Below are 51024 nucleotides of genomic sequence, written 5' to 3' on the forward strand. Positions count from 1 at the left end.
TATGCTAATTCTATGTTAAAGATTCCGTTTGAACTTTAATCACACCTCTAATATAAAAATGATTAATTAAAAATTATTTAAAACAATTTCAATTTTATTTAACCACAATAATTTATTGCGCAACATCACCATTTAGCAATTAATAAAAAAATATCATAAGTGATGATTACCTCAATAAAACTATAATTGGAGAATTATATGAAGTTAACACTTTTAAGTTTTGTCTTGTGCTCCATCTTTTCTACAGCATCTTGGGCTGCAAATGACAAAAATGATCTGGCCTCTTTTCATAAAGAAATGGGAGGATGCAAGAGCTGCCACACTCAACCTGGCAAAGTATCTGACAGTGAAACTTATGAAAATCAGCAATGTAAATCATGTCATGGTGAATACAGTGCTTTGGCTAATCCTAAACTAAAGCTAGATCCTCACGCATCACATTTAGGTGATATTAACTGTACAAGCTGCCATAAAGGTCATGAAAAACCCAAATTATACTGTAATGAGTGCCACTCATTTAAAGGGCTTGAGATGCCTTTTAATAGTGCACAATCTAAAGAACCATGGGATAAAGGTTGGGACAATGATGCAATCAGCAAGGCGATTGCAGCTGGTCCAAAAGAAACGACGGATGTCATTGTTGTCGGAGCGGGAAGCGCAGGGTTTAATGCTGCTATCGCAGCGAAAAAAGCAGGAGCGCAAGTAGTATTACTCGAAAAAGGCCCATTTAGTGGTGGTAACTCTATGCTTGCAGCTGGCGGTTACAATGCAGTAGGAACTGCTCAGCAAAAAGAACATAAAGTGGATGATAAAATTGAATGGTTTGTTGAAGACACAATGAAAGGTGGTCGCTATGCCAATGATCCAAAGTTAGTGCAAATATTAGCTGAGCAATCTGCTGATGGTATTAAATGGTTAGAATCTTTAGGTGCAAACATGGATGACTTAAAACGCTCAGGTGGCGCAAGAGTTGACCGCACCCATAGACCCACAGGAGGTTTAAGCGTTGGTCCACATATCATTGATGTATTGAGAAAAGCTTCAGTAAAAGAAGGGGTCGATACTCGGCTTAATTCTAAAGTTGTCAAACTTGTGATTGATGAAGACCAAAAAATTGTCGGCGTAGTCGTCCATGGAAAACATTCTGGCCACTATATGATTGCTGCTAAATCAGTTGTTCTAGCAACCGGTGGATATGGTTTTAATAAGGAAATGGTCGCATTTTATCGTCCAACGTTTAAAGGGATGACTAGTTCTAATAACATTACTTCCACTGGTGATGGTATTGAGCTTGCCAAAGCAATCGGAGCGAGTATGACCGATATTGATTGGGTACAAGCTCATCCAACTGTGGGAAAAGATAGCCGCATTTTAATCTCCGAAACTGTTCGAGGGGTAGGTGCAATTATGGTTAATAAAGATGGTAATCGTTTTGTCAGTGAATTAACGACTCGCGATAAAGCATCCGATGCCATTCTTAAACAGCCTGAACAATATGCTTGGTTAGTCTTTGATAATGAGCTTTATAAAAAAGCTAAAATGGTTCAGGGATATGACCATTTAGATATGCTTGAAAAAGCAAATACAGTTTCTGAACTTGCTAAAATTACAGGCATGAAAGAAAGCTCATTAGAAAAAACGGTTTCAAACTACAATCGTTATTTTAAACAAGGTAAAGATGAAGAGTTTGCTCGCGAACAAATGCCATTGCCACTAGAAAAGGCGCCTTTTTATGCCGTAAAAGTGGCTCCTGGTATCCACCATACTATGGGTGGTGTCGCCATTGATACCAAAGCTGAAGTGCTCGATATTCAAAGTAAACCATTAGTCGGCTTGTTTGCTGCTGGCGAAGTCACAGGTGGTGTACATGGGTATAATCGCTTAGGTGGCAATGCCGTTGCAGACACTGTGATTTTTGGAAAAATTGCAGGCACTAATGCGGCAAAACATGCGTTAGAAACTAAGTAACTCAAGCTCAGATGTACTAGTTCAGAGAGGCGTGGGAATCGCCTCTCGTCACATCTCATCGCAAGCTTTATTCATCATGATTATTGGCAATCAATTTATTGCCTGACTTCAAAAGCTCCCCAGCTATTTTTGAGAGGTTAATTTAACCTCTCTTTTTTTACTTGCTGGTATCAATTGGCTCGAAGGATTTGACTAAATCATCCATCGCTTTCATCTGCTTCAGATAATTTTCTAACTGGTGCAAAGGTAACGCACATGGACCATCACACTTAGCGTTATCTGGATCTGGGTGAGCTTCGATAAACAGACCTGCTAAGCCTAATGCCATGCCACTACGGGCTAATTCAGTCGCCTGAGCACGACGGCCTCCCGCTGAATCAGCACGGCCACCTGGGCGTTGCAATGCGTGGGTGGCGTCGAAAATCACCGGATAACCCGATTGCTTCATCTCGTCCATACCCAGCATATCTACTACTAGGTTGTTGTAACCGAAGCATGAACCACGTTCACACAGGATAATTTCATCATTACCCGCTTCATTAAACTTAGTGATGATATGGCGCATTTCGTGGGGGGCTAAAAACTGCGGCTTTTTCACGTTGATGATAGCGCCCGTTTTCGCCATCGCGACAACAAGGTCTGTTTGGCGCGCTAAGAAAGCTGGTAATTGAATAATATCAACCACTTCAGCTACAGGCGCACATTGGTAAGGCTCATGCACATCGGTAATGAGTGGTAGATTGAAGGTCTTTTTGATTTCTTCAAAAATCTTTAAGCCTTCTTCCATGCCTGGACCACGGTAAGAGTTGACAGAAGAGCGATTAGCCTTATCGAACGATGCCTTGAAAACATAGGGGATCCCCAGTTTTTGAGTCACTTCGGCATAGGTTTCAGCAATCGACATCGCGAGATCGCGAGACTCAAGCACATTCATGCCACCGAATAGCACAAAAGGTTTATCGTTTGCAATTTCGATTGAACCTAACTTTATGATTTTATTACTCATCGCAACATCTCTCTCAAATACTAGACTCTGTCCAGCGGAAAACTGAATATTGGCACTAGAGCGACTATACCGCAACTAGCTGTAAAATTTGGCCACAAATCCAAGCCATATACGTTCCTAACACATAACCAAATACGGCCAACAGCACCCCGACGGGAGCTAATGCAGGGTGAAACGCAGCAGCCACAACGGGCGCTGATGCCGCGCCGCCCACGTTAGCCTGACTACCTACCGCCATATAAAATAATGGCGCTTTAATTAGCTTAGCAATCAATAACATAAAGCTAGCGTGTACAATCATCCAAATAATACCCACTAAAAAATATAATGGTGTATCAAGGACTTTGCTTACATCCATATGCAAACCAATGGTCGCCACTAGAATATACAGGAAAGCCGATGCAACCTTAGATGCCCCCGCTGCCTCCAAATGGCGCAAAGGACTAAAAGACATTGCTAAACCTATGGTGGTCACAATCACCACTAACCAGAAGAACTTCGAGGTAAAACTGTAGTCCTCGGTCCAAGGATAATTGGCCTCAAAATACGGGCCGAGGAAATCGGCAGCAATATGGGCTACGCCCGTAATACCAAAACCAACTGCCACGATTAGCATAAGATCACGTAGGCTTGGAATGCGCGCATTTTCAGCGTGATACTGTTCAACTTTGTTCTTTAAAGTTTCAATCGCCGTCGTATCCGCACCAGTTTTAGCATCGATTTCCTTGGCCTTTGACGCCATAAACAATAATACCGCCATCCAAATATTGGCCACAATTACATCAACTGTCACCATCACGGAGAAGATATTGCCACCGACTTCATAAATTTCTTTCATCGCCGCTTGGTTAGCACCGCCGCCAATCCAGCTACCCGCAAGGGTCGTCATACCGCGCCACACAGCATCAGGGCCATCAACACCAATCAGCGATGGCTCGATCAATGACACCAGGAGTAAAGCAATCGGGCCGCCGATGACAATACCAATGGTTCCCGTTAAAAACATGATCACAGCCTTGGGCCCAAGTCCTAAGATGGCTTTTAAATCCACACTTAAAATCAACAACACCAAACAGGCGGGTAATAAATAGCGAGAAGCTACAGGATAAAGCTGTGATGTATGGCCATCAATCACCCCAAAGGTGTTTAGCAATGAAGGCAAGAAATAGCAGAGTAATAACGCTGGGATGAAACGGTAAAACTTTTGCCAAAATGGATGACTGCTCGTACTGGTATAAAACACAAATCCCAGAATCGTCGCTAAAATCCCCAGCGCTACCGCGTCATTGGTAACTAATGCCGTACTTGCCATGTGTGTTCTCCCTGTTTGGTACAGTTGTTATTGTATTTATGCTAAAAACTGCCGTTTGCAGTTAGTGGGCAAACTTCCCATTCGCCCGGTTAGTTATTGTTTTAGAAAAACAAGAAGAGCCTGTAAGGCTCTCCTTTAAGATTTAATGATAGATTTCAGCGTGTTCACTGAGTTCTTTGAGCTGCATCTTAACGATTTCGATAACAGGATCGTGTGGGCTGTTATCGACAAAATGTTGTAGATCGGCCGCAGCAACATTAATGCATCCAAGTTGCTGCGCAATAAAAGCGCGCTCACGGTTCAAATGCACATCATCGGGATGCCACTGAAGCAACAAGTTACAACACTCCATCGCCGCCTCAAATTGATGGGAGACAATACAACCCGCCTTAAGCTCATGCAGCATGCGCGAAATCAGCTTCTTTATTGACGCAGCTTTTAAATAACTTGGCTTAAGTTCAGCCGCATTACCCAACTCACCGCGCACTAACACATGCAGCTGGTGTTTCGTCAGCTCTTTGCCCGTCAGCGGATCGTGATAACGAACAACGCCACCAACGTTACTGCGAAGCACGGTATTACCCGGTAATAGCAGGGCCTCGAGCTCTAAATCGAGCTGCTTGGCCAGTAGCATCAATACCGTTGCCAGCGTGGTGCTATTACCCTGTTTAGTGATAAGACAAGTGCCTAAGTCCGCCGCTTCGGTGCTGAAGTAGTTGTCGCGAACACAGAACCCTAAATCCTGATAAAACCAACGAAACAAAGCCTTTAAGCGTTGCTGTTGATCTACCAGATAATGACTTAATACGGCTCCAGCCAATTCAAACCAAGCCCATTTCGCCGCTTCGAGGTTTGAAAAGCCAAGGTGAGCACCTACATCCAATGCCGACTCGGGCAAAGCAATGCCATCTTGCAGAGTGTATTTACCCATTAACCCAATAATACCGCTTGTTTAAAATGCGCCAATTTAGCCGCGTAGACCAACCAACCTATAGCGCCGAGAAAGGCGAATACTTTGAAAAGTTTGTTTCTGTTGGCTTTTATTGCAATTACACCCAAGGCAATATAAGCAACGACAGCGCCAATCTTTTCGGTCAACCAAGGATCCACAAAGGGATATTGCTTGATCATAAAGCACAAAGTTAAACCAGAAAGTAGCAAGAAAGTGTCAATCACATGGGGAGCGACTTTAAAGACCTTCTTGCCCATCAGTGCTGACTGACGTAAATGCAACACAAAACGAACGACAAAAAACAGCACACTCACGGCAATTAAGGTTAAGTGCAGGTGCTTAACAGCAGGATAAAGACTGTAAAAAGTTTCCATTGTGATACTTATGGCCAGTGACAAAGGCGCTAGTTTACCCTAATCATAACGCCAGACCAATGCCTAACACTCGAGATTCACAGACGGGCCCCGTCGCGCACTTTGCAGGAAACCATGATGAATTTAATGATAATTGACGATGAGTCCACCGAGTTTGCCGACACGGTAAAGCAAAAAATCGTCGAATTTAATCAGCAGCACTGGCAAACGCTGCAACGCCAAAACCTAGGCGTAAAGTTGCAGGATGAGCAAGACACCTTACTTGCGGGCTTAAGCGGCAAGACCTTCGGCAATTGGTTCTTAATCGACTATCTGTGGGTGGATGAAGCATTACGCCAGCAAAACATCGGCTCACGCTTATTACTCGAGGCTGAAAGCAAAGCCAAACAACGCGGCTGCCAATTTGTTCTGCTCGATACCTTAGATTTTCAAGCAAAACCTTTCTATGAGCGCCACGGATATCGTGTGCAGTGGGTACAGCAAGCCTATCCCGAAACCGGCAGTAAATTCTTTATGGTCAAGGAGCTGTAGCTTCTTAAAGATAAAATGTGATTTTAAGACGTCTTGTCATGATCTTATAAAGACTAATAATCTCAGCAGATACATAGACAACAACGCCATTGACGGGTAATCAATGGCGTTTTTGGGCACTCAGCTAGATTGGAGCAAATATTAAATTCCAATCAATCCCATCCACTTACCCATAGTGCATCTATCGTTGCTGCCAAAATCCCGCACGGTAGCGACATTTTGGTAACCTAGCTCAGTGAGTTTTGCCCTGAGTTTAACTGCTTGTTCAAAACCATGCTCAAGCAATATATAACCATTGGGCTTTAAATAATCTCGAGCAGTTTTTGCAATGTAGTAAAGATCAGCAAACCCTTCATCGGCGGCAGTAAGCGCACTTTGTGGCTCAAAACGCACATCACCTTGGTGTAAATGCTCGTCGGCCTCATCGATATAGGGCGGATTGGAAACAATTAAATCAAAGTCACGGGAAGTGATAGCGCTAAACCAATCGCTTTGTAGTATCTCAACCTGTTCAAGTTTCAGATTAGTGCGATTCGCCTTTGCCAGCGCGACCGCATCTTCCACTTTATCCACCGCGGTAATTTGCCACTCGGCGCGTTCAGAAGCCAAAGCCAGTGCAATCGCGCCGGTTCCCGTTCCCAGATCGAGCACTTTTGCATGGCTTTCAAGGGGTAGGTTGAGGGCGGATTCGACGAGGATCTCAGTATCAGGACGAGGGATCAAGGTCGTGTCATTCACAATAAAGGGCAGTGACCAAAACTCACGCTCGCCAACAATGTGAGCCACAGGTACGCCTTGCTGACGCCGTTGCACCATTTGCTGGAAGCGTTTCCACTGTTCTACGCTCAAGGCTTTTTCAGGCCAAGTGTACAGATAAGCACGATTCTTATTGAGGCAATACAATAATAAAACCTCTGCATCCAAATGGGCGGATTCAGAGGTTGAAGCTAGCTGTACATAGGCCCATTGCAGGGCCTCGGCGATACAGGATTGATCAGCCAAAATTACCCCTGCTCGTCAGCGAGTGCGGCTAATAAATCTGCCTGATGTTCTTGCATCAGCGGTCCTAAAATCGCATCCAAGTCACCCTCCATCACTTCGTTTAAGCGATATAGGGTTAAGTTAATACGGTGTTCACTCACGCGGCCCTGCGGGAAGTTATAGGTACGAATCCGCTCAGAACGGTCACCACTGGCGACCAGACTACGACGAGTTGACTCTTCAGCGCTGCGGCGTTTTTCATCTTCTACGGCTTGGATACGCGCCGCTAACACGCTCATTGCTTGTGCGCGGTTTTTATGTTGCGAGCGTTGATCCTGACATTCCACCACAATCCCAGTTGGAATATGGGTAATACGAATGGCAGAATCGGTTTTGTTAACGTGCTGACCACCGGCGCCCGATGAGCGGAAGGTATCAACCTTAAGATCGGCAGGATTGATGGAAATCGCCTCAGCTTCAGGCACTTCATGCATTACTACCACAGTTACTGCGGAAGTGTGAACTCGGCCTTGGGACTCGGTTTCAGGTACACGTTGAACGCGGTGACCACCGGATTCAAATTTGAGTTTACCGTAGGCGCCTTCACCACTGACTTTAACGATGATTTCTTTAAAACCGCCATGCTCGCCTTCGTTCGAGCTCATGATCTCGAGCTGCCAACGGTTGGCTTCAGCATAACGGCTATACATACGGAATAAGTCGCCCGCGAAGATCGCCGCTTCGTCGCCACCCGCACCGGCACGAATTTCGATAAAGGCGTTAGTGTCGTCGTTAGGATCTTTTGGTAGTAACAGAATTTGCAGTTCGGCTTCGAGACGTTCAAGTTCAGCTTTAGCAGCCTTGATTTCTTCCTGCGCCATTTCACGCATTTCAGCGTCATCTTCTTCCAGCATTTCCTTAGCAGACTCGAGATCCGCCTGTGCCTGCTGGTAGGCTTTAAAGCCTGCAACTACTTCTTCTAACTGAGAATATTCTTTGGATAACGCACGAAAACGATCCTGATCGGCAATGACAGACGCATCACCAAGCAAAGCTAAGACTTCTTCGTTGCGCTCGAGCAAGCCTTCCAGCTTGCGGATAACGGATTCCTTCATTTAACTCGCTAACCTTAGTTTTTATCTAATCCGAGCGCTGTTCTTAACTGACCTAATGTATTCAAATCCCCCTGACGGCTCGCCACCGTGAGGGCTTGGGTGGGTGCGTGAATGAGTCTATTGGTCAGGCGATTGGCTAGTTCAATCAATACCTGCTCAGTGTCGCCCCCCTGCGCTAATTTATTCAGGGCGCGTTCCACTAACTCATCCTTTATCGCCATGCTCTGGCTGCGATACTCGCGAATACTATCGACCGACTCTAAAGAACGCACCCACTCCATAAAGAGGTGAGATTGTTCTTCAGTAATTAATTCAGCTTGCTCGGCGGCCTCCTTACGGGAAGCCTTATTCTGTTCAATAATGCTATGCAGGTCGTCCACTGTATACAGAAACGCATCGTCCAAATCGGCGACTTCCGGCTCAATATCCCGGGGAACTGCTATATCAACCAATAACATAGGTTGATGGCGACGCTGCTTTAGCGCTTTTTCTACCATGCCTTTACCAAGGATTGGTAGCGGGCTGGCGGTAGAGGATATCACGATATCGGCTTTAGGGAGAAAATCTGGTATCTGTGCCAGCGTAATAGCCGTAGCATTGAACTCTTCACACATGCTTTGAGCGCGCTCTAAAGTACGGTTTGCCACCACCATTGAGGCAACACCGTTATCTTTAAGATGCTTAGCTACTAGCTCTATCGTTTCACCCGCACCGATTAACAGTACCTTAGTGGTCGACAGCGAAGAGAAGATATGCTTTGCCATGCTCACGGCCGCAAAAGCGACCGATACAGCAGCGGCACCGATTTCGGTTTCGGTACGCACTTTTTTAGCAACAGAGAAAGTATTTTGGAACAAGCGGTCAATAGTTAAGGCGACAGTGCCGGCTTCTTTGGCTTTGACAAAGGCTTGTTTAACTTGACCAAGAATCTGCGGCTCACCCAGGATCAACGAGTCAAGACCCGAAGCAACGCGCATCAAATGCCTCACAGCCTCTTGTCCGTGATAATTGTAGAGGCAGGGCGCGACATCTTTATGCTCTAGGCCATGAAATTCTTCAAGCCATTCAATGATATCGGCCTCATCGCCATTGTTACAATACAACTCAGTGCGATTACAGGTCGAGACGATAACGGCTTCACCGGAGCGCGTACGACTGGCCAGACTCTTCATGGCATCATGAATTGTGTCTGGAGAGAAGGCGACTTTCTCACGCAGGTCTACCGTGGCTGTTTTATGGTTAATACCGATTGCTACAAGGCTCATCTGACTCTTTTCTAGATTCTTGGCGTCTATCTTAATAAGGGCATTCTACTGAATTGGCCCAACTAAAAACAGAATACGCTTAACAAAACCGAATAAAGGTCTAACTTCTTACCTAAATTTTCTATCAATGATAGACAATTACCGATTAGCACGACTGAAGTTATCCCAAGTGACTGCCAATGGAAATTTTTACAAATGGCATTGGTATTCTTTCCAAGCCCTCGTATCATAAGGACTTTGGTATATCAGTTATAGATGAATAATTTGAAGCGCTTCACAAAATCCATTTTCTCTTGTATCGCCTTGAGCGGACTATTGTTTTTAGGCGGCTGTGAAACACTGCCGCCTATGACCGATCTCAGCCCTATTACGGTCGATAATGCAGCCCAAGCTAAAGCGTGGGAGCTACAGGGTAAACTCGCTATCCGCACACCTGAAGATAAGCTCAGTGCCAATCTCTATTGGCGCCACAGCGAGGAACGCGACGAGCTCACACTCACGACGATGTTAGGTACTACAGTATTGACTTTGGAGGCGACGCCTCACTCGGCTCACCTACATATTGATGGCAAAGATTTTCGTGATAATAACGCCCAAGCCTTACTTGAACGCGTCAGTGGCTGGTCCATCCCGATTAACGATTTGCCCCTGTGGATCACAGGGCAAGTTGGCAGTTTAGATCGCGTTATCGCCGTTGATAGTACAGGCCAAACTAAGCAACTGCAAAATGTGCAAACGCCACCGCCTTGGTTAGTCACATTTTTAAGCTGGCAATCCCAAAGTGGCGCTAAGGTGCCTTACCAATTAACGCTCGAACGCGGTGATTTACAGCTCAAGCTTCAGCTCAATCAATGGCAAGCCTTAGGTAAACCCTCAATACTGCTCGGAGAAAAACCTTAGCATGTCCCAAGAGATTTCACGCAATTGGCCAGCTCCCGCCAAACTCAATCTGTTTTTGCATATCAACGGACGCCGCAGTGACGGTTACCATGAGTTGCAAACCCTATTTCAATTTGTTGACTGTTGCGATCAACTCGACTTTCGAGTGACTGACACACCTGAACTGATTTTGCACTCGGACATGTCAAACGTTGTCGCGGATAGCGATAACTTAATTCTGCGAGCCGCAAAATCACTGCAACAATCTACAGGTTATCGTGGCGGTGCTGAAATCTGGCTCGATAAACGTCTGCCCATGGGCGGCGGTTTAGGCGGTGGCTCCTCGGATGCAGCCACCACACTTGTCGCCTTGAATCAGTTATGGAATACCCAATTGTCTCATGATGAATTAGCGGCAATTGGATTAAAACTCGGTGCCGATATCCCTGTTTTTATTCATGGTTTCGCTGCATTTGCCGAGGGAGTTGGAGAGTGTTTACAGACGGTTAATCCCGCTGAATTATGGTATTTAATCATTGCCCCTGACGCTCATGTTTCTACCGCAGCGGTATTCCAAGATCCGCAGCTGCCGCGTAATACGCCTAAGCTTGGCATTGACACTTTACTGAGCCAATCTTGGAGAAATGATTGCCAAGAACTGGTCGTATCTAAATACCCTCAAGTTGCCAAGGCCTTAGGCTGGCTGCTAGAATATGCGCCGTCGAGAATGACCGGAACGGGCGCATGCGTGTTTGGGGAGTTTTCGTCGCAGCAGCAAGCTCTCGCAGCCTTGGCGAAATTACCGTCTGATATGCAAGGATTTGTTGCAAAAGGGATGAATATTTCGCCGCTCATAGTGCGACTCAATCGTCCATAAACTACTTTCTTCTAGAGCAACTTTTTTCACGATCGCCCACGGGTCCGCTCCCGTCCCCGCATCGTCGTTGCTCTAGCCACTAAAATATAAAGCAAACGCCTGAGGTTCATACAGTGCCCGACATCAAGCTCTTTGCTGGGAATGCCACCCCCAGTCTCGCTAAGAAGATAGCCGATCGTCTATTTTGTAAACTCGGAGACGCAGTGGTTGGTCGTTTCAGCGATGGTGAAATCAGTGTCCAAATCAACGAAAATGTACGTGGTGCCGATGTGTTTATCATCCAATCCACCTGCGCGCCGACTAACGATAACCTCATGGAACTGATCGTGATGGTTGATGCGCTACGCCGTGCATCTGCTGGTCGTATCACTGCTGTTATTCCTTACTTTGGTTATGCTCGTCAAGACCGTCGCGTCCGCAGCGCACGTGTACCTATTACGGCAAAAGTGGTTGCTGACTTCCTGTCTAGCGTCGGTGTTGACCGCGTTTTAACCTGTGATTTACACGCTGAGCAGATCCAAGGCTTCTTCGACGTTCCTGTTGATAACGTATTTGGTAGCCCAGTGCTATTAGAAGACATGGTTGCGAAGAAGTTAGATAACCCTGTGGTTGTCTCTCCTGACATCGGTGGCGTGGTTCGTGCTCGCGCAGTGGCAAAACTGTTAGACGATTCTGATTTGGCCATTATCGATAAACGTCGTCCACAGGCAAACGTTGCACAAGTCATGCACATTATCGGCGATGTTCAAGGCCGTGACTGCATTATCGTTGACGATATGATCGACACAGGCGGCACTCTGTGTAAAGCGGCTGAAGCCTTGAAAGAACATGGTGCAAACCGCGTATTTGCTTACGCAACTCACCCAGTGTTCTCTGGCAAAGCGGCTGAAAATATCACCAACTCAGTGATCGATGAAGTGATCGTCACAGATACCGTACCTTTAAGCCCTGAAATGCTGAAAGTGGCGAAAGTGACTCAACTGACGATGTCGGCGGTATTGGCGGAAGCCATTCGCCGTGTAAGCAACGAAGAGTCTATCTCTGCAATGTTCAGCCACTAATCTTACGGCACTTGCATAAAAAAACGCACCTCAAGGTGCGTTTTTTGTTTGCGCGTTTTAGCTTTGGTCTTAGTTTACATTTTAGGATTGAATCGACTTCTGCCTTATCCATCCACAAACTGCGCCTCAAAATGCTATAGAAACGCTCCCCAAGGTGCGCCTCTAGCATAATCGTTTAGATCTTAAAATGGCTCACAGCACTCACCAAATACTCGGCTCGGGTTCTTAACTCGTCCGATGCCGAAGCATTAGCATCGGCGGCATGGGAAGATTGCTCCGCAATATCGCGGATCACCACAACATTCTTATTCACTTCAGCAGCCACCATACTTTGCTCTTCAATTGCAGCAGCAATCTGCGTACTCATATCCATAATGTTTCGAACGTCATTATTGATAAGCTTTAGTAATTCCCCCGCTGCTGCGGCCTGCTCAGCACTCTCTGCACCTTGTTTTTGGCTCGCATCCATTAATTGCACAATAGAACGGGTTCGGCTTTGCAAGGTTTGAATAATATTAGCAATCTCCTGTGTCGATGTCTGGGTTCGCATCGCTAGACTACGCACCTCATCAGCCACAACAGCAAATCCACGCCCCTGCTCTCCAGCACGCGCCGCTTCAATCGCCGCATTGAGTGCGAGTAAGTTGGTTTGCTCAGCAATGCCGCGGATCACATCAAGCACACTGCCAATGGTTTCGCTATCGCGCTCAAGCTCGTCCACCACTGAAGCACTCGTATTAATTTGCTCAGATAACTGTCTAATTTTAAGAATCGTCTGCTCTACCTCAGTTTGCCCCAACTGAGCGTTATCATGGGTTTTACCCGCTTTGAGTGCCGCAAGCTCGGTCGTTTTAGCGATTTCATCAATGGTGGCGCCCATTTCGGTAATCGCGGTAGCCACCATATCAGTTTCGTTAAGTTGCTGCGCAACACCTTCAGAGGCAAGCATGGCATTCTCTGAGACACTCTTACTTGAGGTTTTGATAGTAGAGGCAGACTCAATAACCTGCTCGATAAGCTGCTGGAAACTGCCCACCATGCTATTGAAATGCTGTGCAATTTTGCCTAACTCATCTTGCGTTGATACATCGCATCTTAGGGTTAAGTTTTTACTCACTTCGATGCGTGAAATAACCTGTGTAATGCGCTCAACGGGGTTAATAATGCTACGGATTATTAGGTAAGTAATTATGCCGAGGATTAATGCAATTATCAGAAAGACAGCGATTCCAATATTCCTGCTGCTATTATCAGTCTCATCAATTGCTTTCAATGCAAGGTTATGCAGTTCATCGGCGCTAGATTCTGTTAATTTATTCGCGGCGATTAACTGTGCCATCGTGCCCTGTTTTTCATCTAAACCCAGTTGCTGCTCTTTACTAACGAGGCTTTTAAAGTCTTTTTGATATTGTTCGATCAATGCAACAATTTTATTTTGCGCATCAATATCTAAACTTGATGCCCTTAAGCTGCTATTAAACAAAGCAATATTGGCATCGAAGGTCTCGACATAGCTCATTTCACGGCGCAACATAAAATCTTTTTCATTGCGTCTAAGCTGCAACATGGCAACTTGCAAAGAAAGTTGATCGTATTCCTTCAGCATGGATTCCACATTGTGCACCGCAGTTCTTAAGGTGCCATAGAGACCTGTTTTGAGTGTTAAGCCAATTTCTTGTTGCAGTTGAACAACCTCATTAAAGGCCTGTTGATATTGATTTAAATTGCGGTCAAAACTTTCGAGGGAAGTAATAGGTACATCGTATTTTTTAAAGATTTTTTCAAGCTTAGGAATCATGTCATCAATTGAGGCATGAACTTGTTTATGTTTTTCAACATATTGAATATCTTTACGGCCAAAAAAGTCCTTTTCATTTTTACGCAGTAACAACACGTCACGCTCAAGTTCGAGCACGTTTTGCGCCGCGTGGGAGAGTTCCGACTCAACTGAATTTGTATAAAGCTGCAATCCAAACATGGCTATCACGGCCGTAACGGATACAGCAGCACTGAGTAACAATTTCGAGCGGATTAACATAAAAAGCCCCTAATAAATAACATCTCTTAAAAAGATAGTTGGGAGTCACGTCTTTTACAGTAAATATAGCCTTGACATAAAAAGTTCATCTTTCATTTATTGTTTTATCCGCTTCGGAACTTTCTCCATTTTTCGATTTACATTGACAGCCAAGTATAGTGGCAACTATGAAAGTATAATCTGTGATTTTACTTTCATAGAGTTATCATTCAGAATACCAACTGGTATAAAACCTGTAAGTTCATAAACTTAACTCTAAATTTTTGCCGCTAATTTTACTATAAAACTCGAACAAGTGATGCTAAATGAACTGATAAAAAATTTATTTTTATCGGATACAAACCTTTTGTGCTTTTCAGAGCGTCCAATCTATAAACATTCACTCAGATGACAGGAAAAGGCTGTGACGGCAGGGAGACTCCCACTCAACAATGCAATGTCAGAATTTGACCTCATCACCTTGGCTAGCCAAGGTAATAGAGCCGCATTTAAGCAGCTGTATTTACACCATCATCCAAGGATATATGCCCTATCACTGCGATTATCTGGCCAAGCCTCGCAGGCAGAAGAAATCACCCAAGAGTGCTTTATTTTGGTGTGGCAGAAATTGCCGCAATTTAGGGGAGAGAGTCAGTTCTCAACTTGGTTACACAGTATTTGTGTAAATCAGGCACTGAGCTTTATCCGTAAGCAAAAGTCGTTTTGGGCACGTTTTATCCCAATGGAGAGTGACGATGAACATTCAAGCGCCGATGAACATTATCAAGGGTTAGACAAGTTGATCCTCAAACTGCCAGAACGGGCGCGTATCGTGTTTGTACTCTGCGCGATTGAAGGCTATCAACATGAAGAAATTGCACAATTACTTGGTATTGCCGTGGGAACCAGTAAGACCCAGTACCACAGAGCCAAGCAATTACTACAGGAGATGCTGTAATGTCCTTATCTAATAATGCTCGCGAGGCCAAGCTCCAGCAGTTGATTGATGATACCCCCAAAACACTAACGCCCGAACGGGATCTTTGGCAAGGCATCGAAAAACGTATGGATAAGCCATTGGCGTCGCAACCAGCGAGTCGCCAAGCGCCGCGACTACAAGGTGCGCAATGGGCGATTGCCGCAACTATAGTGCTGGCGGTGTTCTTCGGGTTCTACACTCAAGCTCCGGTAAAAACGTCGCTCCCAGAACAAATCGCCAGCCAAGCTGCGGATGATGAGCAAGTGCTGCAAGCTCTGCTAAGCCAAATAGCCCAGACACATCAAGCCCAGGTGACGAGCCTCGCACAGACCCCAACGGTAGTCGCTTGGCAAACGAGCCGCTTTAGCGCGCCATTAGAGCAAGGCTTAGCGGAATTACGTCGTGCCGGCGAACAGATTTATCAAGCATTACAGGCTAATCCAACCGACAAACAACTTTGGCAACTCTGGCTTTGGGTGCAACAACGTGAACTCGATTTGCTACAACAAGGCCAAAAACTTCCGATTCAAAACTCAACACAAGGAAATAGCATATGAGCCATTTTACCCTCACGAAAACCAGTCTATTAGTGTCAACACTTTACCTTGGTCTTATGGGCAGCGTGTTCGCCGCTGAAAGTGTGGATAAACAGTTACCCATTAGCAGCGATACTCTGCTGCAAATAAAAATCCAACGGGGCGACGTGCAAATTCAAAGCTGGGATAAAAATGAAGTCAGCGTGACCGGCACTTTGGATGAGCTAAGCGAAGGTTTTGTCTTTGAGCAGAAAGGTAACAATCTGAATATCGAAGATAAAATGCCACGCCACTATAACGGCAGTGACAACAATGGCTCAAAGCTCACCATTAAAGTACCTAAAACCGTTAAGCTCAATGCCGATACGATTTCAGCTAATCTACAAATCAGCCAGACTCAAGGCGAGCTTGAACTCAATACCGTTAGTGGCAATATCAGCGCCGATAATTTGGGGGGTAATCCGACGCTACACACTGTCTCAGGCGATATCACCACCAAAGGATTAACAGGTAAAGTGATGTTAGATACAGTTTCTGGCGAGATTAAAGATTCTGAAAGCAAAGGCGAAATTAAATACCGCTTAGTCAGTGGCGATCTCAGCAGCCAAACCTTAGCCGACAAAGTCAACGTCGAGCAGGTTTCAGGCGAAATTAATGGCGACTTTAAAACCGCTAAAGAAGTTAATGTACGTACCGTTAGCGGCGACACCCAAGTGTCGCTAGCCAAAGTCTTTAATAAAGTTAATCTTGAAAGTGTCAGTGGCGATATGACTTTAAGCTTTGCCGATGTGCCCGATGCCAGCTTCGAGCTCAATGGCGGCCCAGGCGGCAAAATCAAAAACGGCTTGAGCCAAGATGTGCCACAAAGACAAAAATACGTACCGAATGAATCCTTAAGTTTCCAAACGGGTGCTGGTAGCGCCAGTGTGAAGATGGATACAATTAGCGGTAATCTGATCCTGAAAAAACAATAGCCTTATCAGAAAACACGAATTAGCGATAAAAATAGCAATAAAAATGCCGCTCATCAGGAGCGGCATTTTTTTAGCCAAATGGTGTTAAATCGAGGCGATTTCTTCGCTCGTCAGATAGCGCCATTCGCCTAGGGCAAGTTCGGAATCTAATTCAATTTTGCCAATACTTTCACGATGCAAGCCAACCACATGGTTGCCCACTGCGGCAAACATCCGCTTTACTTGATGATACTTACCCTCGGTAATGGTTAAACGCACCAACTGTGGCTCAATGATTTCAAGCACCGCGGGTTTTGTCAGGCCGTCCTCGTTTCTAAGCTCCACTCCAGCGGCAAAGACGCCAATCAGACTCTCATCCACAGGCTCTGCTAACGTCACTAAGTAACGCTTGCCACAGTCTTTTTTCGGCGAGGTGATCCGATGCGACCATTGACCATCGCTAGTGATCAGCACTAAACCTGTGGTATCGGCATCTAAACGGCCAGCAATGTGTAATGTTTCAGGCTTTTCGATATCCAGCAAACTCAATACCGATGGATAGGCTTCATCTATGGTCGAGCAAATCGTATCAACGGGCTTATTGAGCATAAGATAACGTTCGCCAACGAGAGAAATAGGCTCGCCGTCGAGGCATACTTGCATCCCCTCAAGCACTTTAAAGCCAGAGTCTTTGACTACAACGCCGTCACAGGTAATCTCACCACGGTGTAAGGCTTTTTTAGCTAGGGAACGTGTAAGTGAGGTACTTTCACAGATAAATTTGTCTAAACGCACTTGATGACTCAACTTCAATAAATGAAAACTGACGTATTATGAGCCCAATCAATAAAAGGACAAAGCCTAAACTAAAACGACTTCAGTACGTCGGCGTAAATAAAATAAGTACCTACTAACTCGGTAATGCTTGCATACGGTATGTTTGCTGCTTTTTAGGTCAATTTAAGTTATGGTAATTTTTAGTTACAACTGCCAGATAATAAATCCATCTTTAAAAGTGTAATCACCTTGTTTCGATTCCCACTAAAGCATTAACATACGTTGCATTGCGCCTGAAGCAATCCCATTTAGAACCCAAATAGCCCCAGATATGGGCACAATAACAAACTCGAAGGAAACGACATGAGAAAAGTACTCATTGGGGGACTGTGTGCCTCACTTATCGCGGGCCTTACTGCCTGTAATGACAAACCAGCACAAGTTAGCGCGCCCGAAACCGCTAAAACCGCCACAGCTGCCGCTGTCACTAAAGCATTGGGTTCTGGTATCGAATTTGACAACTTTGATAAATCAGTACGTCCACAGGACGATTTCTATAAATATGTTAACGGTACTTGGCTAAAAAAATCTGAAATTCCAGCCGATCGCACTAGCATTGGAGCCTTCTACGATCTGCGTGAAAAATCCCGTGACGATGTCAAAGCGATTATCGAAGAAGTCGCAGCTACGCCAAACCTAGCCGAAGGCACTGACGAGCAAAAAGTGGCCGATCTTTATCGTTCATTTATGGACACTGCCACATTAAACAAACTAGGTGTAACACCACTCAAAGGCGAGTTTGATGCCATCAACGCCTTAAAAGATAAAAACGAACTGGTTAAATACTTCGCCCATAGCCAGATCATGGGCGCAGGTACACCAATGGCGTTCTACATCGATATCGATGCGAAAAACTCTAGCCGTTACGCGACTCACCTGTATCAATACGGCCTAAGCCTGCCAGAAAAAGACTACTACTTTCACGAGTCAGAGCGTTTCGTTAATATTCGTAAAGCTTACCTTGCTCATATCGAAAAAATGTTCACGCTAGCTGGCCTTGCCAATCCAAAAGCCAGTGCAGAATCTATCCTCGCACTTGAAACCGCCATTGCCGCTAAACATTGGGATGTGGTTGAAACCCGCGATAGCACTAAATCCTATAACCTTTATCAAGTTAAAGATCTGCCAAGCTTAGCGCCAGATATCGACTGGACAGGCTACTTAGCGGCATTAGGTGCTGACAAACAAACCGATATTATCGTTAACCAACCAAGCTATATCCAAGGCCTGAACGAAGTCCTCAAAACGACCGATCTAGCAACTTGGAAAACCTACATGCAATGGCAAGTGCTGACCCACGCGGCGAGCAACTTGAGCGAAGACTTCGACAACGAAAACTTTGCCTTCTTCTCTAAAATCCTTAACGGTCAAGAAGAACAAGAACCACGTTGGAAGCGTGGTGTTGCGGCAGTCAACGGTGTATTAGGTGAAGTGGTGGGTAAAGTGTACGTGAAGCGTCACTTCGCTCCAGAAGCTAAAGAGCGTATGCAAGCACTGGTTGAAAACCTGCGCGGTGCCTACGGCGACAGCATCAAAGATCTGACTTGGATGAGCGATACCACTAAGCAAGCTGCTGCCGAAAAATTAGCGAAATTCAACCCGAAAATTGGTTATCCAAACAAGTGGGAAGATTACAGCAAACTGACCATCAAAGCCGATGATTTGATTGGTAACGCGGTTCGCGCAAGCGAAGTTGAGCACGCTAAGTCACTGGCTAAGTTAGGCGCGCCAATCGATAAAGACGAGTGGCACATGACCCCACAAACGGTTAACGCCTACTACAACCCAACCATGAACGAAATCGTGTTCCCAGCTGCCATTCTGCAACCACCATTCTTCAACATGGAAGCGGATGACGCTGTCAACTACGGTGGTATCGGTGCAGTAATTGGTCACGAAATGGGCCATGGTTTCGACGACCAAGGTGCTAAGTTCGATGGCGATGGTAATATGCGTGACTGGTGGACAGCGAAAGACTTAGAAGAATTCTCTGCCCGTGGTAAGGCGCTGATTGCACAATACGATGGTTACTATGTGTTTGACGATCTGCACGTGAACGGCAGCCTGACCTTAGGTGAAAACATCGGTGACTTATCAGGCGTGACTATTGCTTACCGCGCGTACAAAAAGTCACTCAATGGTAAAGAAGCCCCAGTTATCGATGGTCTGACTGGCGACCAACGTTTCTTCATCGGCTTCACCCAAATTTGGCGTGCAAAAGCCAAAGAAGAAGCCCTGCGTAACCGCGTAGCGACAGATCCACACTCACCAGCGGAATTCCGCGCACTGGGTGCACTGTCTAACATGCCAGAGTTTTACACCACCTATGATGTGAAACCAGGTGATGCAATGTATATCGCGCCAGAGAAACGCGTAAAAATTTGGTAATGCCAAATTAATTCAAGATTGTAGTTAACGCGACATAATCATGAAAGCGCAATGGCGCCGCTCACAATAGCGGTGCCATTTTTTTAGGTGCGAAAAATGTGAACCTAAGCCAAACATGAACAAGTCTTCATCATTGATTCAGCTTTAATTAAGCAACGTCAGCCTATGGTATCCCTGTGATGTGTATCACTCCCATAAGGAAGTAGGCCGTTATGAATAAGTTGTTTCGTACCTTTTTTATCTTTCTACTCTTATTATCGACCCGCACCGGTGTAGCCAATCCTCTAGATATCAATGACAGCAGAGCCGAACGTAGCAGCTATAGTGCAAGGCAAGCTCAAAGCCATGATCTGCAAGGGCTATATGCACTAAATACCCAAACCTTCGACACACCACGCCAATCTTTAAGCTGTTTAGATAAACTGTATTCAAATGCCCCTATTGCCCAAAATGAGCTAGGTAACTTATTGCAACGAGTCACTGCGGATACACAGGCGCAGGTGATTTTGCCCGACGTAAAAAGCTATCAACGCGCCGCCGAGAAGGTCGCCAGCAAATTTAAGGGGGATGCAAGCCAGATCACCGACCTTGCCCGCGCCAGCATTGTCAGTAACAGCATCTCTGAGCTGATGCAAAGCTATTACGCATTAAGCGAGCAAGCTCAGGTCGTAAAACAGAAAAACCGTTTCGCCGAGCCTAAAGCCTCAGGTTATCGCGACCTTAACTTACTGGTACGTTTGCCCGAAAGCGGCATGATTGCCGAAGTTCAATTACACCTTAAGGATATTGCCGACATTAAAAGCGGCCCAGAACACAAGGTTTACGAACAGGTTCAACAAATTGAAGCAAATGCGATAAAACAGCAACGTGCATTAAGTGAGTTTGAAACGGCACAGATCGCTAAGCTGCGCCAAGAGTCCCATAAGCTGTATCACAAAGCTTGGCTTAACTACAAACGCGTCGATGAAGGACTGCTGCTCACTAACTCAGTTGCTTAATCACCCGTTTGTTTTATCGCTTAACCGTTTAACGCTGTACCACTTCCACTGTTGCGCTGGCTATTTGTGAAAACAGATGCCAGCGCTTTTTTATGGCGTAACCCCAAACTCAACCAAAGCGTCACTGCTGCAAATACGCAAACAAAAGCCGAACTATCCCTGCTACAAGCTCACAGCCCTTCCCTCGCATCCAGCCTTGTTTCCCTATATAATCCCGCGCCATAAGGCGACCCTTAAGGAAATTCCATGCACGACATTATTGAGCAACTCCAAGAACGCAGCGAAACCGTACCTGTGCCACTCGAGTTACCGACATTCGAGCAGTTAGTGGAGGTTGAGGAACAGATTTTGATCCCGCTGCCACGGGAATTAAAGGAATACCTACTCCATGCCAGTGATGTGATTTATGGCGCGATTGAGCCTGTGACCGCAGCCGATCCCTATTCACACACCTATTTACCCGAAGTCACCTGCTATGCTTGGTCAATCGGCTTGCCGAGGGACTTAATCGCCATCTGCCAATTGGGCGATGACTTTTACTGTATCGATCAGGATGGCCAAGTTCACTTCTGGCAAAATGGTGACTTTACCGATACTTATTGGGAATCCTTCTGGGAATGGGTCGAAGATATTTGGCTTAAAAACAAATACTGATTTTACCGAGATTGTATTTTTATCAACTTGAGAACCGCATTATGTCTAAAAATATTGGCTTGAACGCCATCGAAATGAGCTACTTACGCCAATCACTCAGCCTCAGTGCGGCTCAAGTTGGACAACTGACCAACCACAGCGAAGCCGATGTCTTAGCGTGGGAAAATGCTGAAACACAGGCCCCTGAACAGGCACAGAAAAAGCTGTTAGATCTCGACGATATTATCGAGATGCAAGTACTGAATACCACAGACGGAATCGAAGCCTTGTTTAAGAAAGAGCCTAAACGTCACCTAGCCTTCGTGGTGTATCCAACCCAAGCCGTTTACACCCAATATAATCCTGAATTTTTAAGCTCGCTGCCGTTAACTGAGCTGTACAACACAGCGGCGTGGCGCATTAAGAAAGAATGTAAACTGGTGCTCGAAGTGGATGTTAGCTTAGTCAATCTCGATGTCGAAGCCTACAAGGCATTCCGTGAGCAAAATGGATTAAGTGAGAGCCGTGAAAGCCGTGCGAAATGGGCGGCAACTCAGCTATAAACGCTAAACGACTTAAGCAAAAAGGGCAGAAGTAAATCTTCTGCCCTTTTGTTTTTAATGCCTAAATCAGATTAAACCTGCGCCGCAGCAGCGACAGCATCCATTTTGGCCAACGCCGATTTACGCGCAGGACGCGCTGCAATTCTATCGCGATACGCCGCCAATTTAGGCGGGATCTGCTGCTCAAATAAAGTGCCCCACATCAATGTATGTGCCAGCAGAATATCGGCAACCGACAAGGTGTCACCGAGTAAAAAGTCACTATCGGGCAGCATAGCTTCGGCCAAGGCCGCCGCCTTATTAAACTCCCACACAGCGCAAGGCATGATGGAAGGATGACGCTGCGCTTCCGGCAGCGCGAATTTATGCTTGCCTAGGGTCCATAGAGGCTGCTCGAGTTCGGTAATAATAAAGCTCACCCATTGATGATGCAGACCCGATGCCGCACTGCCCGCTTCAGGTAACAACTTGCCAAACTTCTCCGCCAGATACAGGCAAATAGCCGCAGACTCAGACAACACAAGATTATCATCGGTTAACACAGGCACTTTGCCACAGGGATTGAGCGTTAAGAAAGCGGCGCTACGGTGCTCGCCCTTATTCATATCCACAAACGAAAAGGCCCACTCGGCGCCTAACTCTTCTAGCACCCAGGCGACTCGTAATGCACGGCTGCGGGGCATGCCATATAAGGTGATCATATTAACGTCCTTTTAGTGATGACTGATTAACGAGAACGAAGATACACTCTGTCGCGGCAGAGTAAAATACAAAAACGGCGCCGAAGCGCCGTTTCAAATGACTCGGCCAATGACTCATTAGAAGTTCATTGTCAGTTTGGTATAGATATAACGTCCCATAGGGTTGTGTACAGAAATCACATAACCATAGAGGTCGGTATCACCGTCACCAATCGCAAACGGTGGCTCTTCATCGAACACATTGTTCACGCCTAATGTCAGCTTAAACATCTCGTTGAAACGGTAACTACCTGACATATCAACTAATAACTGTGCATCAACCATACGAGACTTGTTGGTTTCGAAGTCTAACACGCCATCAAAGTCGATATCTGGAGTATCTTCGAATTCACCGATATAACTCAGGTTTACGTTGGCCGCGAAGTTATCCATGGTCCAGTTCGTGGTGAGTAACCAGCGATGTTGTGGGAACTTGTACTCGCCAGTGTAATCGAGACCGTCTTTTTCGAAGTTATGTAAGTAGCTGTACTCTAGACCAAACTTCAAATCACCAAAGTTATCTAACTCAAGACCATAGTGGGTTGACAGGTCAACACCCTGCACATCCTGCGAGCTTAAATTGATAAAGCTTGAGTGAATAATGCTGATAGGACCTAAGGTTTGACCCACTTGCGGTGCTAAACGCTCACACACAGTACTGTTTTGATCATTACAGTTTGCGGTGTAAATATCACCCAATGGCTGCTTATCGATCTTGTTATCTTGAGTAATGCTGTAAACATCGAATCCGATATCAAACTTCTGGCTTGGTGCCCAAATCATCCCCAAGTTCCATGTTTCTGACTCTTCGGCATCCAACTCAGAGTTACCTTGGAATTCAGTGTTATAGTCGAGCGCTTCACAATCCACACCATCGGCGGCGCAGCGATAAGTATCGATAAAGAAGCTACTTTCGCGAGATGGACCTAAACCGATTTGTGCTAATGAAGGTGCACGGAAACCCGTTGACCAAGATCCACGGCTCGTCAGCTCATCGGTAATCCCCCATTGGAACGCCACTTTAGGGTTAGTGGTTGAACCAAAATCGCTGTAGTGGTCATAACGACCTGCAAGTTGAAGCTCAAAGTTATCTGTCACTGGAATAGAGAACTCCACATAACCCGCGTATTGGTCACGAGAGGCCGCCGCAGAAACCGCTTCGGTACCGAAAATCAGCCCACGTTGGAACTGTTCATCCGGCACGTCGCTCACGCTTTCTTCACGGTATTCTACACCCGCTGCCATCATAATATCGCGGTCCGCCAGCGTGAACGCTTGACCCGAAATGTTCGCCGCATATGAAGTCATGCTCGACAAACCTTGGCGGACAAGGCTAGTCGTGATGGCATCGATCACATCCTGCGAGTTCATCGTGCCACCAAAAGGATTGTAGCGGCCAGCATCGATCTCAGCTTGTAGATAATCGGTTCTGACCCAACCTTGGCTACGATCGCCAGTTTGCATCGATTCACTGCGGCCGCGTTGTACCGAGGCTTCCCAATCCCAAGTTTTGATAGTGCCACGTAATCCAGCAACTAAACGCAGGGTATCAGACTCAATATCCCAACGGCGTGCGCCCGCATCCACAGTACGGAAACGACCGATTTCAATATCTTTGCCCCAAGGATTATTAGGGTGGGTACCCGGTACAGTTAAGGCCGCATCTTCATCCAGAGGTGTGGGCGCACCACCCGCAATAGAGGAGTTATGTTGCGCCGCTAACTCGAGGAAAGCAGTCAAATCGTCATTGAAATGGTAATCGAATTGACCAATAGCCCCGATGCGTTCAGCTTCAGGGATCACTAGGTTGTAAGGGCCGTAGTCGAATAGACAACTGCCACTAGCTGTTGCGCGATCGGGCGGACAGGATGGGTCGATAGTCTTCACGCCATCAACATAAAAATAACCGGGGAAACCACGGGAAGAGCGAAAATCCTCACCACCATAAGGACTTTGATCCGCAGTGCCAAAACGGCCTAAATCGGTCGCTGACAGCGTTTCGTTTTTAAAGTAATCAAGGATAATAGATGCACTGCCCTTTTCGGATTTGGTTCCCCAGACAACACTCGCCGTGGTTTCATCGTAACCCGTACCAGGGGTATCGCCGTAACCTAAGTTAACCTCAATCCCTTCGATGTCTTTTTTCAAGACAATGTTGACTACGCCCGCAATCGCATCGGAACCGTAAATCGCCGACGCACCATCTTTCAGAATATCTATTCGCTCAATCGCTGAAACCGGAATGTTGTTAATGTCGACGAAGGAGTTAGTGATACCTTCAGCAAAAGCACTTGCCGCAACACGGCGACCGTTAATCAATACCAGAGTGGCATCAGGGCCTAAGCCACGCAGACTGATCGAAGCACCACCGTTAGCTGTTGAGTCTTGGCTGTTACCACGCGTAGAGAAAGCACCTGCACCGTTCGCAGGCATCCGCTCGAGTAACTGCTGCAGGTTGTCAAACCCCATGTTAGCAATATCTTCTTTGCCGATGGATTGAATGGGTGATGGTCCCTCGATATCGGTACGCTTAATACGAGAACCCGTCACTTCAATACGTTCAACTTTATCAGCACCATTTTCAGCTGCATAGCTAACATTCGGGGCAAACGCCATTGCGATCGCGATAGCACAAGCATTGGGTAGAATCTGAGGTCTTTTCATTTGCATTCCCTAACTTTAGTATTGTTGGAATTAATTTACTTTAATTCAACTTTTTATTAACAATATTCAAGGTAATGTGTTGTGAAACAAAGTCAATGGCCCACTGAAAAAGTTAAACTTTTGTTACTAATAAAAACCATGTATTTTTCAGCACAAACATCTCAAGATAGTTAACAACTCACTGCATAAAATAGGGACGAAAATGCAAGAACAAACGATTCATGAAGCCGAATTTGAAGCCAACTTAGGCATGTATTGGTTACTCGCTGGGGCCGCTTACTTCACCCTAAGCATTGTAGGTATACCTTTGTTATTGCTTTGGTTTCCTCTTGGCTTATGGGGGACGCGTCGCTATATCAACAATATGAGCGCGCGTCTCACCAGCAAAAAACTTATTGTGCGTAGAGGCATATTAACCCGCACCGAAAATACCGTTCCCTTAGATAAAATCACCGATATCGCCTTAATCCAAGGTCCCATAATGCGCCTAATGGGATTACATAAACTCACAGTCGAAACTGCTGGACAATCGGGAACGGGTGCCTTAATTAGTCTAGTGGGCATAGTCGATGCCCCTAGTTTTAGAGCACAGATTTTGGAGCAGAAGGAGCGCTTGAGTGACAAGCATCCACAACCTGAAGCATTACCCGCTACAAACGGTAATGCGCTACTCGGCCAGCTTGTCGAAATAACCGCAAGTTTAAAGCGTATCGAAGGCTTACTCGCCTCCAAATACGGTTATTAACCATCAATGTCTCGACTCAAACACAGAATGTTTGCATTAATATCAAACAGATAAATTAAACTAATAAGGAAGTACGCATCACGCTATGGACAATTCTCAAGTGAAACCACTCTCCATCAATTGGACTGCACAGCTCGCCCTTGGCATACAAGCAATGGGGCCCGGTGTGTTAATGGCTGCCGCCGCGATAGGGGCTTCACATTTAGTATCATCGACTCGCGCAGGTGCTGAATTTGGTTGGCAATTGGCTTGGGTCATTCTTGGCGTGAACTTGCTGAAATATCCATTTTTTGCCGCAGGTGCCCGTTACACCGCCGCCACAGGGGAAAGCCTGCTGCATGGTTATCTTAAACAGGGACCGGGTTATCTATGGCTATTCACAGGCCTCAATGTGATCGCCTCTATTGCAAGCACCGCTGGGGTCTGCATGCTAACAGCCGCCATGCTCACCCAGTTTATTCCGTTACCCATAGATATTTTGGCGTTACTGGTGCTGATAAGCTCACTGTTGTTATTGATTTTAGGGCATTATTCTCTGCTCGATAAACTGACCAAAATCATTATGTTTGCCCTGACGCTCACCACTTTAATTGCGGTCGCGCTGGCATTTGATCATATGAAACCACTGGAAAGTCAGTTTGTGTCGCCCTCACCTTGGCAGTGGGCCCATGTGGGATTTTTAGTCGCGATGATGGGATGGATGCCAGCACCGATTGAAGTCAGCGCATGGAATTCCTTGTGGTTGCTGGAAAAACAAAAGACTTCACCGGTAACACCATCCCAAGCTCTGCTCGATTTTAACTTAGGCTATATCGTCACCGCCCTGCTGGCGGTGGTTTTTCTGGCCTTGGGCGCCCTTATAATGCATGGCAGCGGCGAACATTTCTCTGAATCGGGAGCCCAATTTGCAAATCAGTTAATCAACTTATACAGCCAAGTCATGGGCGGTGAAAGCCGCTATTTGATTGGCATAGTGGCGTTTTTATGTATTTTCAGCACCACAGTAACTGTTATCGATGGCTATAGCCGCACCCTAAACATGGGCTGGCAACTACTCTCCAAGTCAGTAGTGTCAGAAGTACAAGCGGATAAACGTCTGACAGGCATTATGCTCGGTGTCAGTGCGTTAGGATTGTTGTTAATCCTGTTTTTTAAGGGCGCACTGCTGCCATTACTGGAGTTTGTGATGATCTTGGCCTTTATGACCACAGTGGTCTTTGCATGGTTAAATTATCGCTTAATGACCAGCAGCCAACTCCCAGAAGCTGACCGCTACGGTACAAAGATGAAATGCCTCTCTTGGATAGGCTTAAGTTATTTACTTATTTTTGCCGTACTTTTTATTTACTGGTACTGGGTAAAGGCCTAGCAGGTGTTCAACGCAAGCGTGATATTAATGATTAACACCACAAATACCGCTGAATCCTGCCTCTTCAGGTTGTTTGGGTATATACTATCAGCTCTTAAACCAGACTGCGCAGCCGCGCCTAGAGATGACCATGATAAACAATGATATTTTGCGCCGTTTACGCTTCGTATTCGATTTCAGCAATGCCAAAATGATTAAGATTTTTGCCAAAGTTGGACGAGAAGTCTCCACCGAAGAGATGATTAACTTACTGCGCAAAGAAGAGGAAGAAGGCTATAAGGCCTGTAACGATACGACCCTGTGTCAGTTTTTAGATGGTCTAATCATCGAAAAACGTGGTCTGCGTGAAGGTGCTGAAATCCCCAAACCAGTATCAAACTTAAACAATAACTTAATCTTCAAAAAATTACGGGTTGCCCTCGAAATGCGTGAAGAAGATATTGTGGCCACCCTAGCGCTCGCCGACGTGCAAATGTCTAAATCTGAATTAAGTGCCCTGTTCCGCAACCCGGACCATAAAAACTTCAAAGCCTGTGGCGATCAGATCCTGCGCAACTTTATCCGTGGTCTATCATTAAAATATCGCGGCGTATAATCCTGCTGAAATCAATGCCTCGCTAAGATTAGCCTGAAATTTAAAAATCCGAATAGCGATGATATTCGGATTTTTTTGTTCTAAAGCATCAATCTAGCTCAAAGAATCATCTCAACACGTCCTAGCAAACCTCAAAGGTACCCAATTTAACGGCAATCCCATCATCCACTAACAGTTTGCCCTTACCCCAGACTTTATTAATAGCGAGATCATTGTTTAACAAAACAAAATCAGCATCTTTATCGAGAGCAATGCCCCCTTTACGCGTTAACTTGAGATTACGTGCCGCATTGGATGTCACCAACGGGAGGATTTGCTCTAGTGAAAAACCACTTTTAACCAGTGCCAACATGGCGTAAAACAAACTGCTGACTTGCCCCACCTCAACCCCAATACATTCCCCCGCACGATCAAATACGGGCAGGCTGGCATTACCGTCAGAACTTAAGCTTATTCGACTCGAATCAACCCCCTGATCCAACGCAAATTTAACCGCAGCGGTGACTGACACTTCGCCTTCATTTAAGAAATGTTGGTTGGTCGATGTGGTAAAATCAATGACCCCACCCTTTTTAGCAAATTCAACCCCTTGCTCTAACAGCGATTGTGAGCGATTGATATGCGTCGGATAAAACTGAGTCAAAGGAATATCCGATTGCTGTGCAACCTGATGTAATAATTGCAGCCCCGATGCGCCGTCCCCTACATGGACAAATACAATGCCCGCTTTACCACTGAGCATTCCCCCCACTCGACTCTGCGCCGCCACCCGCGCAAGCTCTGCGGCAGTGAGCTGTGAACCGCGGTGATCAGCAATGGCGATCTCGCCAACCCCAATCACATTATCAATCATCATTAAATCTTGAGTGATATCGCCTGTAATGGTTTTAACGGGAAACTCGTAGGAGCCGGTGTAACAAAAAACGCTTAAGCCTTCATAGGTTAACGCTCGTGCCTTAATCACTAACTCATTTAAACTGCGACTCACCGCATCCGTCCCAAGCGCGGCCACTAAGGTGGTGACGCCAGCAAGTGTGGCATCTGTAAGTTGCATTTCGGGCGTGCGCGTATGGTACCCCCCCTCACCACCACCACCAGTAATATGCACTAAAGGATCGACTAAACCAGGGATTAAAATACAACCATTGGCATCAACTTCTTCGACCCAAGCCACGTCCGGTACCTTAATCCCTTTAGCGATTTGCAGTACGTTCGGCCCACAAAATAAGACATCCTGAAGCCCCAGTAATTGCGGCGAGTAAACCAAGGCATTACGAATTAAAGTTAACATCAGTGATATCCTGTAAAAATAGCAAATAAAACAACGACACTCGCCATAAGCGTCAACAAGAGCTGAAAGCGCCAAATCAGTGCGAGCCATTGGCCATAGGACAATTTAGCAACACCTAAACAGCCCATGAGTGAAGCTGACGTTGGGATGACTAAATTGGTTAACCCATCCCCTAATTGAAAACATAATACCGCCACCTGACGACTAATCCCGGTAATATCCGCCAGCGGTGCCATAATCGGCATAGTCAGCGCAGCCTGTCCGGAACCCGATGCCACAAAAAAATTCATCACCGATTGAAACACATACATCAGCAGTGCAGAAATAGCATCCGGCAAAGAAGCCAACCACAATCCGGCATAATGCAGCACAGTATTCAAAATGGAAGGCTGCTGCGGATCATCTCCCCCCAGCAGTAACACCACCCCTTTGGCAAATCCGACTATCATAGCAGCAGGGAGCAACTCACTTGCCCCCCGTTGGAACGCCATAGAAATTTGGTTCAAACTGCGTTTGCGCCATAAAACGCTAATGAATCCAACCAGTAAAGCTAAGGTAAAAAATTGGCTGGCGATTTGGGGAATATAATACCCCTTAGCCACCACTCCCCAAATAACCCAAAGGATCACCCCAAGTAAACAGAGCAACACTATGATATCAAAGGAAGTGCATTGAGTGTTTAGGGAACGCTGCTCAAGTTGCTCGGATTTATCTAGCAAAGGGCTACGGTGTTTGTTGGCATAATGCAGGGTAAAGGCCAGTCCAACAGCGGTAAACAAACACCAAATGGCCATTCGCAGACCCGCGCCTGACATTAACGGCACATCGGCAATCCCTTGGGCGATTGCCACACTAAAAGGGTTCATCCAAGAGGTGGCAAAACCAATTTGGGTCGACAGATAAGTCACCATCACAACCGTTGCCGCGTTGTAACCCAAGGCGTTGAATAAGGGTAATAGAACAATACAAAACGCAATCGCTTCTTCACTCATTCCATAGACAGCACCACTGAGTGAAAAAATCACAAACAGCAACGGGATCAGCAACATTTGACTACGATGCAATTGGCGGATCACGGCCATAATACAGGCGGTAATCGCCCCGGTATCCATTACCACCCCAAAGGCGCCGCCTACAATAAGAATAAAGGCAACCACCCCAACGGCAGAGCCCATTCTGTCGCCCGAGGTCATACCATCAAAGGCAAAGTTCACTAAGCCTGTGCTATCCGTTGCTGAAAACCAACTCACATGGTGGGCAGTATCTTGGGCAATAAAAAATTGCTGTGGGTCAATTCGTTTAACGATATTACCCGCAGAGTCTATGACCTCCGTCATCGCGAACCAACCCGCGGGGACAAGATAGCTGCTGATTGCAGCGAGTAACACAATAAAAAATAAGATAACAAAGGCGTCGGGCATTTGCCGAGCTTGGGGTGATTTCATTGAGGAATACCTTCATCAATAGGATGACAAAGGGCTGGCTTAATCACGATTAAGCCAGCCCACAGACTGATTAAAACTTGAAGGTGTAACTCATATTCCAGCGACGGCCGAGCCAATCATGTACTGAGCTGGCATAACCATTCGTGGGGGATGAAGCATAAGGCGGCTCTTCATCGGTTAAGTTACGCACTGATAACAATAAGCTATGGTGCTCGCCTAACTCATATCCCACGCTAGCGCTAAACGTCAGCCAGCTATCCACGGTTTCATTATCAAACTTAAAATCACCGTCACCTAATGAACTGATATAGTGCCCAGCCACACTCACACTCAAATCATTGAGCTGCCAGTCCGTACCGAGATCAATCACGCTCTCTGGGCGAGCAATTTCAGAGGCACCACTTAAGCGACCGAGTAAATCTTCCTTCGGTGTTGAAGGGGTCAACTGTCGCTCAAAGGAGAAGGTTTCGGTACCCGCGAGATAAAAACTAAACTCGCCGGCCGCATCGGTTTCAAGACGATAGTCCACTTTATAATCTAAACCATCGGTCGATTGGTTACCGACGTTGAAGTAACCGGTCCGTAAGAAGCTAATGTCTCCTTGGCTATCCACCACGCAGCCAAAGTTGTCCCCTAGTGCGGCGATACTATCGACAATACTTGCGGGATTTTTAATACAGGCATCCAAGGTGGTGTTAGCATCAATATCGACAATATCATCGTGATCATAACGCCAGTAATCAACGGTAAATTGCAGATTATCCGTCGCATTCCAAGACATTCCTATATTCAATGCCTCAGACTTTTCAGCCTCTAAACCTTTGTTACCAATGGTTTCTTGATCAAATTCTAGCTCTCCGAACTCAACCCCTGTAACACCGCATAGACTATTGTAAGGCTCAGCCGCCCCGCAATTAATGTATTGGCTACCAAGCGAGGTTCCCGCCCCAAGCTGCGAAAGCGATGGCGCCCTAAAACCTGTACTCCATGAAGCCCTCAGCACCAGTTCATCTATTGGGCGATAACGCAGCGATACTTTAGGATTCACATCGCCACCAAAATCACTGTAATGGTCGTAACGCAAAGCTGCGATCAGATCTAAAGCCTCTGTGATCGGAAAATTAAACTCTCCATAGGCAGCATATTGGGTGCGGTCTGCTGCGGCATCACTTGCCCCTAAGCCAATAATCTCGTTATTGACCGCATTAACCGACGGTTTATCGAATATGTCCTCTTTACGGAATTCACCACCAAATACTGAACTCACAGTACCAGCGGGTAAATTGAATAACTCACCACTGATATTAAAATCGACTGAAAGCACCTCAGACTCACCCCGTCGAACTCCGGGATCTCTTAGCGCGGCTAGCTCGGCCTCTGTATTATCACGACCTAAATTGAAGGGATTAAATTTTCCCATCGCTACGGCATCGTCCAATAAATTCGCATTCATATAGCCAGATATGTTTTTGATTTCATTTGTAGACTTACCATAGCTCAGCGCACTTTCCCAACTCCAGTCCGCCAATTCACCACGCAGGCCCGCCAGTAAACGGTAGCTTTGGGTATCGTATTCCTGCACTCGGCGCTCAGGAAAGCGTGTTCTCACCGTGATAAAATCACTGACGCCGCCATCTTTAAGATCGATATCCTTCACATATTGCGGAATAAACGCCGCGTCACCCGCTACATCAACGGTATAGCCTGCAGGAGCTTCATATGCTGAGCCAGTATTTTTTTGATACATGCCTTCAGCAAACAGCTCTAAGCCATTATCCAATCGATAAATATGATTAAAGGTCGCCCCAGCATTTTCGTAATCAGGCTGAATAGCTCGCTGGATCACATAGTCATAATTACAACGGCTGCCCGCCTTTTGGGTGTCGTTACCACACCAGGTTTCGGCATAATCGCTACCATCAATTGTCATCCGAGTGCTCGATTCAAACGTGACATTGACGGGCCTATCACTGTTAAAAATTGGGTTACGGGTAGCGTAATCGAATACGACAGTGGTATTACTTTTCTCCGTTGCAAAGCCGCCAGCATAGGTCAGATTTTTACGGCTAGCATCATGATCCGAGGTATCGTCACCATATTGAGCGGTCAGCTCATGCCCAACAAAATCCTTACGCAAGATAAAGTTAATCACACCTGCAATCGCATCTGAGCCATAAATGGATGAGGCGCCATCGGTTAATACATCAATGCGCTCAATGGCTGATAAGGGTATCGCGTTGACGTTAACAAAGGAGTCCGAGCCATTTGAAAATGAATCCACAGCAACCCGTCGACCATTGACGAGTACTAAGGTCGAGCTCGAACCTAATCCCCGTAAACTCACACCGGAGGCTCCCGCAGGAGCGCCATCTGCACCGCCTACACCGCCGGTTTCGGAGAAGGTTCCCGCACTCGAAGCCTGAGGTAAATCCTTGAGAAACTCACTGACCGATGCATAACCGCGTTTAGTGATCTCATCCTGACTAAAGCTTTGTAAGGGATTTGCCCCTTCCATATCCACACCCTTAAGGCGAGAACCAGTGACGGCAACTCGTTCAACCTCAGGTTCTGCCGAAGGTTGATTTGGCGAACTTTTTTCTAATTCATTTGCAACAGCAACTGCGATAGGTGACAACGCCAAGCCAAAAATGGTGCATAAAAGTACTGAACTTCTCATGGTAAGCTCCCGAAAATCATTTTATTAGAATTTTGAGACGTGGCTTTGCTGTGCGTGAGTCAATACGCATGGCATTAGTTAATGTTTTACAGAAAGCCTTTCGTCTATCAAATCATTGATAGGGGAGTTAGACAGCAGAACAAACTCCACTAAACACAAGCGTGTTCAGTAGGTTATTCGTCCCACCATTCGGACAGATACCACGTGCGGTAGTGATATCGTTGGAAAAGAGTTGCTGCGGAGTTCATGTAATAAAAAGAAGTCTTTTGTTATTGACCTGTTAAAAGGCTATCCGTAACATAAGCTCCGAGTCAATACATGGCGCACACTTTTTTATTGAGTGCCACCATGAACCATCCATCATCAAAATACTTACTTTTTAGATCCAAGAAGTTGCTATCGTTTTGCTATTTTTTTGGCGTATTAGTTTCTCCCAACCTCAATGCGTTACCGATTTTACAACCCCAAAAACAAGCTCCTCAGCAGCTACAATTTGACCTAATGCTCGTTGGTGGAGGAATAAAAACCTGTAGCTCAATGTCATCTGACAATTGCAAAATCAACACCGCATTTTCGCCAACAGCCAAACGCGACATTCGCTATGATTTCAGTCCATTATGGCTAGAGCGAGCGCTCACCCATCCCAGCCTCGACATACTTACCCAAACACAAAAAACCAGCTTACGTAATGCTAGCTTAGCCGCGGAAAAATACCCTGCGCTTATTCCCTTAAACGAATTAAAACAAAAGGTTGTAAAATTCGACCCCGCGCTATTCAACTCATTGGATGATAAAACGTATTTTGCCCTACTCGATTTACTCGAAGCACAGCAGCAAGCGGATGGTTCGATAAAACAAGAGCAAGTCATACTTGATGCCAGCCGCAGTTCTCATGCCATTGAACTCTATCGATTGTTTGTTCAGCAAGCCTTAAAAAAGCGTCAACAACGGCAACCGACGGCACAGCGTCCACTGATTGCTATCGTTACCGCATCAGCCAGAGATCCCTTTGAAAGTGCACATTTTTATTTAAGTGTGTTTGAGCAAGCGGGCGCAGAGGTAATTTGGCTACCCATTGACGCAGCCCTGCAAAAAGGAATTGCCACTGGTGAATGTAAAACGCTGCCATTGTTCCGTCAGCAACTACAAGGAAACATTGATAAACAAAGGCTCTATCCTGCAAAGACTCAACGTCAACATGATTACTGCGATAATCCAAACACACTTTACAAGTTTCTTGAACAAATGGATGGATTGTTCCTCAACGGAGGCGATCAAAGTCTAACCCTAAAAGCCTGGCTAACGCCTGAGGGTCAACCAAGTGACGCCTTAACACTGGTTAAAAAGCGCTTTGCTCAGCAACAAATCGTTATCGGCGGCACCAGTGCTGGCACAGCAGTCATGACCCAACATAATATGATTACTGGTGGCACCAGCGAGGGGGCACTCACCTTTGGCACGTATGCCGCAAAGGCGCCAAGTGAACGCTGTGAACTCAATAATTGTGATGGTGCAATTCCAGCTACAGCAGTGACTTACCGACCTGAAGGGGGCTTAGGATTTTTCCCCTTTGGCATTCTCGATACCCACTTTACTGAACGGGATCGCCAGCTACGCTTACTGATCTTGGCCGCAAATACTGGTACTGAGATGGCGTTTGGAATTGATGAAAACACAGCTTTACTGGTTGATACTAAATCACAAAAACTCACAGTTTCTGGGCAACATGGCGTATGGGTTATTGAACAAGTAAAGCAGAAAACCGCACACAGTTTTCACACTCAAATAAACGCTATATCCCATTATCTCACTAAGGGGTCAGTGCTCACTATGGACAAAGAGGGCAATAAAATTGCTGAATTAACAATAAGGAAAACTGCAGTAGCAGCCACCTCTAATTCACCCCAAGTAACTAAGCCAGTAGTGAATAATTTTACACAATGGGTGAAGAGTGCATGCTTAGATGAAGAGCAAAACCAAGTCATGGTAAATAAAGCCAGATTAACGATTAAACCTATGCTAAATGATAGCTGCCAGCTAGCCCAAGGCGCTGTGGGATATCAATCCATCAATTTAGTGCTCGAAATGCAGTGATTCTATTACGCAGCCTAGGCTGCGTTTTTGTTTCAATAAAGCCGTTAAACAGCCATTTACTCGGCAAAAGCATTTACAACAATTTAACAGAAGCCTGTTTTAAACAGTAAGAATTGCCTGTGCTGCAAAAAAAGCCACAAATAGCGCACGACACAGGCAACAAAGATCACATTTCGTGATAACCTTACGTGACCTATAGCACGTCTCAAGCACGTACCGAACCACTTAAACAATAACTCAAAGGTTACCCATGGACGATAATAAACGCCCCCTCTATCTTCCGTTTGCAGGACCTGCCATTCTTGAAGCTCCCTTAATTAACAAGGGCAGTGCATTTTCGGAAGAAGAGCGTATTTTCTTTAACCTCGAAGGCCTAGTACCCTACGCCATTGAAACCATTGAAGAACAGGCTTCGCGCGCCTACGATCAGTTCAGAAGTTTCAATAACGATCTCGATAAGCACATTTATCTGCGCAACATTCAAGACACCAACGAAACCCTGTTTTATCGTTTAGTGCAAAATCATATCAGCGAAATGATGCCAATTATCTACACCCCAACGGTAGGTTTGGCCTGTGAGCGCTTCTCGAAAAACTATCGCCGTAACCGTGGTCTGTTCATCTCTTACCCAAACAAAGACAGAATTGACGACATCCTCAATAACTCGACTCGCCAAAAAGTAAAAATCATCGTTGTGACCGACGGTGAGCGCATCTTAGGCTTAGGCGACCAGGGTATTGGCGGCATGGGGATCCCGATTGGTAAATTGTCACTCTATACCAGCTGTGGTGGGATCAGTCCCGCGTATACACTGCCAATAACCTTAGACGTAGGTACCGACAATCCACAGTTGCTGGAAGATCCTATGTACATGGGTTGGCGCCATCCGCGTATTGGTGGCGAAGAGTATGCCGAGTTTATCGAAGCCTTTATGCAAGCCGTGCATGTACGTTGGCCAGATACTCTGATCCAATTCGAAGATTTTGCCCAAAAGAATGCGATGCCAATCCTTGAGCGTTATAAGGATCGCTACTGCTGCTTTAACGATGACATTCAAGGCACCGCCGCTGTGACTGTGGGTTCATTACTCGCCGCCTGTAAAGCTGCGGGCACAGAGCTGAACAAACAACGAGTTGCCTTTTTAGGTGCGGGTAGCGCAGGCTGCGGTATTGCCGAAGCTATCGTTGCGCAAATGGTGTCTGAAGGGATCAGCGACGAGCAAGCCCGTAGCCAAGTCTGCATGGTTGACCGTTGGGGTCTGCTACTCGACAACATGCCTAACCTGTTGCCATTCCAACAAAAATTGGCCCAAAAATGTGCCGATATCAGCAACTGGAATAACTTCAGCGACAATATTTCACTGCTCGATGTGGTCAATAACGCTAAGCCAACGGTGCTGATTGGCGTATCGGGCGCACCGGGTTTGTTTACCGAAGAAATTGTTCGTGCCATGCATAGCCACTGCGAACGCCCAATTATCTTCCCACTGTCAAACCCCACCAGCCGTGTTGAAGCGACGCCAAAAGACATTCTGCACTGGACGTCTGGCCAAGCCTTAGTGGCAACGGGTAGCCCGTTCGAACCTGTGGTTGTTGATGGCGAGACCTATGAAATCGCGCAATGTAACAACAGCTTTATCTTCCCAGGCATTGGTTTAGGTGTACTCGCCTCGGGTGCCCGCCATGTCTCCGATGCGATGTTAATGGCATCGAGCCGCGCGCTCGCCGAATGCTCACCGTTAGCCATTAATGGCTCAGGGCCACTCCTGCCAAAGCTGGAAGATATTCACTCAGTGAGTAAGCATATTGCGTTCGCCGTCGGTAAAGTGGCGATTGAACAAGGACTATCCTTGCCTGCGAGTGATGAGCTGCTGATGCAATCTATCGAAGATAATTTCTGGAAGCCAGAGTACCGCCGTTATAAGCGTACTTCTTTCTAATTTCAGACATTATTCCAATAAAAAGCCCGTCAATCGACGGGCTTTTTATTGGGTCAAACTCACAGCTTAAGGCGCCATCACCTGTTTAAAGCTATTGAGCATAGAACGATCTGTGCGGGCCTTTTTCAACTTACGCAGGCTTTCCTTGAGCGACTCATCGGCCAAACGGGTAAATATCCCGTTATATTCCTTCTCGTTAATCGCTTCATCCGTATCCGCCTGCTCAGAAATCTCCTGTGCAACACGGCTGAGTTGCAACCAAGCATTAGCGATATAAAAACCATGGAATTCAGCCTGTGGCATTAAATTACGCGCACTGGCGGGTAACGCATCCCACGCTTGGCTAAATTTAGTTTCTCTGTCTTCTAACAGCTCGGCACATAAACCTTGATAGGCCGCTAATAGGCTCTCGGGCAATTTCGCCATAGGTAACACTTTATTGGCAACATTGTAAGAAATGCGCTCGGCAGTTTCGCGATACTCAACTGATACTTCAGCCATAATGACTCTCTTTTATAAACAACTTAAAATTGACCGCTAATATATAAACCATAAACCCCATTATGGGCTAACGGTGTCACTGTGATCCCTTTATAGGGCTCAGTAAAATACCAACCCGCCAGTGCGCCAATGACTGCGCCGGCGAGGACATCTTCTAAATAGTGCTTATCGCTCTCGACTCGGGTATAACCCACATAAGTCGCAGCAAGATACGCCGGCAGACCATATTGCCAGCCATAACGCTGCTGAATAAACGTGGCTGCCATAAAACTATCCGAGGTGTGTCCGGATGGGAAAGAATCATCACCACTGCCATCGGGTCTATCCTTATTGACACCCAGCTTAAGCCCTTCGACTATGACTCGGCTCGAGACTGCTGCTTTAAGTAATTGCCACGAACCTTCATTCCCCTCTTCATAGAATAGGGTCGCGCCCAAAGCCGTCGCCGGCAGGAGTAAATGAACCACATCGCCCGAGGTCTCGATATCATCCGAGTTTGCCCAACTCGCTCCCGTGAACAGTAACAGTGCGACACAGAGTAATTTTTTCAAGGGTTTTCCTTATTGGGTGAGATCCAAGGCGACGTTTATACCTTGATAGCGGAATGAATGCAAAAATTGCCAATACACAATGTAAACAATTAGTGAAAAACTTATGTTAGGATAATAGTTAGCTATCTGTTTCAAAGTGAACAGGAAATCTATCTCTTGCGATATTGCCGACGATTCTTTGCCATAGCACTACTCCTCTTCACCGGGCAAGCATACCTAGCTTTAGCTGAAGAGCCGCCACAGGTCGAACAAATATTCAAATTATTTGATAGCGGCGAGACAATGTCCCGTGAAGCCATCGAGAAAAATATTGCTTTACTAGAGCAGTACATCTCAAGTGATGATATAGAACGTATTGAAAAACTTAATCAAATCAAGTGCTGGAGCCAACCTTCAGATGATGAAGGCCAAATAACTAACGCGCTTAATTATGCCGAGCAAATGCTCTCACATATTCCATCTACCGCTTCGGCCCATTTTATTACCGATATAACCCTTTGCCATGCTTGGTTTTTACAGCTAAGTGGTGATATTAGCGGAGCTATGGAAAGTTATAGTAAAGGCGTGAAAAGCGCATACGCGCATGAAGATATAAAACTCATTGCCGATGCCCGCAGTCTTCGTGGAGCACTACACTCCTATATTGGTGACTTTTCAGAGGCATTAGACGATCTTGTCACCGCCCAAGGGCTTTATGAATCATTAAATCTCACAGGCTGGGCCAATATAAACTTGACCGATATTGCCACCAGCTTTAGACGCTATGGCGACCCTGAAAGCGCAATAAAATACTATCAAAAACTCAAAGAGTTATATTTAAAAAATGGCAATATGGATCAAGTTGCTGGTGTAACTTCAGATATTGGACTCGCCCTAGATGAAATAGGGGAGCATGAGCAAGCAATAGAGAACTTTCGCTTTAGTTACCAATATTTTAAAGATCACAAGTACAAGCTTGTGGCTGCAATAAATGCAACGAATATAGCCTACAGTCTTATTCAATTAAACCGGTTACAGGAAGCGGAAAACTATTTAAAGGAGGCTGCACTCGACATTACAGAGAAAGAGCCCGGAGCTTATGGTTTTATGAAGCTGTTTATGGCAAAAATCCTTTCTCAACAAGCTCTTTACCCAGAGGCGCTAACTGAACTAGCCTCAGCCGAAAATGCTTTTCGGACCATGCATAATGACCGTGGTCTTATTCAACTGTTACAACTCAAGAGTGATATCTATGCTGCGATGGGGGACTTACAGCAAGCCTACTATACTCTGCAGCAATTTGTTGATCTAACGAAGAAAGTTGATAACAACTCCACGGCTCACCAGACAACTGAATTAAAAGTAAAATTTGATACCAGTAGGATCGAGTCTGAAAACAAGCGATTGATTGATAAACAAAAATTAAAAGAGCAAGAACTAGCATTGCTCGAAAAAAATAAGTCACTACAGCTTATCATTCTACTGTTGACGGGCTGTATTTTGGGCATAGTGTCGCTATTTGCCTATAAGCAAGTGCACAGAAACCGCCAACTACAAACAATCGCCTTAACCGATTATCTCACCCAATTGCCTAATCGCAGGCATATATATGCCCAAGCAGAACAGTATTTTCAGCAAGCGATTAAACAGCAAATGCCTTTTTCGATCATCATCTTCGATGCCGATCATTTTAAAAAAATCAACGATAACTTCGGCCACGAAATTGGCGACCAAGCACTTTTAACCATAGCCCAGGCCTGCAAAGAATTTGCCGCGGACCGCAATCAAGTCGGCAGGATCGGCGGTGAGGAGTTTTTGATCTTATTACCCAATACCAGCGCTGAACGCGTTTGGGAGCTGGCCCATGAATTACAAAGCTTAATCAGCCGTTACGGCACCATTAATTTACCGGAAGAGTTAAAACTGACCGTCAGTGCAGGAGTTGCCACCTTATGTCCAGAGACAAAGCCTCAAGATGAAAGCTTTGCCCGTTTACTGAAACGGGCAGATAGCGCGCTGTACGAAGCCAAAAATGCCGGAAGAAACTGTGTTAAAGCTGCGGAACTTACCTGCTAGCTGAATTATTTTTACGCCAAAAAATCTGATTTTCGAGGGGGGGCTGCAGTGCGCCAAACCATTTTTGATAGACCTTTGCAAACTCCCCTGACTCTTTTAGCTTTTCTAACTCAACTTGCCAACGCTGCACAGTCTCGGCAGGTGTCCCCTTCGAGAAAGCAAGATAAAGATGGATTTCAGCGATAATATAAACAGGTTTAATAGCCGACTCCTTCGCCCCAACATCTTCAAGTATATGCTTTACCGCCAGATCAGCCTGACACCAGAATCGTATCCGCGAAAACAACAGCTGTTTAGCCGATTGCTGTGGAAAACTTGCCACTAAGAGGGCATTAACTCCCTGCTGTTGCAACAGTTGTGCCCCCACAGACTCTCGATACACACCAACGATTCCCGCCGTATTCACATCTAACAAGTGATTGATGCTGATAGGATCGTCCGCTCTGGTGTAAAGAGTAATGTTGCTAGTCGCGATGGGGCCAATAAAATCAAAATTGGCTTCCCGCTCATCGCTGATAGATGTCGCAAACAGCAGCACATTTGCCGTTGTACTCGCGATCGAATACGCCCGCGCCCAAGGCAATACTTCAATCTTTTCTTGCTGTCCAAGGCGAGCTTGCAGCATATTCACCAGTTCCACCCCAAAACCAGTGGGTACACCATCTTGCTCAAAACTCATAGGCGGCCAAGCTTCTGTGACTAAACGCACTGGAGCGGCTACCGCAAAGCTTAGCCCTGAATAACCTAAGCTCACACCTAATAACAATCGATAGCAGTACTTGGAAATGGCGGATAACATAGGCAAGGCCGAAGGGGAGGTTAATATTAATCATAGATCTAATTTACGCACAGAAGAAAGTAACAATTGCTGTTTGGCTTAAATCCCCGAAACACTAAACTCGTCCGTAGCGGCTTAAAACTGCTATCATAGAGCCATCTTATTAAGTTCAACGCAGCTTCCATGTCAACCACAGCAACCTCTCCCGCCAATATTCCCGACGCAGCAACACTTAGTCGTCTTGCCATGCAAATCAAGAACTGGGGAAAGGCGCTCGGTTTTGCCCAAATAGCGATTTGTGACACCGACTTAACCGCAGAAGAGGCTAAGTTGCAAACCTGGTTAGATAAGGGGTATCACGGGGAAATGGGTTACATGGCCACACACGGTATGATGCGTGCCCGCCCCCACGAGTTGCACCCTGGCACAGTTCGAGTGATTTCTGCTCGGATGGATTATTTGCCGCCAGAGGCGGGTTTTGCCACTAACTTAGCCTCGCCGAATATGGGCTATATCTCGCGTTACGCAGGCGGCAGGGATTACCACAAACTCATCCGTGCCCGCTTAAAAAAGCTGGGCGATCAAATCAGTAGCGAGCTTGTCGCCTTGGGGTTCGATGCCGCCGACTTCAGGCCCTTTGTCGATTCGGCCCCAGTGCTAGAACGTCCACTCGCCGAAAAAGCTGGCATAGGTTGGACAGGTAAGCACTCACTTATCCTTAATCACGATGCTGGCAGTTGGTTCTTCCTCGGGGAATTGCTGATCAACCTGCCGTTACCCGTAGACATTCCGATCCAAGAAGACTGCAACACCTGCGTGGCCTGCATCACCTCCTGCCCGACAGGCGCCATAGTCGAGCCTTATACCGTGGATGCACGGCGCTGTATTTCTTATCTGACAATCGAATTGCAGGGTGCCATTCCCGAGGAGTTTCGCCCCTTAATGGGAAATCGCATTTACGGTTGTGACGATTGTCAGTTGGTGTGCCCGGTCAATCGCGAGGCACCGCTGACTCAGGAGAGTGATTTCCACATTCGGCCTAAACTCAAGCAGCCTGAACTGCTCAGCTTATTTGCGTGGAGCGAAACCGAGTTTCTTAAACAGACCGAAGGCAGTGCCATTCGCCGTATTGGTCATCAGCGATGGCTACGCAATATCGCCGTAGCACTAGGCAATGCGCCGAGTTCGCCGCAAATCATCGCCGCCCTTGAGCAACGTAAAGCCCAAGCAGATGTCGATGATATGGTGAAAGAACATATCGACTGGGCCCTAGTGCGGCAACGTGCGGGCGGCTCACAAACCAATAACCGTAAAACGGAGCGACTGGTTAGGGTCATCCAAAAAGGCTTACCACGGGATGCCTAGCATCTTAGCTTAATGCCTTAATTCATACTGGCAACAATCACTTGTGTGGCATCAAAGCAGGCAAAGCATGGCTCGCCTACGTTGAGCGTTTGAATATCGGCCAGTGGCATCACCGAATAGATAATCTCTTTGCCACCAATTTCTATGGCTAGTTCAGCCTTATCGGCAAGTTCAGTCACACTCAGTAAGTGCCCACTGACGCAGTTTTGCCCCGCACTCTGGCAGGCATCACGACTGGCCGTCACCGCGGGCGCCTTAAACAACAATAGAATCGATTGGTCCAAAGCTAACTGCAGACGCTCAAAACTGGCATGGGTCACTGAGATTTGGATCGGTTGCCCCCCCGCCAATGTCACCTTCAGGCTGTCATTCAAACCGAGTGGCTCAATGCCGTGGATACGCCCCGTTAATTGGTTGCGAGCACTGGTTTTAAGGGAGAAATGCGCCATCACATCCAACAAACTGTGCATATCGACCGAATCATCCAGCAACGCTGACAGCGCCATTTCCTGCACCTGCGAGGTGATGGAATACACCTTAAGTAAACGCTCACCAAACTCGGTCAGTTTGGCGCCACCACCGCCCTTACCACCCTTTTCGCTGCTGACGACGGGCTCGGGCATAGTGGTATTCATCTCATTTATCGCATCCCACGCGGCCTTATAGCTGATCCCAGCCAACTTCGCGCCCTGGCTGATAGACCCAGTGTTAGCCACTTGGCGCAGCAAAGCTATCCGCCGAGGATTGGCGAAGGGTTTGTCCCCCAATGACAATGTCAGTAGTGCGTGTAAGTCCATGTTCCTGCGCGCCTTAGCTTAAGTGAATGCTATTGTCCCCGATCAATCTTGAGATACCAATACGCACGGTCGGAATTCTCCGCCGAGGTATTAGCGTTTTCGCCAATAAACCGAGCCGAGATCACTAATTTACGCATCGGGACTTGAACGATCGATATATAGATTGGTATATAACGATTACTTTTTATCACGGAGGAACACCATGAGCTCGCTCAAACACTTTTTACGCTTTACCACAGCCTCAGTCGTTGGCTTAGCCCTCAGTTGCAGCATCAGCTTTGCCGCAGACCAAGAACAAGTGACGGTTTTTGCCGCCGCATCACTCACGAATGCGCTTAATGAGATTGGCCAGCAGTACGAAAAGGAACATCAAACGAAAGTGATTTTCTCCTTTGCCTCCTCCTCAACGCTCGCCAAACAAATCGCTAATGGTGCGCCCGCCGATCTGTTTATCTCAGCCAACCAAAAATGGATGGATTACCTCGTCGAGGCCAAGGCGGTCAATGCCGATAGCCGTATTACTCTGTTAAAAAATACCTTAGTGCTGATTGCCGAAAAGAATAGCCCAGTAGACCAAGTAACACTGAACAGCGATTGGGATATTAAGGCCGCGGTCAATGGCAGCCGTTTAGCGGTGGGCGACCCTGACCATGTCCCAGCCGGACAATACGCCAAGCAAGCGCTTGAAAACCTGAATCTTTGGAAAACTGCCGAGCCACTACTGGCGAGAGCAAACAATGTCCGCGCCGCTTTAGCATTAGTGGAACAGGGCGAAGCCCCGCTCGGTATCGTGTACTCGACCGATGCCAAAGTCGCGCAAAAGATTAAAATTGTGGCGACCTTCCCCGCCACCAGCTATAGCCCGATTGAATATCCCAGCGCCTTAACTAAGCAAGAATCAACCGCCAGCGCTAAAGACTTTAATCAATACCTTCAAAGCTCTAGTGCAAAAGCAGTATTTGAAAAATATGGCTTTGGAGTGAACTAGTGCTGAGTGATGTTCTCTTGAGTGGCTCGCTGTTTAACGGGCCACTGCTCAGCGAATACGAAACCACCGCGCTGCTGCTGAGTCTCAAAGTCTCGGCGGTTGCCGTGCTCGCCAGTTTACCCTTAGGCATTTTATGCGCTTGGTTGCTAGCGCGCGTGGAGTTTCCCGGTAAGGCTATCTTCGACAGTCTCCTACATCTCCCACTGGTGTTACCGCCCGTGGTGGTGGGTTACCTGCTGCTCATCAGTATGGGGCGTCAGGGCGTAATCGGGCAGTGGCTCTATAACTGGTTTGGCATAAGTTTTAGCTTTAGCTGGCGAGGTGCGGCACTCGCCGCCGCAGTGGTCTCCTTTCCTTTAATGGTCAGAGCCATACGTCAGTCCTTCGAAACCGTCGATATTCGCCTCGAACAGGCGGCGCGCACCTTGGGAAGCAGCCGCTGGCGGGTATTTTTGACCATCACCCTGCCGCTCACCTCGCCCGGAATAGTGTCGGGAATGATCATCGCCTTTGCCCGCAGCCTAGGGGAATTTGGCTCGACAATTACCTTCGTCTCCAATATTCCCGGCGAAACTCGCACCATTCCGCTGGCCATGTATTCCTTTATCGAAACACCGGGGGCGGAATATCAGGCAATGCGCCTGTGTATCATCTCGATAGTGATAGCGCTGGCCTCCTTACTCGCCTCCCAATGGCTCACAAAAAAAGCCCTCAAAAGAACGGCAAGCGTATGTTAAACATCAATATTGAAAAACAACTCGGCCAACTACAACTCAAGGTGTACACCCATTTACCATTACAGGGCGTCACAGCCGTATTCGGCCGATCAGGAGCGGGCAAAACCTCCTTAGTGAATTTACTCGGCGGATTAACCACGCCAGACAAAGGCGAAATTAGCCTGGGCGATACACTATTGTTCAAGCATAAAACCGTTAATCTGCCCCCTGAAAAACGCCGAATTGGCTATGTCTTTCAAGAAGCGAGATTATTTCCCCATTACAGTGTGAAGGGCAATCTCACCTATGGGATGCGTCATAAAGCACCTGAATTGTTTGATAAAGTTGTCTCGCTACTGGGTATAGAAAAACTCTTAAGCCGCTATCCCAGCACACTGTCTGGCGGTGAAAAACAACGGGTCGCCATTGGCCGAGCCCTACTCACCTCGCCGCAAATGCTATTGATGGATGAGCCCTTAGCTTCCCTCGATTTACCCCGAAAACGCGAATTGCTGCCTTACCTACAAACCCTAGCGCAGGAATTGAAGCTACCAATCGTCTATGTGAGCCACAGCTTGGATGAAATCCTACAACTTGCCGACCATATGTTGGTGTTACATCAAGGAAAAATGATCGCCCAAGGACCGCTAACACAGGTATGGAATAGTGAACAAATGCGCCCCTGGGTACCATTGCAGGAATTAAGTTCGCTGCTGAGCGCCAGAATCGCCGACAGACATCCTGATTATCCAATGACCAGACTGTTGATGGATGACGGCAATCAGCTCTGGGTCAGCGGCCAATTGCCCCCCACCCATAAACAGTTAAAGGTACGCATTCAAGCGAACCATGTTTCGGTTTGCACTGAAGAACCTAAAGGCTCGAGTATTCGTAACTTACTAAGAGGAAACATAAAAGAGCTCTACCCCAGCGATAATGGCGAGCAAATTCAGCTAAAAATTGCACTAGGCAAAGAAGAACTGTGGGCCAACATCACCCCATGGGCTTGTGACGAGTTACAACTCGCTCCAGGAAAGGCTATCTATGCCCAAATCAAAGGCGTGACTATGACACAAATGGATATTGCCGAGTCCCACTAAGTTGCATGTTTGGAGCAAATTTAAGACACAAAAAAACCGACTCTAGGTCGGTTTGAGTCCCTTTGAAAGGGATGGTACCAGAGGACGGACTCGAACCGTCACGCTTTTAAGGGCGGCGGATTTTGAAAAGATAGTGTTTTATTTCTTATCAAAACTCAAATTTTTAGGTATTATTTTTCAGTAAGTTATCAAAAATTAGCTTGTGCTAATATCAACTTTGCAAATTCTTTGCAAAAACACCTCAGACACTGACCATGAGCAAACAACTCGAACGACACGATATCTCAGACGAATTATACGTCTATAAGCAGGACAATAGCGAGCGTTGGTACGCGCGGATTAAAGTTGCTGGCAAGTGGATTGCCAAAGCCACAAAGCAAAAGGAAAAAGAGAAAGCCATAGCCATGGCTCACCGCCTACAAATGGAATTTGGGATATTGCAGGAGCGTGGCCTTTTTGTTAGCTCCAAACGTTTTCGCGATGTAGCAGAAAAAGCCATTAGTGCCATGAAAGTTATTATCAAAATCGATACCGAAAAGAAAAATAAGACAGACAAAGACAAAGACAAAGACAAAGACAAAGACAAAGACAAAGACAAAGACAAAGACAAAGACAAACAGAATCCGAAAAAGCATAAGCTAACAACCTACATTCAGGTACTTCACAAGTACCATATCCCCTTTTTCGACCGAACTTACATCACCTCTATCGACAGTGACAAGCTACGTGAATTTGATAAATGGCGAATAGAGCAATTCGGCCGTGAGCCAGCAAAGTCGACGCTACTGAACCACAATGCTGCCATGCAGTTAGTGTTCAAAGAAGCGGTAGACCAGAAGTGGATGCTAGCCGCTCAAGTGCCATCCCTATCGACTAAAGGTGTTGAATCCCAGCGCCGTGCACACTTCACACCAGAAGAGTATGAAAAAGCCTTTGATGCAGTGGTTGCTTTGGAAGGAAACAGCCGCAAAGAAAAGAGCAGACAAATCCGTGAATTGCTCATCGATTATATGGAATTTGCAGTCTATACCGGCATCAGAGCGGGTACTGAGATGGATAATCTAACGTGGGGCGATATCCGCTTCCAGACCAATGGCACTGCTGTTCATTTATTTATTACCGTCACCAAAGGCAAAACCATAAAGCATACTGGCACTCGTGAGATTGTGTGTCGTGAAGAGGTTCTGTCGAGCTTACAAGCATTACGCGAACGATTCCCAAACCGGAAGCCTACTGACAAGCTCTTCCGATTAGCTGATGGCAGTACAACCAATGAGCTGACTAAAACCTTTGAAAAGGCATTAATCAGTGCAGGTTTAAAGAACTCACCGCATGGTGATAGGTCGCTTTACTCCTTACGGCACAGTTATATCACTTGGCAACTTTTAGCGGGGGTTAATATGGAAATCTTGGCTAAACAATGTGGTACCAGTGTTGCGATGATTGAAAAACACTACAGCCATGTAATCCCTAAGATGTTCAGTAAGGAGTTGTCTGGTGTTGACCTCGGTGAAGTAACAGTCAAAAAATCGATTAGAAAACGCAATGATAAAATCCTTAATGTATTCAAAGAAAAATATAAAGAGTGGGAAGCACACTATAAAAAAGTGGGTTGTATTTAAACATAAAACAACGCTTAAACTCTAAGAGATGCACGAGTTGGTAACAACTCGTGTGGCTCACAATCAAGCTCCTCTGCAATCTTATACAACATATCAAGCGTTAAGTTTACCTCTGCTCTTTCTATACGGCCGATGTAACTACGGTCAATTTCTGCCCTTAACGCTAATTCATCCTGAGATAAGCCTCTGAGTTTTCTCATTTTACGCATCGCATGACCTAATTCAGTCGCTAAAGTTTTCATAGTGTCTCCTTGATCACAAGGCAACCACTATGTGAATTTGCTTACCAACTAACCACGGATTATAATCCGCATTTGATGCTTATAGTCCTCTTTTAAGCCATTGAGCGCACTTGAGTTCTGTATATACAGCAACCAATAGCTCTATTCACATCACAAGGAAAAGTAATGAACTCCTACAACGTCATTTTTAAAGGTGAGATAGCTGAAGGAAAAGACCGTCACAAACTGAGTGTGGCCTTAGCAAAGTTTCTTAAAATTCCAGAAGAAAAAGCACACCTACTGTTTTCTGGAAACCCTATATGCATTAAGAAGGCCTTAAGTGAGGGTGAGGCTAATGCACTAAAAGCAAAGCTGAACTCTGTGGGGATTATTACCTACACCAAACTTGCGCCAGCTCAAACATCATCGACAAAATCTGTCGCCATAACACCTGAAACGCAACCCAAAGTGGCTACACCAACTAAGACAAAGCCTGTCATAGCCGTAAAACCAGCAGTGAAATCCTATGATGAATTAAGTAAAGGTTGGCAAAAGGTGTTTGCTGAGTTTGACCTAAGAGAAGCGGATAAATTAGGGCTACTGGCTTGCGCTAAACATCCAGCGCATACATCGAGACCTAAAAGTCAGCAGCTAAAGGCAAATTTTGTTGTTAACTTCAACATACTTGCGTTTCTGTTTGGTCCTTTTTATTACTTTGCCAAAGGCATGTGGAAGAAAGGACTTTACCTCACCTTAATGCTAATCATGGCAAACATTGGTATCTATATGGTTTGGGAGCTGTTTTCTGGCTCAGAGTTGATTGATAGGCTATTACCTTCGCTTAACTGTGCTATTTTTGCAGTACTGGCTAATTATGACTATTACCGCTACTACAAGCTCGACGAAACAGTATGGCCTTGGATACCAAAATGGATGCAAAACTGGTGGGGAATTTTAGTTGCGTATCTTTTTGGATTAGCAATCCTTTTGGGAGCTGCTTTCCTAAGTGTTGTAGCTGAAGAATCAGGGGGAACCAGTAGTGTCAAAAACAGTTATCTCAATGGATACGAACAAACCACGGTAGGCTTAGCCTTTGATAACTGGTCACCTTGTAATCAAGTGAATTGGGAATTACATGAAAGCACCAATGGTATCAGGACGGTGACATATCATTGCCGGACAGACCTATCTGTCTTCAAGAAAGCAGCGCATAACGAAGCTCTCAGAATCACTGGTGACGATAAAAAAGCTGTTCCGAAGACGCTGGAAGCCGCTTCATTACAAGTCGCCTTTATCCTAAACCATGATAACTCTTTTACAGTAGACCATGTCTTGTGGGACCTTGACCTCGGCCAAACTCATTCACAACGTTATGTTACAGCCAACAATGTCATGGTAGATATTTATCGAAATCAGCTTAGCTTGAGTGTTCAAGAACTTTTTACCGTGCAAAATCTACTGCTCAACAGTGTAATTGGGGAGCAGCGTAAATTTGAAAATAATACGGGCAAGTAGTTCCCATAAAAGTAGGATTAAGATAGTCAAAATAAGGTGTTATAGCTCTTTCCCCTGCTCAATAGTCACATTACATGGCCGTTACAGACATATGTACTGGTCACCACAAACTGGAAACTTTTACTTGAGAAATCTCAAACTCTACGGGTGACAGATCGTCATTAGCAGAATGAAGTCGCTCTAAGCAGCCACTTTACATGCCACTGATAAACCACCAGTCTTTCATGGTGAAGATGCGGGATGCCCAACAATCTATCCATGCGTTTTATCGAGTTTTAGTATGTATGCTGGTGCCATCAATATGCTGTCCTAAATGGGTTAGGGTGAGACAATCCGCATTAATGAGGGCTTTACAGGCGACCATGAGGGTATTGAGTCGCTTTCGATGGATTTCTAGACAATGTTGATAGAGAGATAAATGTAAGATAGTCAACACATGCACCTTGAAGCCCAGCGATTGAAGTTTGCTCGCACTTCCATCTGATCACACTTCAAGGTGCAAGTTCACTCTAATTCAATGATTTATTTGAAAATCATCAGGGGATTTTTCAGTACTTGACCAGCTTATATCAAGGCGATAAAAATCGCATGGCACAATACTTAGGAAGTGTCGACTAATTATTGATGGTTGTTTATGGAAAACTCGTTGGGCGCATAGGTCTGGATTAAGTACTGTTTAATAAAGCAACAAACACAGTATCTGCTCATAAAATAGTCTCTACATAAGTGAATAGCTTTTAGCTTCAATCAGATGTGCGAGTATTTCAATGAAAAACACCGACATGCTATCCTGACTGTTCAATTTTTAGGTTAGGTGCTCTCTCCTGGATTTTTGATAGTTTCCAAATAATGTAATCTGAGGCTTCATGGAAACTTGTTTCCATGAAGCATGTAATCAAATCAAATTTTTATAAAATATATATTAATTTATTTTTTATCTCTTCCATCTATCTATTATGCGAGTAACATTAAGAAAGCCGCAGCTAACTTTATCTATATTTCAACACTGACTTTACCAGTCACTTAACAAC

The 51024-nt window shown here is 46.0% G+C and carries 43 protein-coding genes and 1 pseudogene; 24 read left to right on the forward strand and 20 right to left on the reverse strand.

Going from position 1 to position 51024, the window contains the following annotated elements:
- The first annotated feature begins 198 nt into the window (after positions 1-198).
- On the forward strand, positions 199-1968 hold the full coding sequence (locus MMG82_RS14230; RefSeq protein WP_047539441.1) for a flavocytochrome c: 1770 nt from the start codon (positions 199-201) through the stop codon (positions 1966-1968).
- A gap of 157 nt (positions 1969-2125) precedes the next feature.
- Here the strand turns inward: MMG82_RS14230 and kdsA are convergent, their stop codons facing one another.
- From kdsA to MMG82_RS14250, 4 genes are all read right to left on the reverse strand, one after another.
- Entirely contained in the window at positions 2126-2974 is an 849-nt protein-coding gene (gene kdsA / locus MMG82_RS14235) for a 3-deoxy-8-phosphooctulonate synthase (RefSeq protein WP_037422272.1), read from the reverse strand.
- Between the two features lie 64 nt (positions 2975-3038).
- A complete protein-coding gene (locus MMG82_RS14240; protein ID WP_037422269.1) occupies positions 3039-4286 on the reverse strand; it encodes a DUF819 family protein in 1248 nt (415 codons plus the stop codon).
- 142 nt (positions 4287-4428) lie between these two features.
- A complete protein-coding gene (locus tag MMG82_RS14245) occupies positions 4429-5217 on the reverse strand; it encodes a tetratricopeptide repeat protein (RefSeq protein WP_047539438.1) in 789 nt (262 codons plus the stop codon).
- Positions 5217-5612, reverse strand: coding sequence for a SirB2 family protein (locus MMG82_RS14250; RefSeq protein ID WP_037422264.1), 396 nt, complete (start codon positions 5610-5612; stop codon positions 5217-5219). Before MMG82_RS14250 ends, MMG82_RS14245 begins: the two co-directional genes overlap by 1 nt.
- A 117-nt stretch (positions 5613-5729) precedes the next feature.
- Here MMG82_RS14250 and MMG82_RS14255 point away from each other — a divergent pair, with 117 nt between their 5' ends.
- Positions 5730-6143, forward strand: a complete 414-nt coding sequence (locus MMG82_RS14255; RefSeq protein WP_047539436.1) for a GNAT family N-acetyltransferase — start codon at positions 5730-5732, stop codon at positions 6141-6143.
- A gap of 141 nt (positions 6144-6284) precedes the next feature.
- Here MMG82_RS14255 and prmC read toward each other — a convergent pair whose 3' ends face one another.
- Genes prmC through hemA form a run of 3 tightly spaced genes read right to left on the reverse strand, consistent with a single transcriptional unit; the run spans position 6285 to position 9504 of the window.
- Positions 6285-7145, reverse strand: a complete 861-nt coding sequence (gene prmC, locus MMG82_RS14260; protein ID WP_037427846.1) for a peptide chain release factor N(5)-glutamine methyltransferase — start codon at positions 7143-7145, stop codon at positions 6285-6287.
- Between the two features lie 2 nt (positions 7146-7147).
- The gene (prfA, locus tag MMG82_RS14265; protein ID WP_037422256.1) at positions 7148-8239 is read right to left on the reverse strand and encodes a peptide chain release factor 1; all 1092 of its coding nucleotides are present in this window, start codon (positions 8237-8239) and stop codon (positions 7148-7150) included.
- 14 nt (positions 8240-8253) lie between these two features.
- A complete protein-coding gene (gene hemA, locus MMG82_RS14270; RefSeq protein ID WP_037422253.1) occupies positions 8254-9504 on the reverse strand; it encodes a glutamyl-tRNA reductase in 1251 nt (416 codons plus the stop codon).
- Between the two features lie 255 nt (positions 9505-9759).
- Between hemA and lolB the strand changes: the two genes are divergently transcribed.
- The 3 genes from lolB to MMG82_RS14285 all read left to right on the forward strand — a co-directional run bounded on the left by lolB (position 9760) and on the right by MMG82_RS14285 (position 12321).
- Positions 9760-10404: a lipoprotein insertase outer membrane protein LolB gene (gene lolB / locus MMG82_RS14275; RefSeq protein ID WP_037422250.1), complete on the forward strand. Its 645-nt coding sequence runs from the start codon at positions 9760-9762 to the stop codon at positions 10402-10404.
- Position 10405: 1 nt separating this feature from the next.
- Positions 10406-11260, forward strand: coding sequence for a 4-(cytidine 5'-diphospho)-2-C-methyl-D-erythritol kinase (gene ispE, locus MMG82_RS14280; protein WP_047539434.1), 855 nt, complete (start codon positions 10406-10408; stop codon positions 11258-11260).
- Positions 11261-11373: 113 nt separating this feature from the next.
- The gene (locus tag MMG82_RS14285) at positions 11374-12321 is read left to right on the forward strand and encodes a ribose-phosphate pyrophosphokinase (RefSeq protein WP_037422243.1); all 948 of its coding nucleotides are present in this window, start codon (positions 11374-11376) and stop codon (positions 12319-12321) included.
- 175 nt (positions 12322-12496) lie between these two features.
- Here MMG82_RS14285 and MMG82_RS14290 read toward each other — a convergent pair whose 3' ends face one another.
- Complete coding sequence (locus tag MMG82_RS14290; RefSeq protein WP_047539432.1) at positions 12497-14359, reverse strand: methyl-accepting chemotaxis protein; 1863 nt, start codon at positions 14357-14359, stop codon at positions 12497-12499.
- 403 nt (positions 14360-14762) lie between these two features.
- On the opposite strand from MMG82_RS14290, the gene MMG82_RS14295 reads away from it, so the two are divergent.
- From MMG82_RS14295 to MMG82_RS14305, 3 genes are read left to right on the forward strand one after another with little or no spacing between them, the layout of a single operon-like run.
- A complete protein-coding gene (locus MMG82_RS14295) occupies positions 14763-15296 on the forward strand; it encodes an RNA polymerase sigma factor (RefSeq protein WP_037422238.1) in 534 nt (177 codons plus the stop codon).
- Positions 15296-15874: an anti-sigma factor gene (locus tag MMG82_RS14300; RefSeq protein ID WP_037422236.1), complete on the forward strand. Its 579-nt coding sequence runs from the start codon at positions 15296-15298 to the stop codon at positions 15872-15874. The genes MMG82_RS14295 and MMG82_RS14300 overlap by 1 nt, the downstream gene beginning before the upstream one ends.
- The gene (locus tag MMG82_RS14305; protein ID WP_047539429.1) at positions 15871-16827 is read left to right on the forward strand and encodes a DUF4097 family beta strand repeat-containing protein; all 957 of its coding nucleotides are present in this window, start codon (positions 15871-15873) and stop codon (positions 16825-16827) included. Before MMG82_RS14300 ends, MMG82_RS14305 begins: the two co-directional genes overlap by 4 nt.
- 84 nt (positions 16828-16911) lie before the next feature.
- On the opposite strand, the gene rsuA is transcribed toward MMG82_RS14305, so the two are convergent.
- Complete coding sequence (rsuA, locus tag MMG82_RS14310) at positions 16912-17601, reverse strand: 16S rRNA pseudouridine(516) synthase RsuA (protein WP_047539426.1); 690 nt, start codon at positions 17599-17601, stop codon at positions 16912-16914.
- Positions 17602-17946: 345 nt separating this feature from the next.
- Between rsuA and MMG82_RS14315 the strand changes: the two genes are divergently transcribed.
- The 4 genes from MMG82_RS14315 (at position 17947) to MMG82_RS14330 (ending at position 22225) form a co-directional block, all read left to right on the forward strand.
- Entirely contained in the window at positions 17947-20031 is a 2085-nt protein-coding gene (locus tag MMG82_RS14315; RefSeq protein WP_241406999.1) for a M13-type metalloendopeptidase, read from the forward strand.
- Positions 20032-20243: 212 nt separating this feature from the next.
- Complete coding sequence (locus MMG82_RS14320) at positions 20244-21029, forward strand: RelA/SpoT domain-containing protein (RefSeq protein WP_037422229.1); 786 nt, start codon at positions 20244-20246, stop codon at positions 21027-21029.
- A 246-nt stretch (positions 21030-21275) separates the two neighbouring features.
- Positions 21276-21683: an SMI1/KNR4 family protein gene (locus MMG82_RS14325; protein ID WP_011623923.1), complete on the forward strand. Its 408-nt coding sequence runs from the start codon at positions 21276-21278 to the stop codon at positions 21681-21683.
- 41 nt (positions 21684-21724) lie between these two features.
- Positions 21725-22225: a DUF4447 family protein gene (locus tag MMG82_RS14330; protein WP_047539418.1), complete on the forward strand. Its 501-nt coding sequence runs from the start codon at positions 21725-21727 to the stop codon at positions 22223-22225.
- A gap of 71 nt (positions 22226-22296) precedes the next feature.
- Here the strand turns inward: MMG82_RS14330 and MMG82_RS14335 are convergent, their stop codons facing one another.
- Positions 22297-22926: a glutathione S-transferase family protein gene (locus MMG82_RS14335; protein WP_047539415.1), complete on the reverse strand. Its 630-nt coding sequence runs from the start codon at positions 22924-22926 to the stop codon at positions 22297-22299.
- 117 nt (positions 22927-23043) lie between these two features.
- Entirely contained in the window at positions 23044-25629 is a 2586-nt protein-coding gene (locus MMG82_RS14340; protein WP_037422221.1) for a TonB-dependent receptor, read from the reverse strand.
- Positions 25630-25831: 202 nt separating this feature from the next.
- Here MMG82_RS14340 and MMG82_RS14345 point away from each other — a divergent pair, with 202 nt between their 5' ends.
- The 3 genes from MMG82_RS14345 to MMG82_RS14355 all read left to right on the forward strand — a co-directional run bounded on the left by MMG82_RS14345 (position 25832) and on the right by MMG82_RS14355 (position 28338).
- On the forward strand, positions 25832-26374 hold the full coding sequence (locus tag MMG82_RS14345) for a PH domain-containing protein (protein WP_241407000.1): 543 nt from the start codon (positions 25832-25834) through the stop codon (positions 26372-26374).
- Positions 26375-26459: 85 nt separating this feature from the next.
- Positions 26460-27743 carry a divalent metal cation transporter gene (locus MMG82_RS14350; RefSeq protein WP_241407001.1) on the forward strand — a complete coding sequence of 428 codons (1284 nt, stop codon included), beginning with the start codon at positions 26460-26462 and terminating at the stop codon, positions 27741-27743.
- Positions 27744-27873: 130 nt separating this feature from the next.
- Positions 27874-28338, forward strand: coding sequence for a DUF1456 family protein (locus tag MMG82_RS14355; RefSeq protein WP_241407002.1), 465 nt, complete (start codon positions 27874-27876; stop codon positions 28336-28338).
- A gap of 121 nt (positions 28339-28459) precedes the next feature.
- Here MMG82_RS14355 and iadA read toward each other — a convergent pair whose 3' ends face one another.
- The 3 genes from iadA to MMG82_RS14370 form a co-directional block, all read right to left on the reverse strand.
- Entirely contained in the window at positions 28460-29629 is a 1170-nt protein-coding gene (iadA, locus tag MMG82_RS14360; protein WP_241407003.1) for a beta-aspartyl-peptidase, read from the reverse strand.
- A complete protein-coding gene (gene yfcC / locus MMG82_RS14365; protein ID WP_241407004.1) occupies positions 29629-31074 on the reverse strand; it encodes a putative basic amino acid antiporter YfcC in 1446 nt (481 codons plus the stop codon). The genes iadA and yfcC overlap by 1 nt, the downstream gene beginning before the upstream one ends.
- 70 nt (positions 31075-31144) lie before the next feature.
- A complete protein-coding gene (locus MMG82_RS14370; RefSeq protein ID WP_241407005.1) occupies positions 31145-33751 on the reverse strand; it encodes a TonB-dependent receptor in 2607 nt (868 codons plus the stop codon).
- A gap of 348 nt (positions 33752-34099) precedes the next feature.
- Between MMG82_RS14370 and MMG82_RS14375 the strand changes: the two genes are divergently transcribed.
- Together MMG82_RS14375 and MMG82_RS14380 are read left to right on the forward strand one after the other, a co-directional pair.
- The gene (locus MMG82_RS14375; protein WP_241407006.1) at positions 34100-35845 is read left to right on the forward strand and encodes a cyanophycinase; all 1746 of its coding nucleotides are present in this window, start codon (positions 34100-34102) and stop codon (positions 35843-35845) included.
- Between the two features lie 250 nt (positions 35846-36095).
- Positions 36096-37784 (forward strand): NAD-dependent malic enzyme, encoded by a 1689-nt coding sequence (locus MMG82_RS14380; protein ID WP_023268525.1) that lies wholly within the window; start codon positions 36096-36098, stop codon positions 37782-37784.
- A gap of 66 nt (positions 37785-37850) precedes the next feature.
- Here MMG82_RS14380 and MMG82_RS14385 read toward each other — a convergent pair whose 3' ends face one another.
- Together MMG82_RS14385 and MMG82_RS14390 are read right to left on the reverse strand one after the other, a co-directional pair.
- Entirely contained in the window at positions 37851-38285 is a 435-nt protein-coding gene (locus tag MMG82_RS14385; RefSeq protein ID WP_037422197.1) for a DUF3069 domain-containing protein, read from the reverse strand.
- Between the two features lie 23 nt (positions 38286-38308).
- A complete protein-coding gene (locus tag MMG82_RS14390; protein WP_172589723.1) occupies positions 38309-38836 on the reverse strand; it encodes a phosphatase PAP2 family protein in 528 nt (175 codons plus the stop codon).
- A 114-nt stretch (positions 38837-38950) separates the two neighbouring features.
- Here MMG82_RS14390 and MMG82_RS14395 point away from each other — a divergent pair, with 114 nt between their 5' ends.
- On the forward strand, positions 38951-40891 hold the full coding sequence (locus MMG82_RS14395; RefSeq protein ID WP_241407012.1) for a GGDEF domain-containing protein: 1941 nt from the start codon (positions 38951-38953) through the stop codon (positions 40889-40891).
- Here MMG82_RS14395 and MMG82_RS14400 read toward each other — a convergent pair.
- Positions 40881-41690, reverse strand: a complete 810-nt coding sequence (locus tag MMG82_RS14400) for a transporter substrate-binding domain-containing protein (protein ID WP_172590208.1) — start codon at positions 41688-41690, stop codon at positions 40881-40883. The two genes, MMG82_RS14395 and MMG82_RS14400, sit on opposite strands and share 11 nt — an antisense overlap.
- Before the next feature lie 162 nt (positions 41691-41852).
- On the opposite strand from MMG82_RS14400, the gene queG reads away from it, so the two are divergent.
- Positions 41853-43034 (forward strand): tRNA epoxyqueuosine(34) reductase QueG, encoded by a 1182-nt coding sequence (gene queG / locus MMG82_RS14405; protein WP_241407007.1) that lies wholly within the window; start codon positions 41853-41855, stop codon positions 43032-43034.
- Between the two features lie 17 nt (positions 43035-43051).
- Here the strand turns inward: queG and MMG82_RS14410 are convergent, their stop codons facing one another.
- On the reverse strand, positions 43052-43831 hold the full coding sequence (locus tag MMG82_RS14410; protein ID WP_241407008.1) for a TOBE domain-containing protein: 780 nt from the start codon (positions 43829-43831) through the stop codon (positions 43052-43054).
- A 202-nt stretch (positions 43832-44033) separates the two neighbouring features.
- Between MMG82_RS14410 and modA the strand changes: the two genes are divergently transcribed.
- The 4 genes from modA to MMG82_RS14430 all read left to right on the forward strand — a co-directional run bounded on the left by modA (position 44034) and on the right by MMG82_RS14430 (position 48257).
- Positions 44034-44819 carry a molybdate ABC transporter substrate-binding protein gene (gene modA, locus MMG82_RS14415; RefSeq protein WP_241407009.1) on the forward strand — a complete coding sequence of 262 codons (786 nt, stop codon included), beginning with the start codon at positions 44034-44036 and terminating at the stop codon, positions 44817-44819.
- On the forward strand, positions 44819-45556 hold the full coding sequence (modB, locus tag MMG82_RS14420; RefSeq protein WP_144346007.1) for a molybdate ABC transporter permease subunit: 738 nt from the start codon (positions 44819-44821) through the stop codon (positions 45554-45556). Before modA ends, modB begins: the two co-directional genes overlap by 1 nt.
- Positions 45550-46635 (forward strand): molybdenum ABC transporter ATP-binding protein ModC, encoded by a 1086-nt coding sequence (modC, locus tag MMG82_RS14425; protein WP_047539378.1) that lies wholly within the window; start codon positions 45550-45552, stop codon positions 46633-46635. Before modB ends, modC begins: the two co-directional genes overlap by 7 nt.
- A gap of 254 nt (positions 46636-46889) precedes the next feature.
- Positions 46890-48257: a site-specific integrase gene (locus MMG82_RS14430; protein ID WP_241407010.1), complete on the forward strand. Its 1368-nt coding sequence runs from the start codon at positions 46890-46892 to the stop codon at positions 48255-48257.
- 14 nt (positions 48258-48271) lie between these two features.
- Here the strand turns inward: MMG82_RS14430 and MMG82_RS14435 are convergent, their stop codons facing one another.
- Complete coding sequence (locus MMG82_RS14435) at positions 48272-48499, reverse strand: helix-turn-helix transcriptional regulator (RefSeq protein WP_011073625.1); 228 nt, start codon at positions 48497-48499, stop codon at positions 48272-48274.
- Positions 48500-48664: 165 nt separating this feature from the next.
- On the opposite strand from MMG82_RS14435, the gene MMG82_RS14440 reads away from it, so the two are divergent.
- Entirely contained in the window at positions 48665-49993 is a 1329-nt protein-coding gene (locus tag MMG82_RS14440) for a DUF2628 domain-containing protein (protein WP_241407011.1), read from the forward strand.
- Positions 49994-50175: 182 nt separating this feature from the next.
- On the opposite strand, the pseudogene MMG82_RS14445 reads toward MMG82_RS14440, so the two are convergent.
- Positions 50176-50435 (reverse strand): annotated as a pseudogene (locus tag MMG82_RS14445) (IS4 family transposase); the annotation flags it as partial.
- Positions 50436-51024 lie beyond the last annotated feature (589 nt).

Source organism: Shewanella sp. MM_2022_3, assembly GCF_022557375.1.
In the GTDB taxonomy this organism is placed as follows: domain Bacteria; phylum Pseudomonadota; class Gammaproteobacteria; order Enterobacterales; family Shewanellaceae; genus Shewanella; species Shewanella xiamenensis.

Bases quoted from the DNA above. Each gene is read 5' to 3' on its own strand.
- prfA (WP_037422256.1), bottom strand. From the start codon at position 8,239: ATGAAGGAATCCGTTATCCGCAAGCTGGAAGGCTTGCTCGAGCGCAAC.
- iadA (WP_241407003.1), bottom strand. From the start codon at position 29,629: ATGTTAACTTTAATTCGTAATGCCTTGGTTTACTCGCCGCAATTACTG.
- MMG82_RS14305 (WP_047539429.1), top strand. From the start codon at position 15,871: ATGAGCCATTTTACCCTCACGAAAACCAGTCTATTAGTGTCAACACTT.
- MMG82_RS14255 (WP_047539436.1), top strand. From the start codon at position 5,730: ATGAATTTAATGATAATTGACGATGAGTCCACCGAGTTTGCCGACACG.
- MMG82_RS14345 (WP_241407000.1), top strand. From the start codon at position 25,832: ATGCAAGAACAAACGATTCATGAAGCCGAATTTGAAGCCAACTTAGGC.
- queG (WP_241407007.1), top strand. From the start codon at position 41,853: ATGTCAACCACAGCAACCTCTCCCGCCAATATTCCCGACGCAGCAACA.
- MMG82_RS14375 (WP_241407006.1), top strand. From the start codon at position 34,100: ATGAACCATCCATCATCAAAATACTTACTTTTTAGATCCAAGAAGTTG.
- MMG82_RS14245 (WP_047539438.1), bottom strand. From the start codon at position 5,217: ATGGGTAAATACACTCTGCAAGATGGCATTGCTTTGCCCGAGTCGGCA.
- hemA (WP_037422253.1), bottom strand. From the start codon at position 9,504: ATGAGCCTTGTAGCAATCGGTATTAACCATAAAACAGCCACGGTAGAC.
- MMG82_RS14410 (WP_241407008.1), bottom strand. From the start codon at position 43,831: ATGGACTTACACGCACTACTGACATTGTCATTGGGGGACAAACCCTTC.
- MMG82_RS14330 (WP_047539418.1), top strand. From the start codon at position 21,725: ATGTCTAAAAATATTGGCTTGAACGCCATCGAAATGAGCTACTTACGC.
- MMG82_RS14240 (WP_037422269.1), bottom strand. From the start codon at position 4,286: ATGGCAAGTACGGCATTAGTTACCAATGACGCGGTAGCGCTGGGGATT.
- MMG82_RS14315 (WP_241406999.1), top strand. From the start codon at position 17,947: ATGAGAAAAGTACTCATTGGGGGACTGTGTGCCTCACTTATCGCGGGC.
- yfcC (WP_241407004.1), bottom strand. From the start codon at position 31,074: ATGAAATCACCCCAAGCTCGGCAAATGCCCGACGCCTTTGTTATCTTA.
- MMG82_RS14385 (WP_037422197.1), bottom strand. From the start codon at position 38,285: ATGGCTGAAGTATCAGTTGAGTATCGCGAAACTGCCGAGCGCATTTCT.
- kdsA (WP_037422272.1), bottom strand. From the start codon at position 2,974: ATGAGTAATAAAATCATAAAGTTAGGTTCAATCGAAATTGCAAACGAT.
- lolB (WP_037422250.1), top strand. From the start codon at position 9,760: ATGAATAATTTGAAGCGCTTCACAAAATCCATTTTCTCTTGTATCGCC.
- ispE (WP_047539434.1), top strand. From the start codon at position 10,406: ATGTCCCAAGAGATTTCACGCAATTGGCCAGCTCCCGCCAAACTCAAT.
- MMG82_RS14320 (WP_037422229.1), top strand. From the start codon at position 20,244: ATGAATAAGTTGTTTCGTACCTTTTTTATCTTTCTACTCTTATTATCG.
- MMG82_RS14400 (WP_172590208.1), bottom strand. From the start codon at position 41,690: ATGTTATCCGCCATTTCCAAGTACTGCTATCGATTGTTATTAGGTGTG.
- MMG82_RS14430 (WP_241407010.1), top strand. From the start codon at position 46,890: ATGAGCAAACAACTCGAACGACACGATATCTCAGACGAATTATACGTC.
- MMG82_RS14250 (WP_037422264.1), bottom strand. From the start codon at position 5,612: ATGGAAACTTTTTACAGTCTTTATCCTGCTGTTAAGCACCTGCACTTA.
- MMG82_RS14290 (WP_047539432.1), bottom strand. From the start codon at position 14,359: ATGTTAATCCGCTCGAAATTGTTACTCAGTGCTGCTGTATCCGTTACG.
- MMG82_RS14350 (WP_241407001.1), top strand. From the start codon at position 26,460: ATGGACAATTCTCAAGTGAAACCACTCTCCATCAATTGGACTGCACAG.
- MMG82_RS14340 (WP_037422221.1), bottom strand. From the start codon at position 25,629: ATGAAAAGACCTCAGATTCTACCCAATGCTTGTGCTATCGCGATCGCA.
- MMG82_RS14325 (WP_011623923.1), top strand. From the start codon at position 21,276: ATGCACGACATTATTGAGCAACTCCAAGAACGCAGCGAAACCGTACCT.
- MMG82_RS14300 (WP_037422236.1), top strand. From the start codon at position 15,296: ATGTCCTTATCTAATAATGCTCGCGAGGCCAAGCTCCAGCAGTTGATT.
- MMG82_RS14440 (WP_241407011.1), top strand. From the start codon at position 48,665: ATGAACTCCTACAACGTCATTTTTAAAGGTGAGATAGCTGAAGGAAAA.
- MMG82_RS14355 (WP_241407002.1), top strand. From the start codon at position 27,874: ATGATAAACAATGATATTTTGCGCCGTTTACGCTTCGTATTCGATTTC.
- modA (WP_241407009.1), top strand. From the start codon at position 44,034: ATGAGCTCGCTCAAACACTTTTTACGCTTTACCACAGCCTCAGTCGTT.
- modC (WP_047539378.1), top strand. From the start codon at position 45,550: ATGTTAAACATCAATATTGAAAAACAACTCGGCCAACTACAACTCAAG.
- MMG82_RS14370 (WP_241407005.1), bottom strand. From the start codon at position 33,751: ATGAGAAGTTCAGTACTTTTATGCACCATTTTTGGCTTGGCGTTGTCA.
- MMG82_RS14230 (WP_047539441.1), top strand. From the start codon at position 199: ATGAAGTTAACACTTTTAAGTTTTGTCTTGTGCTCCATCTTTTCTACA.
- MMG82_RS14435 (WP_011073625.1), bottom strand. From the start codon at position 48,499: ATGAAAACTTTAGCGACTGAATTAGGTCATGCGATGCGTAAAATGAGA.
- MMG82_RS14380 (WP_023268525.1), top strand. From the start codon at position 36,096: ATGGACGATAATAAACGCCCCCTCTATCTTCCGTTTGCAGGACCTGCC.
- MMG82_RS14335 (WP_047539415.1), bottom strand. From the start codon at position 22,926: ATGATCACCTTATATGGCATGCCCCGCAGCCGTGCATTACGAGTCGCC.